Raw genomic sequence first — 55746 nt, forward strand, 5'->3', positions numbered from 1 at the left:
CGCGCCAAGCACCCGAATCTCGTGCTCGCCCGCACCTTCTCGAAGGCGCACGGCCTGGCCGGTCTGCGCGTGGGCTTCGGCATCGCCGACGTCGAGATCGCCTCGGCGATGCGACAGGTCATCGCCCCGTTCTCCGTCACCGCTGGTGCCCAGGCCGCCGCCCGGGAATCCCTGGCACGCGTCGACGAGGTGGCCGTGCGCGCCAAGGAAGTCGCTGCGGTGCGCGACCGGTTCGCTCACGATCTGCGGGAGCTGGGTCTGTCCGTGCCCGATGCTCAGGGCAACTATGTGTGGATCGCGCTCGACCCCGAGGCGGCCGTCGCCTTCGAAGGCGAGTGCGCGAAGCAGGCCGTGGCCGTGCGTCGTCTGCAGGGCGGGGTGCGTGTGAGCATCGGACCCGATGAAGCACTGGAGCGCGTGCTCAAGGTCGCCGCGTCGCTGTGACGATGAGTGCGGAGACGACGGTGGGCACGGATCTGGACGGACTTGCGGCCGAGCTGAGCGAGGGCGCCCTGGTCACCGATCGGGATGTCATCGAATCCTATTCGTCGGATAAGGCCCTGTTCTGTCCGGTGGGGACCGCCTCGGCGCTCGTGCGAGCGGCCGACGTCGATGATGTGGTCGCGGTGATGCGCTTCGCCACCGTGCATCGGATCCCGGTCGTCACTCAGGGTGCCAGGACGGGTTTGTCGGGGGCGGCGAATGCCATCGAGGGGGCGATCCTGCTCAACGTCGCGAAGCTGAACGCGATCGTTGACATCGACGAGGTGAACCAGACCTGCCGTGTCCAACCCGGTGTCATCAACCAAGATCTCAAGACCGCGCTGGCGGAGCATGGACTGTCGTATCCGCCGGATCCGGGGTCGGTGGCGATCTCCACGATCGGCGGGAACGTCGCGACGAACGCCGGCGGCATGTGCTGTGTGAAGTACGGGGTGACGCGAGACTATGTGCGCGGTCTGACCGTTGTCCTCGCCGATGGGACAGTGACCCGGTTGGGTCGACAGACGGCGAAGGGAGTGGCCGGTCTCGATCTGGCGGGACTGTTCGTCGGGTCCGAGGGGACTCTGGGAGTCATCGTCGAGATCACCCTCGGGCTCAGACCTCTGTTGGCGCCGCCGGTGACCGGTGTCGGGATCTTCCCTGACATGGAATCGGCCGGGCATACGGTCTCTGAGTTCATGGCTTCCGGGGCGGCCCCGTCGATGCTCGAGCTCATGGACGGAGGCACCGTGGGCATGATCAATGCCTATGGTGATTTCGGGCTGCCCGACGGGGCCGGTGCCCTGTTGTTGGTGCAGTCGGATGCTCCGGGGCACGCCGGTGTGGCCGAGCTGGAATCGTTCGAGGCGATCGCCACAGCGCAGGGCGCCGATGAGGTGTTCTTCTCCGACGACCCGGCGGATTCGGAGATGCTCGTCGCGGCACGTCGGGCGGTGTCCCCGGCGATGGAGAAATATGTATCCGGGATCGGTGGGGGAGAGCTCATCGATGATGTGTGCGTTCCTCGGTCCCGCCTCGGCGAGTTCTTCGCCAGGTTGGATGAGATCGCGGCCCGGCATTCGGTGGAGGTGTCCACGGCCGGGCATGCCGGGGATGGGAACATGCATCCGAGTGTGCTCTTCGATGCTCAGGATGAGGCGAGCGTGGCCGAGGCGAAGGAGACTTTCGCTGAGATCATGCAGCTGGGTCTCGATCTGGGTGGGACGATCACGGGTGAGCACGGGGTCGGGTTTCTGAAGAAGGACTGGCTGGTGCGCGAACTCGATGCGGGTGCGCGGGCGCTGCAGACCTCGATCAAGGCGGCGGTGGATCCGTTGGGGATCCTCAACCCGGGCAAGATGCTCGGCTGATTCTCCTCTTCATGTCTCGGATTGTGACGGTTCGCGACCGACTGTGACCGGTCGCGGCCGGCCCTGTCTGGGCGCGGCCTAAGGTGCTGGGAAAAGAGAGGAATCCCCATGACGCTCACCCAGCTGCCCGTTCTCGACCTCAGCCTCGCCGATGACCCCTCGACCGCCGAACAGTTCCGCGAGGACCTGCGTCGCGTCACTCACGAGATCGGCTTCTTCTATCTCACCGGCCACGGCATCCCCGACGCCGAATTCAGCCGCATCATCGATGTCGCCGGCCGCTTCTTCGCACTGCCCGAGGACGAGAAGCTCGCGATCGAGAACACGAACTCCCCGCATTTCCGCGGCTACACCCGCACCGGCGGCGAACGCACCCAGGGCCGCGTCGACTGGCGCGAGCAGATCGACATCGGCCCCGAACGCGCACCCGTGGCCGAACCGGTCAACGACTTCGACCATCTCATCGGACCCAACCAGTATCCTGAATCGATGCCCGAGCTGCGGGAGGCCACGGACTCCTGGCATGGGCAGCTGAGCGAGGTCGGCGCCCGCCTCCTCGAACAGTGGGCGCTCAGCCTCAGCCAGCCCGGCGATCATTTCGCCGACGCTTTCGCCGAGGATGCCGAGTCCTTCATCAAGATCGTCCGCTATCCCGAAGCCGAGTCCGAGTCGGTGACACAGGGTGTGGGCGAGCACCGCGACGGCGGCACCCTCACCCTGCTCTACCCGCAGCCGGGCACCACCGGACTGCAGGTGCTCACCGACGACGGTTGGATCGATGCCGATCCGATCGAGAACACCTTCGTCGTCAACATCGGCAAACTCCTCGAAGTCGCCACGAACGGCTACCTCAAGGCCACCATCCACCGGGTCCTGCCGACAGGTCCCGGCCAGGACCGGATCTCCATCCCGTTCTTCTTCAATCCGGCGCTGAGCGCCCGCCTGCCCGAGGTCGAGTTGCCTGCCGAACTCGCCGCCGAGGCCCGCGGGGTCACCGACGACGAACGCGACGCCCTCCACGCCGTCTATGGAGAGAACGCCTTCCTCTCCCGACTGCGCTCCCACCCGAACGTCGCCGAGAAGTACTATCCGGAGCTCGTCGGCGCTCAGGTCTGAGGGATCGCGTCAGCGGCGGGTCCACTCCGACAGCTCTGCGATGTCGTCCGGGCGGACCCGGCAGCAGCCGCCGATGATCCGTGCGCCGAGGTGGGTCCACTCCGCCACCGGCCACGACCCGACGCCGGGCTCCGCGCCGTCGTGCCATGTCAGAGTGTCCGCGTCGTAGGTCTCACCAGAGTTCGGGTAGGCGATGAGCGGCAGGTCAGTGTGCTTGGACAGTTCGGTCAGCGCCGGGGTCACGAGGGAAGGGCGAACGCAGTTGGCCCCGATCGCATTCACGCTCGCCGAGGCGGCCACCGCCTCGGCGAGCTCCGCCATGGTGCTGCCGTCTGGCATGGTCGGGGCAGTCGTGTCCGTGGTGCCCTGTAGAGTCACGGTCACCCAAGCCGGAAGGCCGATGTCCTCGGCCAGAGCGATGAGTGCGCGGATCTCATCGAGGCGCGGTTGGGTTTCGATGGCGAGCAGGTCCGCACCCGCCTCGGCGAGGGCTTCGATGCGCGGACGATGGAAGGCGGTGTAATCCTCGGGACTTCGGTGATAGCTTCCCGTGTACTCGGCGCCGTCGCCGAGCGCCGCACCATACGGGCCGACGGACCCGGCGATGAGGATTCTTGCGCCTGCTGCGGCACTGCGATCTGCCGCAGCGCGCGCGATGCGCACGCTGACGCCGATGAACCGGCTGCCCTCCTCGCCGCTGATTCCCGCCGCGGCGAACCCGAGCGGCGTCGCCTGGTAGCTCGCGGTCGTGAGTATCCGGGCTCCGGCGTTCGCGAAGGCGGTGTGCACGGCGCGCAGGGTGTCGGGGTCACGGCGGATGAGCTCGGCCGACCACAGTGCGTGGTCGAGGTCGATGCCGCGATCCTCGGCGGCACTGCCCAGCCCGCCGTCGATGACGATGGGGGCGGCCGCCTCGGCGTGGGTGAGCATCTGGGTGAACGTCATGGACTTAGTTAAGCTTGTCTGGTGACTACAGACGAAACTCCGGCAGCATCCGAGACCGCCCCTATCAACGACCGATCGCAGTTCGGTTTCGAGGTGGGCACCCGCATGGACACGGGCGGCCGCACCGGAGTCATCCGCACCCCGCACGGCGGCATCCAGACCCCCGCGTTCATTCCCGTCGGCACGAAGGCCACGGTCAAGGCCGTGCGCCCCGACGAGGTCGCCGAACTCGGCGGACAGGCGGTGCTTTCGAACGCGTACCACCTCTACCTGCAGCCGGGATCGGACCTCATCGACGAGGCCGGCGGGCTGGGGAAATTCATGAACTGGCCCGGACCCACATTCACCGACTCCGGCGGATTCCAGGTGATGAGTCTCGGCTCGGGGTTCAAGAAGGTCATCTCGATGGAGTCGACGGGGGAGCAGAACGACGAACTCGTCGCCGTCGGCAAGGAACGGCTGTCGAACGTCGACGATGACGGGGTCACGTTCAAGTCCCACCTCGACGGATCGATGCACCGGTTCACGCCGGAGATCTCGATGCGGGTGCAGCACGAACTCGGCGCCGACATCATGTTCGCCTTCGATGAGCTCACCACGCTGGTGAACACCCGCGGCTACCAGGAGGAATCGCTCGAACGTACCCGGCTGTGGGCGATCCGCTGCATCGAAGAGCACTTCCGTCTCACCGAGGAGCGATCGCACCGGCCCTACCAGGCGCTCTTCGGGGTTCTGCAGGGTGCGCAGTACGAAGATCTGCGGCGCAAGGCCGCCCGCGACCTGGGCGCGATGGACTTCGACGGCTTCGGCATCGGCGGTGCACTGGAGAAGGAGAACCTCGGCATCATCATCCGCTGGGTGTGCGAGGAGCTGCCGGAGAACAAGCCGCGGCACCTGCTCGGCATCTCCGAACCCGACGATCTGTTCGAAGCGATCAAGACCGGCGCGGACACCTTCGACTGCGTCTCGCCCTCCCGCGTGGCCCGCAACGCCGCGATCTACACCCGCGACGGCCGGTACAATCTCACCGGCGCGAAGTACCGCCGCGATTTCGGCCCGCTCGATCCCGACTGCACGTGCTACACGTGCCAGAACTATTCACGGGCGTACCTGAGGCACCTGTACAAGGCGAAGGAGATGCTCTTCTCCACCCTGTGCACCATCCACAACGAGCACTTCGTCGTCTCGCTTGTCGCCGAGATCCGCCAGGCGATGATCGACGGCCGCTTCGACGAGCTCGAAACCGAGGTCCTCGGCCGCTACTACGCGAAGAAGTAGCGGTGCTTCCGGCGGTCGCTGCCGGCCCGTACCGGTCAGTCATCGACTTCTGATCAGCACATCGAGTTCTACCCCGATGACCTGATCAGAAGTCGATGTCGGCCAGGGACGAAACTCGATCACACTCGTCGGTAACCGCTTTCCGTACGGGGCCGGCCACTGTGCGTCCGGTCGGCCTAAGCTTCAGCCGCGTCGAGTTCGTAGCTGGGTTCGTGGCGTTTGACGAGCTTGATGACCCGGTAGGTCACAGGCAGGAAGATTATCTCGACGGCGACCTTGTATACGAAGCCGACGATGATGTAGTTGAGGAAGTCGAGCCCCGGGATGACACCGGCGAAGGCGATGATGCAGAACAGCAGCGTGTCGACGAACTCGCCGACTCCGGTCGACGTGAGCAGCCGCACCCACAGCTTCGACTCGCCCATGCGCTTCTTCACCGCCACGAGCACCCAAGAGTTGAGCAGCTGGCCGACGAAGTAGCCGACGAGGGAAGCCGCGACGATGCGCGGGTAGAAGCCGAGCACGGCGGCGAAGGCGTCCTGGTTCTCGTAACCGGGCCCCGGAGGCGAGATGAGTACGAGCCAGAAGACGAAAGTGGCCAGGATCTGCAGAGCGAATCCGGTGATCACGGCCTTACGAGCGGCTTTGAAGCCGTACACCTCGCTGATCACATCGCCGAGGATGTACGCGATGGGGAAGAGGAACGCGCCGCCGTCGGTGACGATCGGACCGAAGCCGATGACCTTCGTGGCCGAGATGTTCGAGACGATGAGCACCGCGCAGAACACGGCGAGGAAGACCGCATAATAGCGGCCCCGGGAGGAAGCGAATGCTGCGAATCGTGCAGCCGAGGTGGTGGTGTGCGCCGGATCGGTGGTGCGATCCGGCTGCCCAGACTCAGACTCTGAACGACCAGACTCAGGACTCTTCTGCGACAACGGTGATTTCCTTCCCTCCGGTGACCGTGAGCAGCTGCTCATACGTCAGGGGCACCATCGAATTCGGTGTCCCCGCGCCGGCCCAGAGAACAGGATAGTCCTTCAGCGACACATCGACATAGGTGGGAATCTGCCCCGGGTGCCCACAGGGAGCGACCCCGCCGATGACCTGCCCCGTGGCCTCGCGCACGAGTTCCTTCGACGCCCGGTCGAGAGAATCGACGCCGATGAGTTCGGCGACATGCGCGGTGTCGACCCGGTGGGCGCCCGAGGCCATGATGAGCACGGGGTCGCCGCCCGAGGAGAAGATGAGGCTGTTCGCGATCGCCCCGACCTCGATGCCCAGAGCTTCAGCCGCTGCGGTTGCCGTCGGCGTCGAGCCGTCGAAGATCTCGATGCGCGGATCGATGCCCGCAGCCGAAAGATCGGCGGCGACCGCCTCGTGGTTGGGGTGGTCCCACCTCGCCGAGGCGGCTCCGGACTCGGTCTCGGTCGTTGCCTCCTCGTCCTCTCCGTCGACCTCGGTCACGGGTTCCGCGAGGCCGCGACGGCGCAGCAGCGGGGCGACATCCGGACGGGTGCCGAAGAAGCGTTCGATCGCCGCCATCGGGTCGACCGAATAGCCGGGGGCAAGGATCGCCTCGCGGAAGGCATCTCCGGCTTCCCGGTTGAGTCCGCCCTGGGACTCGAACCATTCGCTCACCCAAGCGGCGATGACTTCGGAGTAGAGGTAGGAGTAGTAGCCGGCCGCATACCCGGAGGCGAAGATGTGCCCGAAGTAGGTCGACCGGTAGCGCGGCGGAACGAGCGGCGAGAAGCCGGCCGCGGCGAGCACCTCCGATTCGAAGGACAGGACTTCGGTGATGTGCTCTCCGGCCTCGAGCGAATGCCAAGACAGGTCGAGCATGGCAGCGGCGAGGTATTCGATCGTGTCGAAGCCCTGCCCGAACTTCTCTGAGGCGATGAGTGCGTCGACGAGCGCGGCCGGCATCGGCTCGCCCGTGTCGACCTGCTTGGCGAAGTGGGGGAGGACCTGCGGGTGGAAGCGCCACATCTCGTTGAGCTGGGACGGGAATTCAACGTAGTCGCGGGGGACGGCGGTGCCGGCCGTCGACGGGTAGGTGGAGTTCGCGAAGAGCCCGTGGAGGACGTGGCCGAATTCGTGGAAGAACGTCGTCAGCTCGGTCGGATTGAGCAGAGTGGGCCGGCCAGGGCCGGGCTTGGCGAGGTTGAGCGAGAGGGTGACGACCGGCAGCAGTCCGGTCAGCCTGGAGGCCGGAACCAGCTGGTCCATCCAGGCTCCGCCGCGCTTCGTATCCCTGGAATACGGGTCGATGAGCACGAGGCCCAAGGGACGCTCGTTGACGTCGGTGACCTCATAGACGCGGACATCCTCGTGCCAGGCGGTGACACCCTCGTACGGGGCGAAGGTGATTCCGTACAGTCCGGTGGCGGCCCGGAAGACGCCTTCGGTGAGGACGGTGTCGAATTCGAAGTACTTGGCCACCTCGTCGGGGTCGATGCCGAATTCGTCGGCGCGGAACTTCGCAAGGTAGTACTTGACGTCTTCGGACGCGACCGTCTCGAGGCCGTAGCGCTCCTTGACCTGCGCAAGTTCCTCATCGAGTTGGGCATTCGCGGGATTGATCAGGGAGGAGACGATATCGGCAGCGGCATCGGGGTTGCCGGCCGTCTGGTTGTCGATGGCGAAGGACGAATAGGAAGGGTATCCGAGCAGATGCGCCTTCAACGCACGCAGCGCCGTGGTGTCAGCAACCTGGGTGCGAGTGTCGCCGTCGCCGCCGCGGGATCCACGGGCCATCGAGTTGTTCAGCACATGGCGGCGGGTCTGTGCTGTGCTCAGGGATTCGAGCACGCCCTGTTGGGTGAAGTTGTTCAGCGGCAGCAGGTAGCCGTCGACGCCGCGCTCGGCGGCACGATTCGCCGCTGCCGCGATCTGATCGTCGTTCATCCCGGCCAGGGAATCGGCCTCGCTGAGGTGGACGGCCAATTCGCGCGTATCGAGCTGCAGCGCACGGGAGAAGGAGTTCTCCAAAGTGGTCAGTTCGGCCGCGATCGTGGCCATCTGCTCGCGTTCGTCCTCGCCGAGGCGGGCTCCCGCTCGCACGAACTGATCGATGGTCAGTTCCTGCTGACGCTTGTCCTCGGGGTTGAGGTCGGAGACCGAGACCTGTTCGATGCGGTGGAAGAGGTCGACGTTCAGCAGGATCTCGGTTTCGGTGGCCGACAGGAGCTCCCAGGTCTCGGAGATGGCGTCGGTGAGTTCGGGACGCAGGTGATTCGACTCGATGGCTGCTGCCACGGAGGCGATTCGGGTCATCGGCACGGACGCGGATTCGAATCTCACCGTGGTGGAGAAGAACGTGGACTCGGCGCCGTCGGCGACGATCGCAGCCACCTCGGCGCGGGCGAAATCTGTGGCCGTGTGAACCGCTGTCAGCAGCGTCTCCGGGGTGACTGCGGCGAAGTCGGGCAGCGAATAGTCGGTCTGCGGGTCGAGGAACGCTTCCCAGACATCGATGCTGTTCGGATCTGCGCTCATTCTCGACGATTCACTTTCTCAAACGGTTGGGGGTTCGCTCCGATCCTAACGTGAGTCGACCGACCAGTGCATGATCGCTGGTTACACTGGGTTCCATGGGCACTGGGCAGGGCAAGTCCCTCACACTCAACAGCGCGTTCCGGCTCGGTTTCACCGGCGCCCTGGGCGTCGGGTTGGCGATCGTGGTGATGACGGCGTTGCAGTCCTCGGCGACCGTGATCATCTATATCGGTCTGGCGCTGTTCCTCGCTCTCGGGCTCGAGCCGATCGTGCAGTGGCTCGTCGACCGCAAAGTTCCGCGGTCGCTGTCGGTGCTCATCGTCGTCGTGGCCTTCATCCTCATCGTCGTCGGTGTCGCACTGCTCATCGCGCCGGCCGTGATCAGTCAGATCCAGACGTTCGTCGCGGATCTGCCCGGGATCGTGGCGAACCTTGCCACGACCGGGTGGGTGACGGAGCTCGAGGAGCAATTCACCGGCGCGATCGACATCAATGCGGTGTTCGCCAACATCTCGGAGTGGGCCTCGGATCCGAAGAATGTGCTCTCCCTCGGCGGCGGCGTCGTGTCGATCGGGGCGGGAATCCTCAGCTTCCTCACCGGCGTGATCATCGTCGTCATCCTCACCATCTACTTCGCCGTGTCCATGCCGACGACCAAATCCGCGATGTTCTCCCTGGTCGCGGCCTCATCGCGGCCGACGGTCGAGTCCGTCACCGAGGAGGTCACTCGATCCATCGGACGCTACGTCCTCGGTCAGGTGTCGCTGGGTGTCATCAACGGCGTATGCTCGGCGATCTTCCTCACCATCATCGGCGCCCCGCTGCCGGCGCTGTTGGCGTTCGTGGCGTTCCTCGCCTCGCTCATTCCCCTGGTCGGCCCGATCACCGGGGCGATCATCATCACCGCTTCCTGCCTGATGGTTTCGCCGGGGCTGGGCATCACAGCCGGAATCTACTACCTCGTGTACATGCAGGTCGAGGCGTATCTGCTCAGCCCGCGCATCATGAACAAGGCCGTCGACGTGCCCGGTGCACTCGTCATCATCGCCGCGATCGCCGGCGGAACCCTCGGCGGTGTGCTCGGTGCGGTGGTCGCGGTGCCGGTGGCCGCCTCGGCGCTCATCATCATCCGCAAGGTCGTTGTCCCGGCGCAGGCGAAGAAGTAGGGCTGGCCTCGGTCGTCAGGGCTGTTGCTCGCCGTCACCGGCGTCGAAGCGGGTGATGATGACGTGGATGATGAGCTTGACGATGTAGTATGCGCCGAAATAGGCGACGGCACCGTAGAGCAGGGTGATGAGCAGGTTCCCGTCGCCGAGGCGGGGCAGCGTGATGAATACGGCCGCGGTGATCGCCGCGAGATACGGGATCAGACGGAGAACGGGAGACTCGGGTTCGCTCATGGTGGCGAGTCTAGCAACGGGACAGTGAAGCACTGTCGCGGGATCGAGGTGGAACTCATGGTTGAGACTGCATGGATGGCACGCCGCGATGAGCCGGTCCCCGAGGAGGTGGAACGGCTGCTGGCAACCGTGCCCGAATGGTTCGGGCGGCCGGAGTCGAACGCTGAATACATTGCCGACGCGCGGACCATGGAGACCTGGACTGTGCGCGATGCGAAGGGGCGGGTCGTCGGGGTCACCCTGGTGGCCCATCATTTCCCGCAGAGCAGTGAGATCCACCTGGCGGTCGTCGACCGGGAAGTCCATGGCGGGGGAATCGGGTCCGCGATGGTCGAGGCAGTGAGGGCTGACCTTCGCGAGCGTGGAACAAGGCTACTTGAGGTGAAGACCCTCGGCCCTTCGCACAGCGACCCGCATTATGCACGCACCCGCTGCTTCTACCAGAAGATGGGCTTCCTGCCGGTGGAGGAGACCGACCTGTGGGGTGAGTCCACACCGTGCCTGATCATGATCATGCCGCTCCGACAGGGCGCCGACCCATCAGTCCAGGAAGAACAGCAGGAGAAAAACAGCGCAACTTGAGCTCAATCGCTGAGACATGGTTGTAGTATGGGAATCAGCATAGAATATGGTGTGCATCACAGATAGGATGACTCGTCATGGCTGTCCAGCAGAAACCGTCACTTCTCTCCAAGCTCTTCGCTGAATTCCTCGGCACATTCGTTCTCGTCTTCGGTGGCTGCGGTGCGGCTGTATTCGCGGCGAAAGTGGTCGGCGATGACGGGATCAACATGGGAATCGGATTCCTCGGAGTTGCCCTGGCCTTCGGACTCACCGTCGTCGTCATGGCCTCCGCCGTCGGGCACGTCTCCGGCGGCCATTTCAATCCCGCGGTGACCTTGGGCTGCGTGCTCGCGGGCCGGACACCGCCCAAAGACGCCGTTCCTTACTGGATCACCCAATTGGTGGCCGGCATCGTCGCTGGTGGAATCGTGCTGCTCATCGCCTCGGGCAATCCCGACTATTCGCTGGCGGAGGACGGACTGGCTACGAACGGCTACGGAGAGTTCTCCCCGAACGGGTTCTCTCTGGTCAGCGTCCTCATCGCCGAGTTCATCCTCACCGCCGTCTTCCTCTACGTCATCCTCGGGGCGACCGATGACCGAGCTCCGGTTGGAATGGCTCCGCTGGCGATCGGCCTCTCGCTCACGCTCATTCACCTCGTCGCCATTCCGATCTCGAACACCTCGGTCAATCCGGCGCGGTCCTTCGGAGTCGCGGTGTTCGCTGGCGGGGATGCGCTCGGCCAAGTGTGGGTGTTCTTCCTCGCGCCGCTTGCCGGAGCGGCCGTCGCCGGCCTCACCTACAACCTTCTGTTCCCGAAGGCTACCGAAGTTCCCATCACCGAAGGCGGATGACTCTGCCGCCCTGGCCCGCGGAACCACCGGCTTTTGGGCATGTACTGCTGCGAGCAGTGGAAGCGCGTGATGCCGCCATGGCCGGGCAACTGTCGACCGATCCATATGTGCCGCAGACGAGTTCACTGCCAGGAAACGCCACCGTGCAGGAGGCCAGTGATTGGGAGAGGCGTCAGCAGGATCGTCATGCACAGGGGACTGGCTTCGTTCCGGTCGACGGCTCTGGGAGTTCGGCGCCCTTCGCCGTCGGTTCCCCTCCTCCGTCCGGAATCCCCGGCGAACTTCGTCGGCTTCGGCTGTCCGGTGCTCTCTCCGGTCGCAGGAACTGTCGCGGCCTCCCACGACACTGAGCGTGATCATCTTTCCTACCGCGGTGTTCCTTCGATCGGATACTCGCTGACACAGGCCCGCCGTGTCCGGTCGGCCTGGCTCGCACTCGCCGGCAACCACGTCATGATCAGATGTGTCGGCGGTGTGGTCGCGCTCTGCCATCTCCAGCATCTCAGCTCACGAGTTCGGGCAGGACAGCACATTGAGATCGGAGACGAGATCGGCCGGTGTGGAAACTCCGGAAACAGCACGGAACCGCACCTCCACGTCCAAGCGACCGACCGTGTCGACATCGATGACGCCGTGGCTGCGCGCATCGCGTTCAGAGGCGTCTTGCCGTCGAACGGTTCGATCATCTCGGGAGGGACGCTCGAATGAGAGGCCGGATCAGGCGTCGACAGCCCCTACGAGGAGCACCGCAGCGACCACCCCTGTGAGTCTGTGCTCTCTCTGCAGCCCCACGCTCACTCTGCAACCCCATGGAGCGGGCACGAAGGCGACCATCGTCCATTGCTTTGACGACATTCCGACCGAACGCCGAGGCGTCACTCGAATTCCTCCGGCGAAAAACTCTCGGCACTGACCAGAACGGCCCGTCATCCGGGGAGCCATACGCTCAACTTCACTTCGAAATCGTGCAGGCTATTGTCCGTATCCTCAGTCCAGCCTAAGGTGAGAGGACACGGACACGTCCGCGTCGCCCAGTCGATCACGACCCCGCTGAACACCCGAAGGCGCGAACGGACGGACGCACACGAAGGAGTGTCATGGCAGTCTACTCAGCACCCGGTACCGACGGCGCGCTTGTCACATTCAAACCGCGCTACGAGAACTTCATCGGAGGAGAGTGGGTGCCGCCGAAGGACGGCAACTACTTCGAGAACATCACCCCCGTCACCGGTCAGGTCTTCACCGAGATCCCCAGCTCCACCGCCGATGATGTCGAGACCGCACTCGATGCAGCATGGGCAGCGGCCCCGGCCTGGGGCAAGACCTCGGTCGCCGAACGGTCGAACATTCTGCTCAAGATCGCCGACCGCATCGAATCCAACCTCGAAATGCTCGCCGTCGCCGAAACCTGGGACAACGGCAAGGGAATCCGTGAACCGCTGGCAGCAGACCTCCCGTTGGCCGTCGACCATTTCCGCTACTTCGCTTCGGCCATCCGGGCGCAGGAAGGCGGCATCTCGCAGATCGACGACGACACCGTCGCCTACCACTTCCATGAGCCCCTCGGTGTGGTCGGACAGATCATTCCCTGGAACTTCCCCCTGCTCATGGCCACGTGGAAGCTCGCACCGGCGCTCGCCGCGGGCAACTGCGTCGTCCTCAAACCGGCCGAGCAGACCCCGGCTTCGATCCTCGTCCTCGCCGAACTCATCGGCGACCTGCTGCCTCCCGGCGTCCTCAACATCATCAACGGATTCGGCGTCGAAGCCGGCAAACCGCTGGCGTCGAACAAACGCATCCGCAAGATCGCCTTCACCGGTGAGACGACGACCGGCCGCCTGATCATGCAGTACGCCTCGCAGAACATCATCCCGGTGACTCTGGAGCTCGGCGGCAAGTCACCGAACATCTTCTTCGACGACGTCATGGCCGCCGACGACGGCTTCAGAGACAAGGCGCTCGAAGGCTTCGCGATGTTCGCTCTCAACCAGGGCGAGGTCTGCACCTGCCCGTCGCGTGCACTCGTCCAGGACTCGATCTTCGACGACTTCGTCGCCGCCGGCGTCGAACGCGTCCGCTCCATCAAACAGGGCAACCCGCTCGACACCGACACCCAAGTCGGCGCACAGGCCTCGAACGACCAGTTCGAGAAGATCATGTCCTATCTGAAGATCGGCAAGGATGAAGGCGCCGAGGTGCTCATCGGCGGCGACAGAGCCGAACTCGACGGTGACCTTGCCGGCGGCTTCTACATCCAGCCGACGATCTTCAAGGGCACGAACAAGATGCGCATCTTCCAGGAGGAGATCTTCGGACCCGTCGTGGCCCTGACCTCGTTCTCCGACTACGACGACGCGATCGCCACAGCCAATGACACGCTCTACGGCCTCGGTGCCGGCGTCTGGGCCCGCACCGGCAACACCGCCTACCGAGCCGGACGCGACATCCAAGCCGGCCGTGTCTGGGTGAACAACTACCACGCCTACCCGGCCCACGCCGCGTTCGGCGGATACAAGTCCTCGGGCATCGGACGTGAGAACCACAAGATGATGCTCGACCACTACCAGCAGATGAAGAACCTGCTGGTCAGCTACTCCGAAAATGCACAAGGATTCTTCTGATGAGTGAAACAGCCGAAACAGCCGCTCTCGAATCGACACCGACGATCGAGGGCGAAGAGAAGTCGCGGGTGGCGATGACTCAGGCCGCCATCGACCTGCTCGCCGGCCTCGTCGACAAACACGGACAGCTCATGTTCCACCAGTCCGGTGGCTGCTGTGACGGCTCGTCGCCCATGTGCTTCCCCGAAGGCGACTTCCTCACCTCGGAAGCCGATGTGCTGCTCGGCCACTTCGAACTGCCCATCGACGATGCCGAGAAGGCCGGACTGGACTTCTGGATGTCGACGGAGCAGTTCGAGTACTGGAAGCACACGCATCTGACGATCGATGTGGTGCCGGGCAGGGGGAGCGGCTTCAGCGTCGAATCACCGACGGGAAACCGCTTCATCATCCGCTCGACGCTCATGGACGTCGGCTGAGCTGGAGTATCCCGCCTGCTTCAGCACCTCGGGTTCGCCGAGGGAGAGCATCAGTCGGTTCGCCCAATTGAAGAAGGCGGCACAGCTGAGTGCGTCGATGATGTCGCCGTCGCCCAGACCCGCCGCACGCAGCTGCTCGACGTGTGCGACGCCGAACGCCTGCGGGGTCAGCGTCAGTGCCACCGAGGCATCGACGACGGCATCCCACACCTGATCACCGAGGTGGCTCTTCGTGCCGATTCCCTCGTCGAGGAGGCGCTGGACGACGTCCCGACGCCCGGATTCCTCGGTGGCCCGATCGGCGTGGACCGACGCACAGAACAGGCACCCGTTGAGCCGCGAGGCCGCGGTCGCAGCGAGTTCGCGTTCGGCCCGCCCGAGCCCGTCGGTGGTGTTGAAGAAGATGTCGAAGTCGGTCAGGGTCCGTGCCTTGAGTGCGGCAGGATCCCTCGCCAGCAGCCGGAAGTACGGATTCTTCGCCCGGCCCGCCTCGATGAGGGCATCCCGCTGTTCATCGCTGAGGTCCGCTTCGGCGACGGGCGCGATCCACGGCACCCAGCCGAGCCCGCCCTGCTGGAACAGTTCGGGACGGTGGAGATTCGGATACGTCTTCACCCGATCCTCGACGGCCCGCAGCGCTTCGTCCACCCTCGCCGAGGCGGAGCTGTCCTCGGCATCGTGTGAGGACGGGGCGGCGTCGGCCGGGGATTGAGTCGCGGAGGCCGCATCGGTGAGCGCGGCGAGTCCGGTGCTGATGCGGATCTGGAAGTTGAGGAACGACACGAGCTGAGCGAGAGTGACGATGCCGTCCTCGTCCCATCCCGCCTCGAGCAGAAGCGCGAGGTGACCCGGGCGGCTGTCGCGCGGATGGAGGACGAGAAGATGAGCGAATTCGAGTCCTGCCGTCAGCTTCTCACCGAGTCTCGCCGCCGTCGCATCGGCGGCAGCCAGCCACGGCCCGGGAACGTTCTCTTCGGCCAACGCCGCGGATTCGAAGATTCCGTAGGGACCAGCTGTGCCGGCTGGCGCAGTCGCCTCGTCGAGGAGTTCGGCGACCGCCCAGGACACGGACTCGTCTTCGTCACGCAGGAGATCACGGTAGAACTCCTCGGCCCGCGCGGAACCGAGCAGACCCGCGGTGAACGCGGCTACCGCATAACGGTCGCGGAAGCTCACGCTCTTCTGATCAGCGGGTTCGAGCAGAGCTTCGAAACTCAGCTGCGCGTTCTCCTTCGCCTGCGCCCGGTGGCCGCGCAGCTCATCGACAGGATCGTTCGCCGCGATTCCGGCGAGGAGGTTGATGATATCTGCCATCTCAGTGCACCTTCTCCTTGGCCACGGAGAACCCGAGGGCGGGTGCCACCTCGGTGGCCAGCAGTTCGATGGACCGCAGAGCGGTCTCATTCGTCGCCGGAACCGAGTGCACCTGGAAGCTGACGTCGGTGGCCCGATCGAGGACGCGGTCATGCTGCAGACGTTCGCTCACCTGCTCGGGCGTGCCGAGGTAGGTGTCGGTGGCGATGATGAGCTCATCGAGGCTCAGTCCGGAGGTGTCATAGCCGACGAGGCGGTCGGCCTCGGCCCTCAGCGCCGGTTCGGTGATCTCGCGCAGCCGGGGCAGATCCTCGGCGTCGGCGACCACGGCGGTGCGGGAGGCGAGGATACGCGGTTCGGCCCCCTCGGGCAGCTGGGAGAGATAGGTATCGATGACCGGCAGCTGCACCTCGTCGAGGCGTGCTGCCGGATTGTCCTGGGGACGCGGCTGAGTCCGCGAGAGCATGAGACCGTCACCGGCAGCGCCTGCCGCACCGGCTCCGCCGGCGGAGAACGTCGCCTGCCACAGTCGTCGCTCGAGGCTCGGACGGTGCCCGTCAGGGGCAGGGTAGAGACCGTGGTCGGTGGGCAGCCGGTCGCCTGAGAACAGTGTGCGCAGGGTCGCGAGGTTGTCGGCGAAGACCTCACGACGCTCATCGAAGCTCGTGCCGAAGGCGGGGAACGACTTCGGGTTCCCGCCCGAGCCCAGACCGATCTCGAGGCGACCGCCGGAGAGCTCGTCGAGGACGGCGGCGTCTTCGGCCACGCGCACGGCATTCTCCATCGGCAGGGTGATGATCGCGGTGCCCAGAGAGATTCGGGTGGTGCGGGCAGCGGCGTGGGAAAGGAAGACGAGTGGGGACGGCAGCCCGCCCTCTGCCGCGGAGAAGTGATGTTGGGCGACCCAGGCCGAATGGAAGCCGAAGTCCTCGGCCGCCTCGATCTGTTCGAGGGCGAAGCGATAGCGGTCTGCGGCGGGGGCGTCTTCGAGCAGGCGGGTGAAGAATCCGAGCTTCGGTCCGGTTACCTGAGTGTCGGTCGCCTGAGCGTCGGTGGGTTGCGGGGTCATGGTTCTCAGCTTTCTGCTGCTGCGGTGAGCAGGGTCGGGGTTGCCGGTCGATTGTTCGCAGGTGCTGCGGCGACCGACAGCGTCGCGGGACGGGGGATCGCCTCGAGCAGAGTGCGGGTATAGGCGGAGCGTGGGCGAGTGAAGATCTCTTCGGTCGCGCCGTCGTCGACGAGGTGTCCGTGGGACATCACGGACACCGTATCAGCGATTTGGCGGACGACGGCGAGATCATGGGTGATGAAGACGTAGGTCAGACCGAGCTCCCTCTGCAGCTCGTCGAGCAGTGTGAGGATCTGCGCCTGCACGGTCACGTCGAGAGCCGAGACAGCCTCGTCGAAGACGACGAGTTCGGGTTCGACGATGAGAGCGCGGGCGATCGCCACTCGCTGCAGCTGACCGCCGGAGAGTTCGGCGGGACGCCGACCGAGGAAGTCGGCAGGCAGCGCCACCCGGTCCATCGCTTCGGCAACGAGCCGCGGGCGGGAGGCGCGATCGCCGAGGCGGAAGTTGCGCAGAGGCTCCGTCAGGGTCGACCGGATCGAATGCTTGGGATCGAGAGCGGAGAACGGGTTCTGGTGGACGAGCTGCACGGTGCGCCGGAACTCCCGCAGCCGCTGCCGTGAGGGACGACCGCGTCCGAGCTCCGCAGCATCGAAGTCACCGATGCGCACATGCCCGGACTGCGGGGTGAGGAACCCGGTCAGCGCCTTGCCCGTGGTGGTCTTGCCCGAGCCGGACTCGCCGACGAGACCGTGCGTGGTCCCGCGCGCCACGGTGAAGTCCACACCCTCGATGCCGGTGATCCGATCATCCGTACGGTCGAAGACATGGGTGAGCGATTCGACGGAGACGAACGGGTCCGTGGACTCCCTGGTCGCCCCGGCGCGGGCAGTTCGCGCCTTTGTCTGCAGTGCGGGAGCATCGGCGATGAGGCGGGAGGTGTAATCGGTGGCCGGGTCGGAGAAGACCCGTCCGGCCGGCCCCGATTCGACGATGCGTCCGCCCTGCATGACCACGACCTCGTCGGCGCGTTCGCCGGCGACGGCGAGATCGTGGGTGATGAAGAGGATGCCCATCCCGGTCTCGGCGCGCAGTTCGTCGAGGAGGTCGAGGACCTGCTTCTGGACGGTGACGTCGAGGGCGGAGGTGGGTTCGTCGGCGATGAGCAGGCGCGGGCGCAGCGCGATGGCAGCGGCGATGAGCACACGCTGCCGCATTCCACCGGAGAGCTCATGCGGGAACTGGTCGGCCCGTTTCTCCGGCTGGTCGATGCCGACCCGGTCCAGCAGCTCGACGACCTGGGCGCGAGCCTCGGCGCGGCCCGCGCGACGGTGGATGCGCAGCGCCTCGGCGACGGACTTGCCGACCGTCTGCAGCGGATTGAGCGAGGACCCCGGATCCTGTGGGACGTAGCCGATCTGAGATCCGCGCACACCGCGCCAACCGGAGGTGCCCAGGCTGAGCAGATCAACCTCGCCGAGGCGGATCCGCCCGGCCGCGACCGTGGCCGAGGAGGGAAGGAGACCGATGACGGCGTTCGCCGTCGTCGATTTCCCCGAACCGGATTCCCCGACCACGGCGGTCATCGAACCGGGACGGACCGCGAGATCGAGCTCGCTCACGGCCGGTGCCGCGGAGCCGCCTCGGTGGGAGTAGTCGACGGACAGGCCGTCGATGCGCAGCAGTGAGGAGTCGGTCATGATGTCACCTTTCGCAGGGTGTTGCCGATCTGGTGGGTGGCGAGCACGATGGCCATGACCACGAGGCCTGGCAGCACTGTCAGCCACCAGGCGGTGGCGACGAAATTGCGGCCCTCGGCGATGATGAGCCCCCATTCCGGGGTGGGCGGCGGGGTGCCATAGCCGAGGAACCCGAGCGTGGAGATCTGGAGGATCGCCGAACCGACCTGCAGCACCGCCAGCGAGAGCACGGGAGAGATCGAATTCGGGAGGATATGGCGAGTGAGGACGGAGAAGAAGGTGCCGCCGGAACCGTAGGCCGAGGCCACGAAGTCGCTCGTATTGATCTGCACCGCCTGTGACCTGGCGAGACGCGCAAACTGGGCGATGGCGGTGACGCCGACGGCGATGGCCGCGTTGATCGTGCCGAAACCGAGGACCACGACGATCGAAAGGCTGAGCAGGATCGCGGGGATGGACAGCAGCACATCGATCAGGCGCATGAGCACATCGTCGACGAGCCCGCGCCGGGTGCCGGCGATGAGCCCGATCGTGGTGCCGACGATCAGCCCGACCCCGACGGCCACGAGCGCGGCCAACAGGGACTGGGAGGCGCCGTAGACGACTCGGGTGAAGGCATCCCTGCCGGTCTGGTCGGTGCCGAACCAATGCTCGAGACTCGGTGCCAGCAGGGCAGGGGTGTCTCCGCCGTCGTTGGGGTCGAAGTGGGTGAAGAGCTCGGGAGCCAGCGCCCAGGCGACGGCGATGAGCAGAACCAGAGCGGAGACGATGGTCGCCGGGGAGAGCGCGGCGCGTGCCCGGCCGCCGCGTGCGCGCCGGGTCTCGGTGCCCTGGCCGCGGGTGAAGACGATGCTCATGAGTTCTTCTCCTTCGTCTCGTCATCCCAGTCGAGGTCGACGCCGACGCTGGCAGCGGATGCCGTGAGAGCGCGACGTGTCGGTTCGTCGTGGCTGCGCAGGGCCCTGCCCGCCGAGGCGGAGCTGCGTTTCGTGCGCAGCCGGACGTCGATGACGGGGTAGAGGAGGTCGACTGCGAGGTTGATGATGACGTAGCCGAAGGTGGCGATGACCACGACGGCCAGCAGGATCGGATTGTCCCGGTGGGTGACTGCTTGGGCGGTGATGAGTCCGATGCCGTTGCGGCCGAACACGGTCTCGGTGACCACGGCGCCGGCGACGAGTTCGCCGAAGACGAGGCCGATGATCGTCAGCCCCGGCAGCACCGCATTGCGGGCGACGGTGTGGATGAGGATCCACAGTTCGGAGGCGCCCTTCGCAGTGGTGACCTTGACGAAGCCGGAAGCCTGCACCTCGGTGATGGAGCGGATGAGCACCTGGGCGATCGGGGCCGAGAGCGGAACCGCCACGGTCAGGGTCGGCAGCACGAGCGCCTCGGCGGGGCCGGGATCGACGACGGAGACGACGCCGAGCTGGAAGGAGAAGACCTGGATGAGCAGGATTCCGAGCCAGAACACCGGGATCGAGATGAAGAGACTGGGCACCGAGTCGAGGACCCGGCGCACCCGAGCCGTCGGCCCGGTGGACGGTCCGAAGGTGGCGAAGACGGCGATGATCACGGCGAGGACGAGGGCGGTGACGAACCCGGAGGCCGCGAGGACTGCGGTCGACGGCAGAGCCGCAGCGATGATCGTCGACACGGCCGCACCGGTCTGGACCGAATAGCCGAAGTCGCCGGTGAGGAACCCGGTGAGGCTGAGGACGTAACGCGACCACCAGGAGTCGTCGGCGCCGGTGGCCTCACGGATCTCAGCGATCTGGTCATTGGACAGACCCAGCGCCGGATCGGCGAAGCGGGCGGTGACGCCGTCGCCGGGGATGAGGCTGAGCAGGATGAACGCGGCGGTGAATGCGAGCAGCAGCACGAGGATCGCTTGGCCCAGGCGCAGGAAGAGGTAACGGGTGTCGAGGATCATTTCTCTCCTGCCAGCCAGGTGCTGTAGAAGTCGGGCCGTCCCACGGGTTCGGTGGCGAAGCCGTGGACGCGGCGGCGGAAGGCGAAGACCTGCGGCTCTTCGAAGAACGGCAGCACAAAGGCCTGGTCGACGAGGTAGTTCTGGACCGCCTCGGCGGCCTGCTGGCGCTTCTCCTGGCTCGGTTCGGACGCCAGAGTCTCGAGGAGTTCGTCGACCTTCGCATCGACCGAATCGTCGTCGGCGTCGAGGCGGCCGGCTCCGTTGAGGAAGACATCGCGGTTGACAGACGAGTAGTTCGAGCGCAGGTTGTCGAAGTCGGCGCGGGCGACCATGGAGTGGTAGATCTGCACGGTGTCGAGTTCGAGGGCGTCGAGGGTCTGCTTCGATTGGTCGCCGGGATTGATCGACAGACGCACGCCCACACGGCGCAGCTGCTGTTGGATGAGGGTCTGGACCTCGTTCGACCGCGGCTGCGGCAGAGCGATATTCACCGTCAGCGCCAACGGCTGCCCGTCTTTGACACGGTAGCCCTGCCCATTGCGCTCACTCCACCCGGCCTGATCGAGGAGGCGATTCGCCTTGTCCGGGTCGAAGTCCCACGACCCCGACTGGTCGACATACCCCATAGCGCCCTTGGCCAGGAGACCGGTGGCCAGCGGGTAGTTCGGGGTGAAGAGCTTGTCGACGATCTCCTGGCGATCGATGGCAGCGATGAGCGCTCGCCGGACGTCGATATCGGCAAGCAGGTCGTGGCGGAACCGGAAGTTGATGCTGTTGTTGATCCCGTTCGTCGCCTTCGCATAGAGGCGCAGCCCCTGCTCGGTCACACGGGACTCGTCCGGAGCCTGGACGTCGCGGACACCGTCTGCCTGTCCGGAGAGCACGGCTCCGATGCGCACGGAGTATTCGTTGTTGGTCAGATAGTCGATGCCGTCGAGGTGGGCTCGGCCCTGGTGATTCAGATGAGGGGGAGCCCAGTCGTAGTCTTCGCGGGCACGGACGGAGAGCTTCGTGCCGATGGTCTCGGCCGTGATGTGGAAGGGCCCGCAGGTGTGGATCTGCGTGGCTCCGCCCGGGCCGAAGCCTTCGGCGTCGAGGTCGAGAGTGGAATCGGCGAGCAGTCCTGCGTTCATCGTCGACGTCGCCTGCGCGAAACCGGGGGAGGGGGCGGAGAAGTGGAACCGAACCCGATGCTCGTCGAGGACTTCGCTGCGCTCGTAGTTCGAGATCTGCTCGGACACCGGCAGCGTGCGTGCTTCGTCGCCGAGACCGAACAGGTCGAAGTTCTTCGCCACATTCTCAGGTGTCAGCGGTGAACCGTCCGAATAGGTCACGCCTTCACGGATGGTGAATGTGTAGGTCGTGGCATCGGCGTTCGTCTCCGGCAGTTCGGTCGCCAACCACGGATAGAGCTCGAGTGTCTTCGGATCCTGCCACAGCAGGCGCGCGGAGATGTTGTTCATGATCCCGCCGTTGGGGTAGAAGCCGACCGACGGCGGGTAGAGCAGGGTCCAGGTCTGGGGTTCGAAGTAGGTGAGCACTCCGCCGCGGACGGGTTCGCCCTCTGCCAGCGAACCGGAATCGTGGGGTGTGCAGGCGCTGAGGGTGAGCAGAGCGCCGAAACCGAGACCGAGGCTGAGTACCGAACGGCGGTCGAGGCGGCGCTGAGTCAGACGTGCGGAGGCGGAGAGACGGTCCGTCATGGAAGAGGTCCTTCGGGCAAGTGGGATGGAACAGAGGGAGCCGAGTGTGATAGTTCAACAATATGCGGACATCGCAGGTGCCGTTGACGGCAGACAGGGGCGGTGTCCGGCATGGAGCCCGAAGTGGATGTGCATGCCATGAGTAAAGCGCATCCGTGCAATCGCCGTCAATCCGGGGCTTAATATTGAGACATGTTGAACAGTGCGGAATTCGATCATCTCGTCATCGCCGTCCCAGATCTGCAGAAATATGTTGAGCAATGTGAGATTCGCCTGGGGGTGGGCGCGGTCGACGGCGGTGCGCATCCGGGCTTGGGCACGGCCAACGCGCTGCTCGGACTCGAGCTCAGCGATGAACTCTCCGATTCGCTGGGACTCACACGTCAGAGCGGTCCGAAACCGCTGACGTACCTCGAGATCCTCGGTCCCGACCCCGAGCAGGACCCGGCGCTGGCGGCCACGCGGTTGGCCGGGGTCACCGCACCGACCGTGCAGAGGTGGGCGATCCGTCCGGACGATTTCGACGGCCTCGTCACGGCCGCTGCGCGGTCACGGGAACCGCGCGTCCGCCTCGGCGAGGTCCATGACATGACCCGCCTCAGACCGGACGGAGCCGTTCTCGACTGGCGCCTGACCAGGCGCACCCCGCTGCCGTGGTCGGGGATACAGCCGTTCCTCATCGACTGGAAGGACTCCGAGCATCCCGCGATGCAGGAGATGCCGTCGGTTCGGCTCGAGCGCCTGTGGGGCACGAGCGACGACCCGGATGCGGTTGGTTCGGTCCTCGACTTCTTCGGCATCGGACTCGACATCATTGCCCTCGACGTCGAAGAAGGGGAGACTGAGGGCCTACACGCTCATCTGAAAGGTCCGGGTGGATCATGGACTCTCTGAACACCATTCCCGCACAGCTCGACCACCTCATCATCACGGTGCCCGACCTCGGCGCCGGGGTCGCCGCCGTGGAAGAGGCCACCGGGCTGCGCGCGGTTCCCGGCGGTTCGCACCCGGGGCGAGGGACCGCGAACTATCTGCTCGGACTCGCCCCGACAGGTTGGCCGGAGGGAGCCCGCACCTACCTCGAGATCCTCGGCCCGGACCCGCGGCAGGAGCCGCCCGCCGACGGCACCCTGCCGCTCGACGCTCATCTGGCCGCCGAGCCGACCCTGCAGACCTGGGCCATCCATCCGCCGGCGTTCCTCGCGAAGATCGCGGCCGCGAACACCGCGGGCATCGACTTCGGCGAGGTCCAGGACATGGCTCGGGACACCGCCGAGGGCGACCGCCTCGAATGGCGACTGACCACCCGATCTCCATTGCCGCATGATGGTGCGCAGCCGTTTCTCATCGACTGGGGCGAATCCGTCCATCCCGCCGAGGCGGCCCTGCCCGCCCTCGAACTGCTCGATTTCCGTGTGGAATCGCCGGAGCCCGAGGCGGCGCGGCAGGTGCTCGAGGTGGTCGGGGCCGGTGACACCGTGGTGGTCGAGGGGCCGGACTGTCGTCTGCGTGCGAGGTTGCGCGGGCCCGGCGGCGTGCTCGAGTTCTGAGCTTGCACCCGTTTGAGGCGACCTTGCGACTAGACTCACAGGCGTGCTCAGTCGAACCCGTCTCGTCTCCCGTCCACGCCTCCGCACCCTGACCTCGCTTGTCGCTGTCTCGCTGGTCGTCGGACTGAGCGCCTGCGCGCCCGCCGCTGACGAAGAGACGCGGCCGACTCCGAAAGCGGCCGAAACGCAGGCCGCTTCGCCGGACCCGAGCGGCTCAGCTAGCGCCGAGCCGAGTGAGTCGCCCACGCCCACCGAGACCGCAGGCGTGGAAGACGCGGGAGCGGCCGGAGTCAGCGAAGACGACATCGACGATCATGGCAGCGGAAGATGGGACCGGCCGAAAGAGGAGACCGGACCCAACCGCGACGAGGGCAAGACGTTCAAGGTGGCCCTGCGCGTCGAAGACAACCTGCCCATCGACGTCGATGAGGCCGGAGACTTCATCATCAAGACCCTCCAGGACGAGCGCGGCTGGCAGGACATGGACGACGTCTCCATCGAGCTCGTCGATGAAGGTCAGGACGCGATGATCTCCATCGCCAGCCCCGATACCGTCGACGAGATGTGCCTGCCGCTGCGGACCCTGGGCAAACTCTCGTGTCGCAACGGTCCCAACGTCATTCTCAACGCCAAGCGCTGGGTCTCCGCCACGGAGGAGTTCGACGATATCGTCCAGTACCGGCAGTACCTCATCAACCACGAGGTCGGTCACGCTCTCGGCCACGGCCACGAATCCTGCCCCGGACCAGGGAAGACCGCACCGCTCATGCAGCAGCAGACGAAGGGCCTGCAGGGGTGTGAGCCGAACGGATGGCCCTCGAAAGGCTAGTTCCGCGGCAGTCGCGGACAGACTCCGGCCGATACAGCGCAGGCCCCGCAATTGCGGGGCCTGCGCTGTCATTGCGAGGACGTGCGTATCAGTGCTTGGGTGAGCGGGGCCGCAGAGAGTAGTCTCCGGCACCCTGCGTGGCCTTCTCGTGCTCGATCTCATCGCTGACGGAGCTCGTGCCAGATGGGGTCAGCGAGCCAGGCTGTTCGATGACAGCGATGCTGTCGGTCGCGACGACCTCACGCTGATGGTCCGTCGGGGCGCCCGCATCGATCTTCGTGGCCAGAGCCTTCTCTCGAACGAACATGAGGATGACTGCCGCGATGATTCCCAGCGGGCAGACCCACAGGAAGATCGGCACCAGCGCATCGCTGTACGCATTGACGATGATCGAGTGGATCGGATCGGGCAGCGACTTGACCACTTCGGGGGTCAGTGAGTTCGACCCCGTGCCCTTCATCGCCTGGGCGCCCTGGGGTCCCAGGGACTTGATGCCGTCCTCGAGGTTCGACGCCAGCCGCGAGGTGAAGAGCGAACCGATCAGCGACATGCCCAGCGTGCCGCCGATCTGCCGGAAGAAGTTGTTCGACGCCGTCGCCGTGCCGACCATCGCCACCGGGAACGAGTTCTGGACGATGAGCACGAGCATCTGCATCGACAGTCCCAGGCCGAGGCCCAGCACACACAGGCAGCCGATGACGACGAGAACGTTCTGATCGGCCGTGACGAAGGTCCCCATGAGGAAGAGGGCGACGCCGACGATCGCGCTGCCGAGCACCGGGTACCACTTGTACCGTCCCGTCTTCGAGACGACGAAGCCGATGATGACCGAGCTCGGCAGCATCACGGCCATCATGGGCACCATGAGGAGCCCGGCCTTCGTCGCTTCGATCCCGTGGGCCATCTGCAGGAACGTGGGCATGTACGAAAGGACGCCGAACATGCCGATGGCGATGCACATGCCGGCGATCGTGCAGAGGACGAAGTTCGTGTCCTTGAACACGAACATCGGGATGACGGGTTCGGGCACAGCCTGTTCGACGAAGACGAAGACGACGGCGCTGATGACGGCGATGGCGATGAGACCGATGATGATCGGATCGTCCCAGTCGTACTGATGCCCGCCCCACGAAGTCGTGAGGATGAGTGCCGAGGTGAATTCGGCGATGAGGATCATTCCCGCGACATCGACATGGCGTTTGACCGACCGATCCGACTTGGGGACCTTGAGGAAGAGGATGGCGGCGATGAGCGCGAGCACGCCGAACGGGAGATTGAGAGCGAATGTCCAGCGCCAGCCCGGGCCCTCGGTGATCCAGCCTCCGATCAGCGGTCCCGCCACCGAGGTGACCGCGAAGTTCGCCCCCATGATGCCCATATACGGGCCGCGTTTGCGCGCCGGCACAACCGCGGCGATGAGAGCCTGCGAGAGGATGATGAGACCGCCGCCGCCGAGGCCCTGAATGACGCGTGCGGTGATGAGGACGGCCATGTTATGGGCCAGGAAGCCGACGATGGAACCGAGGATGAACATGCAGATGGCGAAGATGAAGATCTTCTTCCGATTGAACGAATCGCCCAACTTGCCGTAGATCGGCATCATGATCGTCGAGGCCAACATGAACGCCGTCGAGACCCACAGCATCTGGTCGACGCCATTGAGGTCACCGACGATGGTCGGCAGGGCCGTGGCCAGCATGGTCTGATTGAGCGAGAACATGAACATTGCCAGCATCAGGCCGGTGAACAGTAGGATCACCGATGAGGTCTCGATCTCCGGCTCCTCTTCGGCGCTGAGCTGCTTCTCGGCAGCGGGCTCGGTGGCGGTAGTGGTCATTTCAGCCTTTCTAAGAGGGTCAGGAACAGTTCGATCGAGGAGGTGAACGCCTGGTCCGCCCGTTCGTCGTCCAATTCGTGTGCGGTGTCGAATCGCGCGGAGGTGAAAGCATGCTCGAGCGGGATGCTGCACAGCTGCGCGAGCATCCGCGTGGCCCGTGCGGCGGTGTCGTCATCGGCAAAGGTGATTCCGCGACGTTCGATCCGCCGGCGGATGCCGGTGATGATCTGCTCGGAGTAGTGCCGCTTCGTCTCCTTGCTGAGCATGCCGAGGTGCGGATGCCGAGCCTGGATCGCGCGCAGCTTCTGCTTGTTCGCCGACCGCGGCAGCAGGAATTCGAACGCGGCGCGGATGGTGAAGGAGAGATCCTCCACCAGACGTTCGCGCCGGGGCTCGAAGTCCTCGATGAATCGCTGCAGAGCGGCGGCGATATCGTCAGAGGTCGTCAGTCCGACGATCGCCATCTCCTTGGTGGGGAAATAGTTGAAGAACGTGCGCGTCGAGACCTCCGCAGCTTCCGCGATCCGAGCCACAGTCACCTCGTCGAGCCCCTGATCGAAGACGAGATCGACGGCCGCGGCGTGGATGGACGCGCGGCGCTCACGGGTCTGACGCTCGCGCAGGGATTCGGTCGGTTCGGAACTCACCAGAAAATTATGCACCTCTTGCAAATTTGCACCAAATGCAGAAATGCATTCAATGCATTTCTCGACGGTGATGTTGTTCACACTCCGTCGTCGGGCGGGCGACCGCTGGGAATATATGTCCGCATGCACCTGTTGATTGAGTCGTATACGCTCAACTTTGAAAGAGGAGGTCAGCTTTGGCCACATTCTTCGGACCCGCAGGCTCGGGCGGAGACTCGTTCGACGAGTTCCTCGCTCGTTTCCTTCAGGGACAGACCGGAGCCCGTCGAGGCCGTTCCGTCGACATCAACCGACTGCTGAGCAAGCGCAGCCACGAGGTCATCGAAGCGGCCGCGGAGTTCGCAGGACGACACGGTCAGTCCGAGGTCGACGCGCTCCATATCCTGCGCACTATGGTCGATTCCGAACCCGGAATCTCCGCCGTGCGCCAGGCCGGCGCCGATCCCGAGGCCATCGCCCATGCGATCGAAGAGCGCCTTCCGGCCAGCACCGACACCGAGGCGGATTCCACGCCCACACTGACCGGTTCGGCCCAGCGCGCCCTGCTCGACGCCTACCAGGTGGCGCGAGCCTTCGGGTCGACCTACATCGATCCCGAACACATGTTCTTCGCCTTCGTGCTCAACCAGGAGATGCCCGCCGGTCGGATCCTCGCACAGGCAGGCGTCACCCAGGCTGCACTGCAGGCCGGTGCCGAGGCGGCCGAAGCCGCAGGCATGCACCCCGGCCAGGAGGCCGAAGGCGAGGGCGGTCAGGAATCCGTGTTGGAGAAGTTCGGCACGGACCTCACCGAGCTCGCAGCCGCTGGCAAACTCGATCCCGTCATCGGCCGCTCGCAGGAAATTGAGCAGACGATCGAGATCCTCGCCCGCCGGACGAAGAACAACCCGGTTCTCCTCGGCGAGGCCGGTGTCGGCAAGACCGCGGTCGCCGAGGGACTCGCCCAGGCCATTCACTCCGGAGAGGTGCCCAAGCAGCTGCAGGGCAAGCGCATCATCGCGCTCGATATGCCCGGAATGCTCGCCGGCACCCGCTACCGGGGTGACTTCGAAGAGCGCCTGACAGGAGCTCTCAACGAGATCGCCGATGACGGAGACATGATCGTCTTCGTCGATGAACTCCACACCCTCGTCGGTGCCGGCGGCAACGGCGAAGCGAACTCTATGGACGCCGGCAACATCCTCAAACCGCGCCTGGCCCGCGGCGATCTGCACATGATCGGCGCGACCACGCTCAAGGAGTACCGCACCATCGAGAAGGATTCGGCTCTCGAGCGTCGCTTCCAGCCGGTGACCGTGGGTGAGCCGAGCGTCGAGGACGCGGTGACGATCATCGACGGGCTGAAGGACCGCTATGCGGAGTTCCACGAGGTCACCTACACCGCCGAGGCGGTCCGCGCGGCCGTTGAGCTGTCGAACCGCTACATCACCGACCGCTTCCTGCCGGACAAGGCCATCGACCTCATCGACCAGGCCGGAGCCCGGATGTCGCTCAGGCGCGGACCCGCGGTCGATATCGACGCGCTCAAGCTCAATCTCTCCGAACTCGAAGCGGAGAAGAAGTCCGCTATCGAGGTGGAGGACTACGAGCGTGCCGGCCGTGTCCGCGATGAGATCAACGAGGTGACCGCCCGGATCGAATCCGCCGAGAATCCGGACGCAGAGGCTGCGAAGACCGTTGCCGCCGAGGCAGTCATCGGTGAACAGGAGATCGCGCATGTGGTCTCCCGGGCCACCGGAATCCCGGCAGCACGGATGACGCAGAGCCAGAAGGCACGACTGGCGAATATGGAAGAGGTCCTCCAAGACCGCGTGGTCGGACAGGACGAAGCCGTGACCGCCGTGTCGCGCGCGATCCGCCGCAGCCAGACCGGTATGGCCGATCCCAATCGTCCCATCGGCAGCTTCCTCTTCCTCGGTCCCACCGGTGTCGGCAAGACTGAGCTGGCGAAGGCTCTGGCGCACACTCTGTTCGACGACGAGTCGGCCATGATCCGCTTCGATATGAGCGAGTTCGGCGAACGCCACACGGTGTCCCGCCTCGTCGGTGCTCCTCCCGGCTACGTCGGCTACGACGAGGCGGGGCAGCTGACGGAGAAGGTCCGCCGTCGCCCGTATTCGGTCATCCTCCTCGACGAGGTCGAGAAGGCCCACCCGGATGCGTTCAACCTGCTGCTGCAGGTCCTCGACGACGGACGGCTCACCGACGGCCAGGGCCGCACTGTCGACTTCCGCAACACCGTGGTCATCATGACCTCGAACCTCGGTTCCGAGTTCATGTCCGGCACTCCGCTGGGCTTCGCCTCCGGTGCTGCGGGAGACGCGGAGAAGGATCTCAAGGCCAAGGTCATGGGTCGTCTCAAGGAGTTCATGCGGCCGGAGTTCATCAACCGCATCGATGACACCGTGATGTTCTCGCGGCTCGATCGCGAGCAGCTGCGGTCGATCGTCGATCACCAGCTGGCCGCGTCGAAGCAGCGCCTCGAAGCCCAGGGCATCGCCCTCGACGTCTCCGCAGAGGCTCTCGACTGGCTGGCCGATGAAGGATATGAACCCGAGTTCGGCGCCCGTCCGCTGCGTCGCACGATCCAGCGCGAGCTCGACGACCGCATCGCCGATCTCCTCGTCACCGAGGCGGTCGATGAGGGCGGCACCGTGCGTGCCACCGTCGTCGACGGCGCACTCAAGGTCGTGGCCGGCACCCGCCCGGAGCCGATCATCGCCTGATCACCGAGGCGGCCCTGCACCGGCCGTCGCTTCTGAGTGACGCATTCGAACCGGAATGAGCCCGGGACGAAAGATTCCGTTCTTTCGTCCCGGGCTCTGTCGTTGCTGCGGGCAGCGTCGCGTCCCGGTTCAGCCGCGGGTGGCAGAGGACTGTTCGGTCCGGGGATCGTTCGCGCCGAGGAGGCGGTTGAGGATGAGTCGTTCGCCGAGCGTCCACGTGGTCGTCGTCGCCAGATAGAGCGCAGCGGCCAAGGGGACGAAGAGCGCGAAGATCGCCGTGAGGAAGGGCATGAAGCTCAGGGTCTTCATCACTCCTGACAGATCCGGCATCGCCGGAGCATCTGCCCCGTTCTTCGCCGGGGGAGCGGTCGGAGTCTCGGGTGTGGCCGGGGCGAGCAGGTGTCGGGAGAATCCCGCGACGACGGCGATGAGGACGACGAGGACGAGGTAGACCGTGATCGCGGTGCCGGTCAGATCGCCGGCGCCGAGCAGTCTGACGAAGCTCGTGCCCAGCGGCAGGCCGAAGAGCGTATGCCCGAGCAGCTCATTGGCGTGTCCGTCGATCGTCGCATTGATGAAGAGACCGTAGACGGCCATGAGCACGGGCATCTGCGCGAGCACCGGAAGGCACCCGGCGAAAGGAGAGGCGTTCTCCTCCTTGTACAGCTCCATGAGCTTCTGCTGCATGAGCTCGGGCTTGTCTTTGTGCTTCTTCTGCAGCTCGCTGATCTTCGGGGCCAGCCGTTTCCGAGTGATGCCGGCCCTGACCTGGGACACCCCGACGGGGATGAGCACGGCGCGGACCAGGACGGTGAGTACGATGACGGCCAGGGCGGCGCTGAAGCCGCCGGCGAGTGGTTCGAGAATGTCGCTGATCCCCGTGACCACCGTGTAGGCGGCCTCGACGAGCAGACGGATGGGCAGGAATTCGTAGATGTTCACAGGTGAGTGTCCTTCGGACAGAGCGCACTGAGGCGCAGTTGAATGGGCCGTTGCAGGCCATCACCGTGACGACTGATGACAATTGCCCGCGCCGAGGCGGGGAGGAGCTCCGTACGGAACGTGATCGAGGTCGTTCAGGCGATGGCGTGAACGACGCGCGATGGGGCTCTGGGCAGAGCCGTACCCGGAGTGCCGGGCTCCTCCGGCATGCGGAATTCGCGGATGCTTCGGCGCGTATCCGGCAGAGACGGCGGGCGTGCTGACAGCGAAAGCACACGCAGCAGTGCCATGCTCGCCCATGCGGCGATCGGCGTCAGCAGGGCCGCCCCGAGGAGAGCCAGGACGATGAGATGAGTGGGGGACTGGGGAACGACCGAATCGAGGTCGGAAGAGAGCACGACGATGAGCAGCTGCAGAGTCAGCCACATATTCGCCATCATCTCGCCCCCCTAACCAGTGCGTCGATGCTAGCACGCGGGCCTGTACGGGCCGTTCAGAGAAACGGAGTCGGTCTGCTCACAGCGGCAGAGGTCTGCGCCGAGCGGATCAGGGTTCCCCACGTCCACCGGCACTGCCAGTGTGGACGCATGTTCACTCTCAACTCTTCGCGCCACAGCCGACCGCCGCTGTTCTCCGACTCTGACGAAGCCGCAGCAGCCACCGCGATCCCCGAATCCCAGCGCATCCTCTACGCCTACCGGTCCGTCGTCTTCAACGGCGAGCTGCGCGACGAGAACGGAATGGAGATCATCTCCCGACTCATCCTCCTCTCCGCCGAGGATCCGCGCTCCGATATCCACCTGTGGATCAACTCTCCCGGCGGATCCGTGCCGATGATGCACGCGATCGCCGACACCATCGCCGCCCTGCCCAATGATGTGGTCACGATCGCCTTCGGGTGGGCCGCCTCGGCGGGACAGTTCGTCCTCAGCATGGGAACGCCCGGACGACGTCTCGCCCTGCCCCACGCTCGCATCCTCCTCCACCAGGGATCGAGCGGGATCGGCGGAGCCGCCGCCGACATCGAACTCCAGGGCGACGACCTCCGATCGGTCAGAGACACCGTCCTGCACCGGATCGCCGAGGCGACCGGAAAGACCTACGACCGCATCTTCGAAGACTCCCTGCGTGATCGGTGGTTCACCGCCGAGGAAGCAATCGAGTATGGACTCATCGATCGGGTCATCGATTCTCCGGCAGATCTGCACGTTCAGATCGGAGGAGGGCGATGAGTCAGTACACGATCCCCAATGTCGTCGACCGAACCGGTGGCAGCGAGAAGATCGTCGACGTCTACTCGCATCTTCTCGGCAACCGCATCGTCTACCTCGGCGTGCCCATCGACGATGGTGTGGCGAATACGATCATCGCACAGCTGCTCCACCTCGAATCGAGCAGCCGGGACCTGCCGATCAGCATGTACATCAATTCCCCGGGCGGCTCCCTGACCGCGATGACGGCGATCTTCGACGCGATGCACCACATCGGCGCACCCGTGGCCACCACCTGCGTCGGGCAGGCGGTCGCCGATGCGGCCGTGCTCCTGGCCGCCGGAGAACCCAGCCAGCGGGCCATGCTCGCACACGCCCGCGCCGTCCTGCGACAACCGCACGCCGAAGGTGCCCGGGGCACGATCCCCGACCTCATCGTCGCCGCCGACGAGATCGTCCGGCAGCGTCGAGATGTCGAAGAGATGCTCGCCGACAGCACCGGCCGGACGCCGGAGCAGATCCACCGTGACTTCGATCGGGACCTCGTCCTCGACGCGAAGGCGGCACGGGATTTCGGACTCGTCGACGTCATCCTCTGACCGCGTACTCTCACCGCGGTGGGCGGAGATACTCCCCGAGGATGACGACGGGGTCCGGACCGGGTCGCTACGATCGGAGAATGAGACCGGACCGCTCCGCACCCGCGGAAGGAACTCCGCCGCGCGCACGCAGGAGAGTCGTCCTGCTCACCGTCGCCGCAGCGGTGCTGCAGCTGCCGTTCGCCATCGTCCTCGCCGTGCAGACCGAGACGTCTGCGGCCGCGATGATCATCCGTATCGGCACCGCGGTCCTCTCACCGGCGATCTTCCTCTTCGCAACGCGGCGGCCCGGACCCCGCGTGGCCGTACTGGCAGGGCTCGTCCTCCTCGATGTCCTCGTGTGGGCGGCGGCGACTCCCGATCCGGGCCCCAGCGGATTCGGCATGGGACCAGGTGCGTGGAGCAGCCGCGGTCCCTGGTCGCCCGCGGAGGCCGGGCCCGGGACGACGCCGTTCTATGCCGCCTTCCTCTTCGCCGTCGTCGCCGCGATCGTCCGTGGAAATGCATTCTGGGCGATCGCCTCGGCGGCGGGAGTCTGGGCGGGCTGCCTGCTGCTGGGTCCCCTGCTGGGAATCGGCTGGTCGGTGGGGCGGGTGGTCTCGGCGACGATGGGACTCGCCATCGCCGTGGGCATCGGCGCATTCGTCCGCCGGCGCGGCGAGCTCCGTCGCCAGGAGGCAGCCCGACAGAACGCCCGCCACGCCGAGGTCGTCCAGGCCGAACGACTGCGCATCGCCCGGGATCTGCATGACGTCCTCGGACATGCTCTGTCCCAGATCAACGTCCAAGCCGGAGTCGGCGAACACCTCATCGACCGCGATCCGGAACAGGCGCGGTCCGCACTCGCGGCCATCAGAGAACTCAGCCGCACAGGGCTCAACGAAGTGCGCACCGTGCTGCACACGATGCGCTCCCACACCGGTGCCGCGGAAGCCTCAGGACCGGCGCCCTTGGCTCCGGTCCTCGGGCTCGACGCCGTTCCGGCGCTGGTCTCCCGCCTCGTCGGCTCCACTGACATCAGGGTGGACGACCGGCGGGCCACCGACGCCGAGGGAGTGAGAGAGACACCCGGCCAGTCAACGGACGCAGCCGCCTATCGGATCATCCAGGAAGCACTGACGAACGTGCTCAGACATGCCGGCGCCGGCAGCGCACGAGTCGTCATCGCACGGAACTCGGACCGGCTGCAGGTGAGCATCAGCGATGATGGGACAGGACTCCCAGCCGGAGTCGAGGGGACGGGAATCATGGGCATGCGCGAGCGGGCGAAGCTGTTGAAAGGGTCACTCACCCTGACCTCGAAGGGTCGGCAGGGCACCACTGTCGACGTCGACCTCCCCTGGAACGCCGACCCCATAATGACACCGGACGAGGAACCGCACCGATGACACCGATCCGAGTCGCCATCGCCGATGACCATCAGCTCGTGCGCGCCGGCTTCGCCTCACTGCTCGATTCCGAAGACGATATCGAGGTCACGATCCAAGCCTCCGGCGGGCACGCCCTGCTCGAAGCACTGCGGACAGCACCCGCCGACGTCGTCCTCATGGATATCCGCATGCCCGAGGGAGACGGTCTGTGGGCGACGGAGGAGATCGCCGCCGATCCGCGGCTCGATGCCGTCCGGGTGGTGCTCGTGACGACCTTCGGACTCGACGAATACATCGTCCGCGCCGTGCGCGCCGGGGCGAGCGGCTTCTTGCTGAAGGACACCGACCCGACCGACCTCATCCGCGCCGTGCGCGTCGTGGCCGACGGTGAGGCCCTGCTCTCGCCCGAAGTCACGAAATACCTGCTCTCCCGCATGTCCTTGGGGCTGAAGGCAGAACCCGACTCCGGGCTCGACGTTCTCACCGACCGCGAACGCGAAGTTCTCGCGCTCGTCGGCCGCGGTCAGTCGAACGATGAGATCGCCGAATCGCTCGTGCTCTCCCCGCTGACCGCGAAGACCCATGTCTCGCGCATCATGACGAAGGTTGGGGCCAGAGACCGCGTCCACCTCGTCGTCCTCGCCTACGAATCGGGTCTGGTCTCGCCCGGTTGGCTGAACGAGCACTGAGTTCTGCTCCGTGCGGAGCAGCACAGGTGACTCCCGTCGGCGGATTCGCAGCGACCGGCTTGCGGTGTGTCATTGATGTCAGGTCCACGAACGGCGTGGACACCCGCCAAGGAGGCATCATGCACATGGAACACGGACCGCTGGCCTGGCCGTTCTTCTTCCTCATTCCGATCTTCTGGGTCCTCGTCATCGGACTCATCGTCACCCTCATCGTGACCCTCAACCGTCGCCGGTGGCGGCAGGCCGGGGGACCGCCCTGGGCGGCTGCGGCACGAGAGGGAACGAAGAGCGCCGAGGCGACTCTGGCCCAGCGCTTCGCCCAGGGGGACATCGAGGAGGCCGAATACCGTGCCCGACTGGAGGTGCTGCGGGCGAACCGGCTTGAGGCCGGGAACGGCTAGGCTGCGAGAGCGAGTCGTACCTGGCCCGCTGCAGGCGGAGCAGGTGCGGCTCGCGTCATATCGGTCGCCGACAGCAGCGCGGTCGCAGGGACCCCGGAAGTCAGGCCGAAGGCCGCGAGGACGAGGATCTGCGGCAGCTGGAGCCCGAGCACCTCGGCCACGGCCTCGATGACCTCGGACGACGGGTCCTTGAGCCCGCGTTCGATCTCGGAGAGGAACTGGGTCGAGACCCCGGACCGGTGGGAGACCTGAGCCAGTGTGAGACCCAAATCGGTGCGGCGCAGTCGGAGAGCGCGGCCAAGCGCCTCACGCCACAGCGGCGGCGGGGTCGGGCTGTGCAGGAGCATGTCGGTCATGGGGTGAGCCTACGGTCGGTAAGGCCGCCTCGGCGAGGGTTTCTGCTGTCAGCAGATGAGGATGGCTGACGTGAAGTGGCTCACAGGTATTGCGGAAACGGCGGTAGGTTAAGTTAGGCTGGCCTACGTTAATGTCGAGGGGCCGCATCAGGCTCCGACCACTGTCGAAAGGACAGGAATGTCAGTTCCTCACAGCCGCCGGGCCGTCATCGCCGGAGCGCTCGTCGCGCTCTCGCTCACCGCCACCGCCTGCGGGCAGGGATCGCAGGCCGCGGAGGAATCCGGGTCCGCGAATTTCGAGACCGTGACGATCAAGCACGCACTCGGCGAAGCGGTCATCGAATCCGAGCCCGAACGCGTCGTCACCCTCGGCCAGGGATCGACGGAAACTGCGATCGCTTTGGGCAAGACGCCGGTCGGCATGGAGGAATATGCCTGGGGATCGGATGACACCGGCTACATGCCGTGGATCTACGAGGCCGTGAAGGACAAGGGTGAGAAGCTGCCCGAACAGTTCCAGGGCGATACGGAACTCGACGTCGAGGCCATCGCCGAACTCGAACCAGATGTCATCCTCGCTCCTTGGTCGGGAATCACTGCCGAGCAGTACAAACAGCTCGATGCCATCGCCCCGACCGTGGCGTACCCGAAGCAGCCGTGGACGATCAAGTGGGATGAGCAGATCACGACGATCGGCAAGGCGCTCGGTCAGGAAGAGGAATCAGAAGGCCTCATCGACGACATCAAGACGCAGCTGAAAGAGGCGAAGCGGGAGGAATACAAGGACCTCACATTCTCCTTCATCTACAACTCGGGTCCCGGCACCCTCGGCGTCTTCTACCCCAACGAGCAGCGGGTGGCGATGGTCTCGGCGCTCGGGCTGACCCCGGATCCGATCATCGACGAGCTGAAGAAGGACTACGACGAACCGGGAACGGATTCAGCGCTCATCGGTCTGGAGAACGCGGACAAGCTCAACGATTCGGACCTCATCTTCACCTTCTACTCCGATGAGAAGAACAGGAAAGAGATCGAATCGCAGGGACTGTATGCGAATATTCCGGCGATCAAAGCCGGGGCCGTCGTGGCTCCGGAAGATCAGCCCTTCGTCACCGGATCCTCGATCATCAACCCACTCACCGTCCCCTGGACGCTCGAGCGCTATGTGCCGATGATCGACAAAGCGGTGAAGAAGCTCGACAAGTAAGTCGTCGGCGAGGAGCCTGCCGCATCAGTCAGGCAAGCAAGCTGGGCGCTCTCAATCGAGGGCGCTCAGCTTCTTCCATTCATCCCACGAGTACACCCAATCAGAGATGTCGCTGTCATCGGTCGAGAGGCTCACTTGGGAACCGGTGACCTCGACGGGATCGCCGAAGATCGCGGAGTCGTAGTACTCCTTGGCCCGTTCGGTGGTGAGATTGATGCAGCCGTGGGAGACGTTCTGCGAGCCTTGGACGCCTGCCGACCACGGGGCGGCGTGGATGAATTCGCCGTTGTTGTGGATACGCACCGCCCACTGCACATCTGTCTCGTAGTCCCACTGTTCGGAGGTCATCGTATAGTCGGCGGCCTTCGACATGACCACATGCGTGCCGTTGTAGGACGGGGACTTCGGTGCGCCGAGCGAGGCCGGGAAGTCCATGACGGTCTTGCCGTCACGAGTGACGGTCATACGATGGGACTTCGCATCGGCCTTGACGACCTGCTTGCGTCCGATCTCGAAATCGAGGGTGAGGTCGTTCTGACCCACGCTGGTCTCGCCCGTCGGCACATCCTTGAGCGGAACGTCGACGGAGACCTTCGAATGAGCGGGCCAGAACTCCTTCGGGCGGAAATGCAGTCGGGACTGCGGATCGTCGTAGAGCCAACCCCAGGAGCCCTCGACCTCCCGCTCCTTGCCGTGTTCATCGGTGACCTTGACCGAGAGACGGCGTTCGACATCGTCGCGGAAGTCCTTGGACACGGTGGAGCCGAAGTTGAGCATGATGGGGGCGGCGACGCCGACCGTCTGATCATCGGCGAGCGTTGTGCGCACCGACATCGGAGCGCCGTCGCTGGCGCCGACGGTGATCGTTGCGTCGAGGTCGACCTCGTCTCCGTCGGCAGTGGTGGCGGTGACTTTCAGGGTGTATTCGCTGTCGGCGACGAGGCCGTAAGTCGAGATCCAGGCGGCGGATTCGTCAGGGGCGGCAACCGACTCGGCGGTGTCCTTGTTGGCTGTTTCGGCGTCCTTCGAACCATCGTCGGCGGTCTCGGACTCGGTGGAGCTCGGTGTCGACGAACCGGCTTGGGCGTCGTCATCTGTCTCGAGCGCCGTGCCCGAAGCGTCGAAGAACGTGCCGGGGTCGTGCGCGATCCGGGGGTGGGCCTCCTCGGTGACGGAGATGTCACTGAGGTCTGCGTTCTCGACGGAGATGCCGATCCGCTGGCCGGCCTCGAGCTCGATGTCATCACCGGATTCTGTCACCTCGCCGAAGTCCCCGGCGCCGGGCATCGCGGTCGCCGCATCGGCGGATTCACTCGGCTCAGCTGAGGAGGTCGCATCGCTGGTCTGCGAAGACGGTGTCGATTCGGACGCGGTTTCTGCTGCCTCGGAGGTGATGGCTCCGACGCGGAACACGGGATCCGCGGCCGCTTCGGCGGTCTTGTTCGCGCCGTTGCGGGTCGCGTCGGGATCGTTGCTCGACGGCGTGCACGCCGTGAGCAGGGCCAGTGCCGAAAGGGCGGCAACGGCCCCTTGGATCTTCGTGGACAACAGGGAAACCTCGTTTAAGCACAGGGATGAGAACTGCGAATAATGGTAATGAAGCAAAATCACGAAAGTATTAACGCTTTCGCTTCTTCGACCCGATTCAGGCGCCCGAAAGCTCGTGGAGGCAGAGCTGACCTGGGCAGATGGGGGAGTGGGGGAGTTGTGGAATTGTGATGTTGGGGAATAGAGGACTCCCCGTGCACCCGACAGAGCTCGCTTACCCTTGCTGCCTTCCGGCCCTGGGGGAGTTCACAAGATGACGCCGCACGGGGAGCCGTGAATCAGTCTAGTCGAGAGCGGCCTCGGTGGACAAAACGAGTGGGCGGGGCCACACGGTATCGGTCGGCGACAGGGTTCAGCCGTTGTTGAGTCGGCCCTGTTCGATCCATTCCTGTTCCTTCTGGATCCATTCGTTGTCTTCGGGGAAGTCTTCGGGGCCGTTGATGCGACGGACCTCGATCTGGGATCCGGCTTCCAACGGTGCCTTCTTCGCCCAGTCGATGGCTTCGTCCTGGGAGGCGACGTCGACGATCCAGAATCCGTTGAAAAGTTCGCGCAGGCTGCCGTAGGCGCCGGATGAGGCAGTGGGCTCGTCGTCGGAGAAGTCGACGACGGCGCCCTCGGACGGGTCGGCCAGACCTGCACCGTCGGACATGACGCCGGCGTTGATCATCGATTCGTTGTACGCGCCCATGGCAGCGATCATCTCGTTGAAATCGGCTTCGGCCATCCGTTCGACGGCGGCTTGATCGATGGTGCGCATGATGAGCATGAATTTCATGATGACTCCTCGGTCGGGGCCGTGCCTGAGCGGAGTCGGCTGAGACCGCTTCGCGCACTGCTCACGGCAAGCCTATGTCGACTGCCCCGAGGTGCGGGTCGCTCGACGGCTGACTCGGAGCAGATACCAAGCTCCGGCGGCGAAGACGAAGCTCAGCAGAATCTGCACCAGGCAGGCGATGCCGAACGCGACGTCGAACCCGAAGACAGCTGTGAACGAGTGGAAGAGCGCACCGAGGAGCGCGACACCCACGGCGATCCCCGCTTGCTGCATCGTTGCGATGAGACCGCCGCTCAGCCCGGCGACTCGGTCGGGGACGGCGCCGACGATTGTGCCCACCAAGGGGCCGAACTGCATGGACTGCCCCGCGCCGAGGATGAGCGCAGGAGCCTGGAACCACAGGTGCCACCCTGTTCCCGCGCTCGAAGAGACCCATGCGATGCCGAGAAGTCCTGCGATCTGCAGGCCGGTGCCCAGCAGCATGGTGCCTGGGCCGGTGAAGTATCCGACCAGACGATGGACGTACAGGGAGGAGACGAGGAACGCGATGCAGAAAACGGCGAGGGTGAGACCTGAGATATATGCCGGATCGGCATGCCCGGTCTGGGAGACCAGGGAGAAATTGAAGAGGAAAGTGCCGAACCCCGCGAAGAAGACGAAGGCCATGAGCATTCCCACCCACGCGGCTGGGACCGCGACGACGGAGGGCGGGATGAGTGGGAACCTGCCTGTCGCGTCGGCCCGGGACTGCCACACGACGAAAGTCGCGAAACCCGAGGCGCTGACCGTCAGCAGGATCGTCGGTACGGGCAGCCATCCGGTGACCGGTCCAAGCGCCAGTCCGATGACGAGGCTCATCATGCCCACGCCGAGGAGGATCGCGCCGGGGGCGTCGAGGGGTGCCGGGTCGGTGCTGTGTGATTCGGTCAGACGCAGGGAACCGAGATAGGCGGCTGCGGCGGCGACCGCGCAGCTGAGGAACGCCGCCCGCCATCCCCAGGTCTCGCCGAAGAGGGAGACGAGTCCGCCGCCGAGGACCTGACCACCGACGGTGCCGACTCCGGAGAATGCGCCGAAGAGGCTGATCGCCTTCAACCGTGCGGCCCCGGACAGCGAATGCTGGAAGCTCGCGAGGATCTGCGGCATCATCACCGCCGCTGCCGAGCCCTGGGTTGCGCGAGCAACGAGCAGGAAGAGCGGATCGGGTGCCAGTCCGACGGTGATTGAGGTGATGACGAGCGCGCCCGTGCCGATCATGAACAGGCGGCGACGCCCGAAGCGGTCCCCAATGCGACCGCAGAGGATGAGGCCGGAGGCGAAGGCGGCGGAGAACAGACCGACGATGAGGGCCGAGGTCGCATCGCTCGCACCGATGTCGGCCTTCACCGCGGGGATTGCGACGTTCGAGACGGAGAACATGAACGTCGCGAGGAACGCACCGAGGTGGAGCGGCCAGAGGACGGGGGCGACGTTGGGCACGTGACCGGGAGCCGCCTCGGCGGAGGTCGATGATGTCTGTGTGTGGGAATCTCTCATGGATCCAGTCTGCGGTGGCCCGCGGGGAAGTGGGAGGGCGTGCTGATGGTGTTGGTCGCACCACCAGGCTGAGAGGGGTGACGGGGTGGAAGGGCGTGAGCGTCGGGCGGACAATGGGGGGCATGGCACAAGTGAGAACCGAGGAGCTCGGACGATTCCTGCGTTCGCGACGAAACCGGGTGCGGCCCTGCGAGGTCGGTCTTGCGGCCGGCACCCGGCGGAGGGTGCCGGGACTGCGGCGTGAAGAGGTCGCTGTGCTCGCGAACATCGGCACCAGTTGGTACACCTGGCTTGAGCAGGGGCGCGAGGTCCACCCCTCGGAGTCGGTGCTCGAATCCATCGCCGAGGCGCTCCTGCTCGACCGTGAGGAGCGTGCCCATCTCTTCCTGCTGGGCGGATACCCGGATCGAGTCGCGAACCCGGGGGACTCGGCGGTGGGAGAGCAGATGCGCACCTTGCTCGACGAACTGCTGCCGCTGCCGGCGATGGTCACTGATCCGCGGTATACGATCCTCGCCTTCAACTCCGTCGAACGGTATCTCGCCTCCGACCTCGAAGCTCTCGCTCCAGCCGACCGGAACTGTGCGATCCAGTCCTTCGAGAGTCCGGAATGGGCGCGGACCTTCCACTCCGACGACGGTCATCGGGCGCAGGTCGTGGCGAAGCTGCGTGCCTCCTACGCGGAGTCGATCGACGATCCGGAGTGGTCGCCGCTGCTGTCGCGGCTGCGCAGGAATCCGGAATTCTGCCGCCTGTGGGATTCGGGGTCGGTCGGTCGATCTGTCGGGCGGGTCAAGACCATTGAGAACCCGTATGTGGGCACGCTCAAGCTGACGATGACGACGCTCATCGCGCAGGAGAACCAGAGGCTGACGCTGTCGGTCTATCAGCCGGTGGACACGGTGACGCGGTCCCGCTTGGAGACGCTGCACGGCTGGATCAACGACGGGAGCATCGAGCGCAGATGGGAGGACGGGGCGCAGACGTCGGCAGAACGGCATCTCCGCGCCGTCGCCGATTGAACCGTTTGCCGTCGGGCGATGAGGTCGCGTGATCGCGGTCGGGGGTCGATGCCGACTGTTCACCTGCGGGAAGTGGGATGCTTCACACTCGGCCACCGCGATTTCGCATTGTCGTCATGACTCGGATAAGCTGATTCGCGGAGGATTCGCCTAGTGGCCTATGGCGCTCGCCTGGAACGCGGGTTGGGTTAACGCCCTCAGGGGTTCGAATCCCCTATCCTCCGCCACGGAAGTCCCGGTCTTGCAGTTGCTGCGGGCCGGGACTTCGTCGATTCACCGGCTGCGGGTCCCGGGCCGGTCGGTCGCTGCATCCTCCACCGGCCGTGTCATCTCCTACCGGTGCTTTCGCATCCCTCGTCGGTCCTGGCTCAACGCACCGGTGCAACGAGGTGGTGTGCCGCCAAGGGTGAGGGATGCGGAGCTGAGTGCAGCGGACGGCAATTGCCGGAAGGCAAATCACATGACAGTTCGTGGCGGAAGGCGTCATTGTGACGGCATGCGTCAGCCCGCGAAGTCTGCCCGCCGTGTGTGGTCTGCGTCTCAGTAGTCTGGCACGGCACGCCAATACACAAGATATTGCACACCTGCACACATCACGAGCGACCGAAGGGAACTGGCCCGGTGACGTCGCAGCAACTGGTCCGGCGCGCGCAGCTCGAGCAGTATGCGACCCGCGGACACGGTGCTCATGCCAGTTTCGATGGGAAGGGACACACAATGACGAACCTCCACGCCAACCCGATCTATACCGGCGAACCCGAAGACCTGAAGTTCGCCTACTGGGTGCCCAACGTCTCCGGCGGCCTGGTCGTGTCGAACATCGAACAGCGCACCGACTGGGGCTACGACTACAACGTCAAGCTCGCACAGACCGCCGAGGCAGTCGGCTACGAATACGCTCTCAGCCAGGTCCGCTACCTCTCCAGCTACGGCGCGGCCCAGCAGCACGAATCGACCTCCACGTCACTCGCGCTCGCCCTTGCCACTGAGAAACTCAAGGTCATCGCCGCCATCCACCCGGGCATCTGGGAACCGGCCGTGCTCGCGAAGTTCATCCTCACCGCCGACCAGTTCACGAAGGGCCGGGCCGCCATCAACGTCGTCTCCGGCTGGTTCAAGGACGAATACACCCGCCTCGGCCTGCCATGGCTCGAACACGGCGAACGGTACCGGCGCTCCGCCGAGTTCATGGACGTCGTCCGCAAGCTCTTCACCGAGGAGAATGTCGAGTACCGGGGCAATTTCTACACCGTCGACGACTTCACCCTCCGCCCCGGCCCCTACCCGGTCGAAGGCCGCCCCCATCCGGAGATCTTCCAAGGCGGAAACTCCTCTGCCGCCCGCATCAACGGCGGCAAGCACGCCGACTGGTACTTCTCCAATGGCAAGGACTTCGACGGCTTCCTCGAACAGTACGACGACGTCACCGAGGTGGCCCGAACGCACAATCGGAAAGTCCGCTTCGGGCTCAACGGATTCGCCATCGTCCGCGACACCGAAGCCGAAGCCCGCGAACAGCTGCGTGAGATCATCGCCAAAGCCGATGAAGGCGCCGTCGAAGGATTCCGCAAGTCCGTCCAACAGGCCGGAGCCTCGACTCATGATAAGAAGGGCATGTGGGCGGATTCGAGCTTCGAAGACCTCGTCCAGTACAACGACGGCTTCCGCACCCAGCTCATCGGCACTCCCGAACAGGTCGCCGACCGCATCATCGAGTACAAGAAGATCGGCGTCGACCTCATCCTCACCGGCTTCCTCCACTTCCAGGAGGAACTCGAAGCGTTCGGCAAGACCGTCATCCCGATCGTGCGCGAGAAGGAAGCCGAACTCATCAACAGGGGACCGCTCACCCCTGCCGGAGTGTGATCCTGGACGCGAGTTTCCCTCAGGCCACGCTGAATGACGCGGACTTGAGCTTCAGCTTGGTCCGCAGCTGATCGCCGGTGAGGCTCGCGGTCTTCCCCTTCACCGAGGTGGCTTTCACCGTCTTCACCAGACCGGAGCCGGTCTTCGCCACCGTCACAGACCGGACGTCTGCCAGCCCGAACGCCCGTGTCATGTCGGCCTGCTTGGCCGTCACCGACCACGAGGCGTTCGGGTTCTGCGCAGAGGCATACTTCGACGGGGAGTCATCGACCGAGACCAGGTACGGCACGGCCGACCCCCACACCTCGGCAGCCGAATGCGTCTTCGACCCGGACGAGGACGAGTAGACAGCATCGATGAGTCCGCCCTTGTAGGTGATGAGGCGCGCCGACTTCACCGTCGACCCGCTCGTGGTCTGTGTCGCGGCCACGGCCTTGCGCCACGGACCGGAACCGCCTGCATTCTCATGAGTCCACCCGAGGAAACGCTGCGAGGCCACCTCGTCATAGACGTTGCATCCGCAGGCCGGCTTCACCGCACCGAGATTGCGGTAGGCGTAGGTGCGCGAAGCGATGGCCTGACTGCGCAGGGCTTCGGACTGCCACGACGCCGGCATCTCGGCGATGCCCGGCAGGTACTCCTTGTTGAGACTCACCACGTTGATGACGTTGAGCGAGCGCTTCAGCTGACCGATCTCGAGCCGTCCGTGTCGGTAGGTGCCGGTCGCCCCGTTCTGGGCGCCGCTGACCGACACCGTCGTCGCCGACGAACTCTTCCAATATCGGGTGCCCTGCCATTCGAGGGTGAGCTTCGATCCCGAATAGCTCTGCGACCCGACGGTCGCCTTGACCGAACCCGACGAGGTCCGTTCGATCGTGACCTTCGAGCCCGATTCGATGGTCTTCGACCCGACTTTGACCCGCAGACGGCCGGACCGCGGGGTGACCGTCACGGACTTCTTCCCGGTCAGCAGCTGCACCTTGAGACTGGCGTCGGCGTCCTTCGACATCGTCGTGATCTTGGCCCCGGTGTAGTAGTGCTGCAGGATCTGCGTCGAAGACTTTCCGGCTGCCGCCATTCCACGCGCTCCGTACTGGCTCATCCCGACCCCATGGCCGAACCCAGACCCCTTGATCGTGAACGACGACGGCGCCTTCGTCAGCGTCACTTTCGCTCCGGACTTCGCAGTCCACACGATCATGCCGTTCTGAAAGTTCTGCCGATTCGCGGACCCGGACCGGTACTCGTTGCTCGTCGGATAGCCGAGCAGACCGCGTTCCCACCCGGACTTCTTCCACGCCGTGCGGATCGCGCCCGAGGTCGCATGGGCGGCATGTGCCGGAGGAGGTGTGGAACAGAGAATGAGAAGGAACCCGATGAACAGCGCCGCGAGGGCAGGAGTCGTCGCCTTGACGAACAGGGAAGCTGGCATGAGTAGATCATAAGCGCGGCTGTCGAGACCCCAGGTGACGAACAGACGAACTCCCCGAAACGATCGTTCCGGGGAGTTCGTCGCCGAGGTGGTCTTGCTTCGGCGAAAGAGGCATGGTTGCAGGTCAGCTCAGCATGTCAGCGATCGCCTTGTTGAAGGCGTCGAGGTCGCCGGGGTTGCGGGAGGTGATGAGGTTGCCGTCGACGACCACCGCGGTGTCGGTCCATTCGGCTCCGGCGTTGATGAGGTCGGTCTTCGTCGCGATGAAGGACGTCAGCTTCCGCCCCTAGGCCACTCCCGCCTCGGCAAGGATCCACGGGGCATGGCAGATTGCCGCGACAGGTTTGTCGGCAACGAAGAACGCTTTGACGAGGTTGACGGCGTCCTCGTTCAGACGCAGGGCGTCGGCGTTGAGGGTGCCGCCGGGCAGGACGAGGGCGTCGAAGTCATCGACCGAGGCCTCGGCAACGGGAACGTCGACGTCGAAGGTCTCGGCATGCTCCCAATCGCCTTCCATCGCCTGCAGCGTTCCCTCGGACGGGGAGACGATGACGGTCGTCGCCCCAGCCTCGTCGAGTGCGGCGCGGGGACTGGTGAGTTCGATCTGCTCGACACCGCGGGTGAGGAGGAATGCGACCTTCTTATCGGTGATAGCCATGATGGTGCTCCTTTTCTGTGTCCGGTTGTGAGAACTGTCTGTCGTGAAATCCGTCTGTCGTGGGAATTGAGCCGCCGCAGAACCTGGGCCGGCGCCTCAGGTCAGATGGGCTCGCTGCTCGTCGGTCAGCGGCTTCGCGGGGAAGCGCAGCAGCACCTTGCCTGCCGGGTGGGCGGTGAGCAGATGCCGGTAGGCGTCGTGGACCTCTTCGGCGTCGAAGACCCGGGCGATCGGAACGTGGATATGGCCGTAGGCGATGGCCTGGCCCAGCCAGACCATGTCATCACGGCGGGCCTTGGCTTCGCCGTCGATGCTCACCCCGTACTTCTCCGCGACCGTGGGACCCGCACCGATCGAGACGATGCGTCCGGCTGGAATGCCGAGGTCGATCATGCCCGTGATCTCGTCCTCTCCCTGCGTCGAATACGCGGCCTGGATCCCGTCCGGGGCGAGCTCACCGACCCGGTCCCACAGTCCCTCACCGTAGGTGACGGGGTCGATCCCGAGGCTTTCCAAGAGAGCGTGATTGCCCTGGCTGGCGCTGCCGATGACCCTCGCCCCGAGGTTGCGGGCGAGCTGGGCGACGATGATGCCGACGCCGCCGGAGGCCCCAGAGACGAAGAGAGTGTCGCCTTCGCTCAGGCCCAGGGCGCGGATTCCGGCGACGGCGGTGCGCCCGGCGACGTAGAGGCCTCCGGCGGTGTCGACGCCGAGTCCGCGCGGGATCCTGTCGAGCCTGTCGGCAGGATCGGTGATGAGAAGTTGTTCGGTCTGCGCCTGCTTCGGCAGCCCGCCGTAGACGAGGTCTCCGGGCGCGAAGTCCGTAACCCCCTCGCCGACCGAGGCGACGACGCCGGAGAAGTCCACGCCGTTGCCGGAGGCAGTTTCGACGGAACCGAAGCGACCGCCCTGGAGCATCTTCCAATCCAGGGGATTGAGCCCGGCATAGAGGACGGTGACGAGGACCTGGCCTTCGCCGACCTCGGGGACGGCCACCTCGGCGAGGTGAAGCTGATCGATGTCTCCGTTGGAGGTGTACTGGACGCGTCTGGTCATGCTCTGCTCCTCATCGGTGGGCGAATCAGTCCGACGGACGAATCGGTTGGGGCCCGACCTGTTCCGCGGCCCACATCAGCGACAACACCACAGGAAGCCGACTTGTTCCACGACACGAATGACCGCACTCCCCGGGCCGCAGCGGGCCAGGGGAGTGCGGGTGGGGATGCGCGGAATTCGTCAGGCGAATCGCGGCTGCTCGAGGGGAGCGGATCGGGGCGGCCGCGCCGATGAGGCGACCGGGCACGGTCGGCTCAGATGTTCGGGAACTCGAGGCTGTAGCCGATGCCGGACTGCGAAGCCGAGGTGATCTTCACAGTGCCGTAGTGATTCTCGCCGGCAGCGGTGACGGTGCAGTTCTGCGAGCCGCTGTGGGAGAAGATCCGCAGGTCGGAGTAGCAGTCGACGGTGTCGACCGTGGTGCCCTGCTTGGCGTAGGCGTTCTTGATGTCCGCCTCGAGAACGTCGGCGGGGATCTTGCCGTTGCCGTCGGCGTCGAGTTCGACTCCGTCTTCGCCGATCCGCGGGCCCTGGTAGCCGTTGTCGGCCGTGACGCTCGACGACGATGATCCGCTCGAGGTGGAGGAACCACTCGCCGAGGAGGCGCTGGACGAATCCGTGGATCCGCCGCTGCCGGTGGTGCCGTTGTCCGTCGTGCCGTCATCGCTCGTGCCGGACGAACCCGAACTGGCGGAATCCGACGTGGAGCCCGAATCCGATGCCGGTTCTTCGGCGGCCGTCTCGGTGGTCTCGGTCTCCTGCTCCTGCTGGCCGTCCTGCTCCTGGCCCTGTTCCTGTCCCTGGCCTTCCGGGCCGAAGGTGATGTTCATATCGCAGGCCGAGAGCGTCAGGGTCGCGGCGAGAGCTCCGGCAACGGTGATGGTCTTGAGAAGTGTCTGTGCCTTCATGATCTGCTCCTGGTCTCGTGTGCAGAAAGCTGTCGGTGTTTCGTACGAGACAAGCCTCTCAGCGCGGAGCCGTGACCTTGGCCGATTCGTGTTCGGATCCGGTGACGCGTGTTCCAGGACGGACACATCGGCCTATTCTGGGACTGTGTTCGATGACCGGAGCCGAAGAGATCCGAGAAATCTTCGCCGTCGATGTCGAGAACACTCATCCGGCTGCGTCCCAGACATGTCAGCGAGCACAACCCGTGCGAGCGACACGAGACAAGGAGACCATCATGGCCAAGTACCTCATGCTCAAGCACTATCGGATGTCGAGCGACCTCATGAACTACACCCCGATGGATCAGTGGAGTCCCGACGAGGTCGACGCGCATATGGCGTACATGAACGCCTTCGCCGACAAACTCAAGGACTCCGGCGAATTCGTCGACTCCCAGGCGCTCTCGCCCGAGGGCACCTTCGTCCAATCCGGCGGACCGGGCAAGCCTCCGGTCACCGACGGCCCCTTCCCGGAGACGAAGGACCTCATCGCCGGGTGGATGGTCATCGACGTCGAGAACTACGACAGGGCTCTCGAACTCGCTGGTGAGCTCTCGGCCGCACCGGGCAAGGGAGGAGAGCCGATCAACGAATGGCTCGAACTGCGCCCCTTCCTCGACCACGCACCCAGCGTGGACGAATGATCAGGGACGCGAACGGAGTCCGCGATGATCGATCCGGATCCCCTCGCCGAGGCGGAGCTGCGTGAGCTCGTCCCGGCCGTGATCGGCATCCTCGTCAGTCGTGGAGCAGACTTCGCGACCGCCGAGGATGCCGTTCAAGACGCGCTCATCGAAGCCCTGCGATCGTGGCCGTCCGACCCGCCCCGCGACCGGCGGGGCTGGCTCGTGACGGTGGCGTGGCGGAAGTTCCTCGACATTGTGCGATCTGAAGGATCGCGGGTGAAACGCGAGGAACGGGTCATGGCCGCCACTCTCGCCGAGCCCGAAACCTCGGCCGAATCCGGGGACGACGGCGTCCCGAACGTCGATGACACCCTCGACCTCTACGTCCTCTGCGCCCATCCCGACCTCAGCCCTGCCTCGGCGGTGGCCCTGACCCTGCTGGCAGTGGGCGGACTGACGACGAAGCAGATCGCCGCAGCCTATATGGTGCCCGAGTCGACGATGGCTCAGCGCATCAGCCGCGCCAAATCCACGATCGCAGGTTCCCGGCTCAACCGACCCGGCGACCTGTCCTCGGTGCTCACCACCCTCTACCTCGTGTTCAACGAAGGCCACTCGGGCGATGTCGACCTCGTCGCCGAGGCGATCCGACTGACCCGCAGCCTGCGGGCGATGATCGACTCCGCCGAGGTGGACGGACTGCTCGCCCTGATGCTCCTCCACCACGCCCGCCGCGACGCCCGTTTCGGTCCGGACGGACGACTCATCGCGCTGGCCGATCAGGATCGCACCCTGTGGGATCGACGGCTCATCGTCGAGGGCATCGAGATCCTGCAGGCAGCCCTTGGTCGGGACGAACTCGGTCAGTATCAGGCACAGGCCGCCATCGCGGCACTCCACGCCGATGCGCAGACGGTCGAGGACACCGACTGGGTGCAGATCGTTCAGTGGTACGACGAACTGCTGGCCCTGCGAGATACCCCGATTGTGCGTCTCAACCGAGCCGTGGCCGTCGGGGAGTCCGACGGCCCAGGGGCGGGACTGGCCGAACTGCGGGGCCTGGACGAGAGCCTGCCGCGCTACTTCGCCGTCGAAGCGCACCTGCGCGAACGGGCCGGGGAGTCACAGCGGGCCGCCGAGCTCTACGTACGGGCCGCCGAACGGGCCGGCAGCGTCGCCGAACGCGACCATCTCAACCGGCAGGCGGCACGTGTTCGCTCGGGGCAGGGGCACCGACCGTGACCGAGACGCCGGTGACGGCGGTGATCACGGTCTCGCTCAACCGCCTCGGCGAGCGAGGTTGATCACTCCTGTCGGCAGAAGACATTCGTCAGCATCGATGGCGGACTACGATCGAAGGGAGCACTCAGCTCACCAACCCATATCAGTGATCCCGTCACCGGGGTCCGTTCCCGATGTCGAAAGAGGCCGAACCCGATTGAGCCACCTGCAGGAGTTCTTCCGCATCCCACCGGGCGAACGCGACCATGCCCCCGCGTTCCGCATCGCCCTGGGAGTCGCCATCCCGCTTCTCGTGCTGCTCGGAATCGACCGCCTCGACCTCGCCGTCTATGCCGCCTTCGGCGCCTTCACCGGCATCTACGCGCGCTTCGAGTCCCCACGATCGCGGACCAGACGCCAGTCGATCGCAGCCGCCGTCCTCGTCGTCTGCGTGGGCATCGGCGCCCTGCTCAGCAGCCTCGGAGCTTCGGTCTGGGTGCTCGTCGTCATCACCTCGCTCGTGTCCGGTGCGGGTGCGGCCATCGCCCTGCGCTTCCGGCTCAAACCCGGCGGGTCGATCTTCTTCATCTTCGCCACGGGAGCCGTCGGATCCATTCCCAACGGCGCATCGGTGCCGGTGGCAATGGGTGTGGCGGCCGCCTCGGCGCTGGTGTGCATCGGTCTCGGAGCGCTCGCCCACTATGCCGGCGAACGCATGCCTCCGGAGAAGGAGACCTATGTGCGGGTCGGGCTGTCGCCGGTGGGCAAGGCTGATCTGGCAGCCCACGCCGCCCGATTCACGATCGCCCCGTTCATCGCCGGAGTTCTCGGCACCCTGCTCATCGATGTGCTCCCGCTTCTGTCCCACAGCTATTGGGCGATGGTCGCAGCGGTTGCACCGATCACTCCGCCCGGTCGTTCGGCCCGTCTCAAGCGCGGCGTCCACCGGGTGGTCGGAACCCTGCTGGGAGTGATCGTCACAGCGTTCCTGCTGTCGTTCCCCACCGAGGCGTGGCAGCTGGTGGTGTGGGTGATCCTGCTGCAGTTCCTCGCCGAGATCTTCGTGCTGCGCAACTATTCGGTGGCTCTGCTCTTCATCACCCCGTTGGCACTGCTCATGACCCAGATCGGCAGCCCGCACCCGGTTCCGGAGCTGTTGGCCTCGCGTGCCATCGAAACCGTCATCGGCGTCGTCGTCGGCATGCTCGTCGTGGTCGTCGGGTTCAGCAGTGAAAAGAAGACGCGTGCCGGACTCGAAGCTTCGCCGCATGCCGATGACGATGACTGACGTCGTCTGCCGCCAAAACTTCTGCCACGCCGCCTGTGCGTCGGATATCATCGGCTCACCTCAACTCATCCGCACTGCCCTAATGCTCAACCGAACCCGGAGCACATGATGACCACCAGCACCGAGGTGCTCGCCACCCTGGCCTCGCTCGAGGACGAGAAGATCCGCGCCGTCAACGTCCGCCACGGCGACGACCACGCGGTCAACCTGACGAAGCTGCGCGCCGTGGCGAAGGACCTGAAGAAGAACGATGAACTCGCCGCCGAACTGTGGGACTCCGGCGACACTGCGGCCCGCCTCGTCGCGATCCTCATCATGCGTCCGAAGGCCTGGAGCGAAGCACAGCTCGATGAGATGCTGCGTGACTCCCGTGTCCCGAAGGTCCACGGCTGGCTGGTCAGCTATATCGTCAAGAAATCAGCCCACGCCGAGGCGCTGCGCCGGTCGTGGATCGACGATCCGGATCCCGTGGTCGCCTCCGCCGGCTGGGCGCTGACGAGCGAGTGGGTGAACCGGAAACCCGAAGGTCTCGACCTGTCCGGTCTGCTGGACGTGATCGAGGCCGAGATGGCCGACGCCCCCGAGCGTCTGCAGTGGGCGATGAACGAGACGCTGTCGTATATCGGCATCGAGAACCCAGACCTGCGGAAACGTGCCATCGACATCGGTGAGCGCCTCGGCGTGCTCCGCGACTACCCGACTTCGCCCGGCTGCACTTCGCCCTTCGCCCCGACCTGGATCACGGAGATGGTGGCTCGGAAGTCAGCGGACTGAGCCGGCAGGCACCTGCCCCGCGAGACCGGCCACAGCTGAATCTTCGTCCGGTGAGCTGATCGTCAGCCGATCTGCGCTCAGCGCACTGAGGAAATCGGCGGCATCGAAGGCCTCGCCCGGCGCCAGAGCTCCCGTGCCGGTGAACCGACCGTCGATGAGACGGACGGCGGCTTCGACCTCGAGCGGGGCGGTGACCTGGTAGATGTCGCGGCCAGACGCTCTCAGCGCGCGTCGGTGACCGGCCCGGCCGATTCTGCGCTCGATGACTGTCTCGGTGCCGCACTCGATTGGGCCAAGGCGCACCTCGACGAGCCGCTCACTTTCGATGATCTTGCCAGTCGGGCCGCCGTGAGCAGCCGACAGCTCGCGTGCCGAATGCTTTCTTCGGTGGGGGTGACCCCGCTCAGGAGGCTTCACAACCAGCGGATCCTCCGTGCGCAGGATCTGCTCGAGCGCACCGATGCTGCCGTCGAGATCATCGCCGCCACCTGCGGGAATGGGCAGCGCAGCCACCCTGCGACGTCGCTTCCGGAACGAACTGGGCATCAGCCCGACTGCCTACCGGAATGCATTCCACAGCGCCGAGGAGAGACCGCTCGGGGCCTGAGGCGCCCCTGCGGTCGGTGGGCTCAGAACCCGGCCGGGTGGCTGGTGTGGAAGTCCGTGACCTGCTGGAAGGCGTTACCGGCTGCCAGCACCAAGGGTTCGGTGAAGTCACCGCCGACGAACTGGGCTGCCAGGGGAGTGCCGCGTTCGGTGAACCCTGCGGGCAGAGTGATCGACGGCATTCCGCAGTTGTCGATCGGTGCCGTCGGCACGGTCACCGCAGCGAACAGCTTCTGGTCGGAACCCAGGTTCGCCATCTGCGTGATCGTCGGTGAGCCGACGCCGATTCCCGGCAGCAGGAGGAGATCGATATCGGACATAAGGGTGCGCATACGGCCGGTGAAGTCTCTTCTCGATTCGAGCAGCCGGTGGTAGTCGATTGCGGAGAGTCCGCGCCCGATCTCGATGAGACCGGACAGGTCGGGGCCGTATTCGTCCGCCCGGGCCGGATAAGTCTCTGCGTGGACACCGGCTGTCTCGATCCCGCACAGAGCCGTCCATTCCTTGGCTGCGGCCTCAAAACCGGGAGCCTCGACCTCGAGCACCCGCCAGCCCAGGCCGGTCACCGTCTCGATGGTGTCTTCGAGCATCGCATTCGTCGCGGCGTCGAAGTGCTCTTCGGCCAGCTTGCGGTCGAAACCGACGACCGGGGCTTCGTCGACGCGCAGCGTATTGGGGTAGTCCGGTACCGATTCGAGCGACGAGGTGGGATCGGCCGGATCGTGGCCGGCGATGGCCCGCAGCACGATCGCGGCATCACGGGAGCTGCGGGTCATCGGCCCGATGTGATCGAGGCTGGGAGCGAGTGCGAAGATGCCGTGGCGGGAGACCCGGCCCCAGGTCGGTTTGAGTCCCGTGACGCCATTGGCTGAGGACGGAAGGCGGATCGATCCGCCGGTGTCCGAGCCGAGCGAGGCGAAGCAGAGTCCGGCCGCAGTGGCCACACCTGACCCTGATGAGGAGACTCCCGACCAGGTGTCGGCATCCCACGGGTTGACCGGGGTCGGCAGATTGGGATGGTGACCGGTGAACGCCCCCTCGGTGAGACGCAGTTTGCCGAGGATGACGGCTCCGGCGGTTCGCAGTCGAGCGACGACGGTGGCATCGAAATCTGGGCGGAAGTCCGCATTGATCGTGGTGCCCGCACCGGTCGGTGCATCATGGGTGTACGCAAGGTCCTTCACCGCCACGGGGACACCGTGCAGATCGCCGAGCCAGTTCCCGCGGGCCAGGAGGGAATCGGCACGGTCGGCCTCGGCGAGGGCAGATTCGGCCATGACCGTGGCGAAGGCATGCAGTCGGGGCTCGAGGTCGTCGATGCGTTCGAGCATCACCTCGGTGACCTCCCGGGAGGACACTTGCCTGGTTCGGATGAGAGTTGAGATTTCGTGGAGTTCGAGGAACGGGATCTCGGTGCTCGTCGGTGTGGTCATCATGCCTCCTTGCATCGGTCTCCATCACCCTAGCCGATCTTCTCACCTGGGGGAACAGCGATCTACAGGGCTATGCTCCGGCCAGTTCCCGCAGTGCTTGGATGTGTGCCTCGAGACGGCTGGTCCCGTCTTTGCTGATCGAAACCCAGGTGCGCGGGCGTTTGCCCACGTACCCCTTCTTCACCTCGATCATTCCGGCCTTCTCGAGTGCGGTGATGTGCCGGGAGAGCACGGAATCGGAGACGCCGAGGCTGTCGCGCAGCAGTTTGAACTCGGCCTTGTCCCGGCTCTTCAGGCTCGAGACGATGCCGAGTCTCGTGGGGTTGTTGAGCTCCGGTTCGAGGCGGGTCAGGGAGTCGCCGAGGTGGGGGATCGGCTCGTCTTCGGTGCGGGCGTCCTCTGGTTCGGTCGGGGAGTTGTGTTTCGCAGTCATCGTCGGTCACTCCTCAGCGGCGCAGGGCCAGCAGGGAGAAGACCGGGGCGGCGACCCACAACAGTCCTGCGGCGATGAACGGGATCGGACCGCCGGCTGCGAACGAATCGGCCATGACGCCGGCGATGAAGGCGACGATGATGACGCCCAGCCATGTCAGCAGCAGGGCCGTGGAACGGCGGCTCCAGGACAGGGCCTTGATGAGGTAGACGATCAGTGCCGGGACGAGCCAGCTCAATCCGGCTCCGGCGATGATGAGCTGAGTCGTGTTGTCGTCGATGATGCCGATGGCCATGAGCCCGACGGAGAGTCCGGCGGAGAGGACGAAGAGCAGTGTGACCAGTGGCCATGCATCTCCGCTGCGCGCCCGGGACTGGTTCGCTTCGACCTGGTTGAGAAGATCTGCCGCCTGCTGCGGGGTGGGGTTCGCGTTCATGTCGGTTCCTCTGATTGGGGTTGCTCTGTGGAAGTGATTCCACAGTACCAACTACTTTCCATAGTGGAAAGTACTTTCACCAAAAACTCCCCATTACTACCTGACGGCGGCCCAGCAACCTCGCGCGAGGTTGCTGGGCCGCCGTCAGGTAGTAATTAGGGGGTGGCGGCTACTGTGGCGGCCAGCTCCATGGCCTTCTCCAAGTGTGCGTCTGTGACTTCGCCGGTGAAGATGAGGGGATCGAAGGCGAGCTTCCAGCCCAGGCCCGTCGTGATCTGCTTCATCGCGGTCTCGGCCCCGGTCGTGTCGTAGCCGCCGTGGATCCAGTAGGAGAACGGTCTGCCGGCGGTCGGCTCGCGCACCGCGTCATACGTGGTGTCGAAGAAGTGTTTGAGAGCGCCGGAGATATAGCCGAAGTTCGCGGTCGTGCCGAGCACATATGCATCCGCGGCGAGCACATCAGCAACACTTGCCTCCAGCGCCGGGCGGATGGTGACGTCGATGTCGCCGAGCTCGGGCATGCGCAGCCCGGACTCGGCCGCCTCGGCGATCAGTACCGTCGCAGCGGACGGGGAATGATGAACGAGCAGAACGTTGACCATGGCTCCACCCTAGTCCCGGCCGGTGCCTTCCGTCAGCTGAGATGTCTACAGTGGAGCCATGGCAGTCATCTTCGATCCCCTGCGCGGACGTGTGCGTCCGGAAGCCAGCCACCCCGATGCCGAGATCATCGACGTGCTCACGAAGACCTATTCCGATGCGGATTGGGCGGTGCTCACCGGGGCGGGAATGAGCACGGACTCAGGCGTCCCCGACTACCGCGGACCGGATTCCCCGCCGCGGACTCCGATGACGATCCAGACCTTCCTCTCCCACCCCGATCAGCGCGCCAGGTACTGGGCACGATCGTGGATGGGCTGGCCGCGGATGCGAGGTACCCGACCCAACGGGGCCCACCTGGCCCTGGCCGAGCTGTCCGTGGCCGGGATCATCACCCAGAACGTCGATGGACTCCATCAGGCCGCCGCCGAGGCGGTCGCCGCCGACCGCGGAAGCGGTGCCGGAGCGCCGGTGCCGAGTCCCATCATCGACCTCCACGGCAGCCTCGACCGAGTGATCTGCCTGAGCAACAACGGGCACCTGTTCGACCGCGATTGGGTGCAGCGGAGACTGAGCGAACTCAACCCGGACTTCGCCGAAGAGGTCGGCATCGACCCCATCGACGTCGAAACCGCGCCCGACGGCGACGTCGAACTCGAGGACACCGCCGGCTTCGCAGTCCTCGACTGCCCCGAATGCGGTGGACTGCTCAAACCCGATGTCGTCTACTTCGGCGATTCCGTCCCGGCCAACAGGGTCCAGGCAGCCAATCGGATCGCTGACGGAGCTGCAGGTCTCGTGGTGCTCGGTTCCTCGCTGGCAGTGCTGTCGGGACTGCGGTTCGTTCGGACC

Annotated in this window: 54 protein-coding genes, 1 tRNA gene, 1 other RNA gene and 1 pseudogene (2 of these 57 running past the window's edge); 29 read left to right on the top strand and 28 right to left on the bottom strand. The window is 65.3% G+C overall.

Going from position 1 to position 55746, the window contains the following annotated elements:
- The 3 genes from D3I60_RS09770 to D3I60_RS09780 form a co-directional block, all read left to right on the top strand.
- Positions 1-444, top strand: partial view of a pyridoxal phosphate-dependent aminotransferase gene (locus D3I60_RS09770; RefSeq protein ID WP_262775977.1) — the final stretch only. 618 nt of this gene lie to the left of the window's left edge; the window shows 444 of its 1062 coding nt (coding positions 619-1062); its start codon lies off the left edge, out of view; it ends in the stop codon at positions 442-444.
- A 2-nt stretch (positions 445-446) separates the two neighbouring features.
- Positions 447-1853: an FAD-binding oxidoreductase gene (locus D3I60_RS09775; RefSeq protein WP_262776096.1), complete on the top strand. Its 1407-nt coding sequence runs from the start codon at positions 447-449 to the stop codon at positions 1851-1853.
- 108 nt (positions 1854-1961) lie between these two features.
- The gene (locus D3I60_RS09780) at positions 1962-2969 is read left to right on the top strand and encodes an isopenicillin N synthase family dioxygenase (RefSeq protein WP_262775979.1); all 1008 of its coding nucleotides are present in this window, start codon (positions 1962-1964) and stop codon (positions 2967-2969) included.
- 9 nt (positions 2970-2978) lie between these two features.
- Here the strand turns inward: D3I60_RS09780 and mmuM are convergent, their stop codons facing one another.
- Entirely contained in the window at positions 2979-3914 is a 936-nt protein-coding gene (mmuM, locus tag D3I60_RS09785; protein ID WP_262775980.1) for a homocysteine S-methyltransferase, read from the bottom strand.
- A gap of 21 nt (positions 3915-3935) precedes the next feature.
- Between mmuM and tgt the strand changes: the two genes are divergently transcribed.
- Complete coding sequence (gene tgt / locus D3I60_RS09790; protein ID WP_262775982.1) at positions 3936-5192, top strand: tRNA guanosine(34) transglycosylase Tgt; 1257 nt, start codon at positions 3936-3938, stop codon at positions 5190-5192.
- 176 nt (positions 5193-5368) lie between these two features.
- Here tgt and D3I60_RS09795 read toward each other — a convergent pair whose 3' ends face one another.
- Positions 5369-6130 (bottom strand): queuosine precursor transporter, encoded by a 762-nt coding sequence (locus D3I60_RS09795; RefSeq protein ID WP_262775983.1) that lies wholly within the window; start codon positions 6128-6130, stop codon positions 5369-5371.
- Positions 6111-8693 (bottom strand): M3 family metallopeptidase, encoded by a 2583-nt coding sequence (locus tag D3I60_RS09800; protein ID WP_262775984.1) that lies wholly within the window; start codon positions 8691-8693, stop codon positions 6111-6113. The genes D3I60_RS09795 and D3I60_RS09800 overlap by 20 nt, the downstream gene beginning before the upstream one ends.
- A 95-nt stretch (positions 8694-8788) precedes the next feature.
- Between D3I60_RS09800 and D3I60_RS09805 the strand changes: the two genes are divergently transcribed.
- The gene (locus D3I60_RS09805) at positions 8789-9859 is read left to right on the top strand and encodes an AI-2E family transporter (RefSeq protein ID WP_262775986.1); all 1071 of its coding nucleotides are present in this window, start codon (positions 8789-8791) and stop codon (positions 9857-9859) included.
- Positions 9860-9874: 15 nt separating this feature from the next.
- On the opposite strand, the gene D3I60_RS09810 is transcribed toward D3I60_RS09805, so the two are convergent.
- Positions 9875-10093 carry a hypothetical protein gene (locus tag D3I60_RS09810; protein WP_262775987.1) on the bottom strand — a complete coding sequence of 73 codons (219 nt, stop codon included), beginning with the start codon at positions 10091-10093 and terminating at the stop codon, positions 9875-9877.
- 57 nt (positions 10094-10150) lie between these two features.
- Between D3I60_RS09810 and D3I60_RS09815 the strand changes: the two genes are divergently transcribed.
- The 5 genes from D3I60_RS09815 (at position 10151) to D3I60_RS09835 (ending at position 14551) form a co-directional block, all read left to right on the top strand.
- Entirely contained in the window at positions 10151-10675 is a 525-nt protein-coding gene (locus D3I60_RS09815; RefSeq protein WP_262775988.1) for a GNAT family N-acetyltransferase, read from the top strand.
- Between the two features lie 77 nt (positions 10676-10752).
- Positions 10753-11511, top strand: coding sequence for an aquaporin Z (aqpZ, locus tag D3I60_RS09820; RefSeq protein WP_262775990.1), 759 nt, complete (start codon positions 10753-10755; stop codon positions 11509-11511).
- A 186-nt stretch (positions 11512-11697) separates the two neighbouring features.
- Positions 11698-12219 carry a M23 family metallopeptidase gene (locus tag D3I60_RS09825; protein ID WP_262775991.1) on the top strand — a complete coding sequence of 174 codons (522 nt, stop codon included), beginning with the start codon at positions 11698-11700 and terminating at the stop codon, positions 12217-12219.
- A gap of 389 nt (positions 12220-12608) precedes the next feature.
- Positions 12609-14132, top strand: coding sequence for an aldehyde dehydrogenase (adh, locus tag D3I60_RS09830; RefSeq protein ID WP_262775992.1), 1524 nt, complete (start codon positions 12609-12611; stop codon positions 14130-14132).
- Positions 14132-14551: a DUF779 domain-containing protein gene (locus D3I60_RS09835; protein ID WP_262775993.1), complete on the top strand. Its 420-nt coding sequence runs from the start codon at positions 14132-14134 to the stop codon at positions 14549-14551. Before adh ends, D3I60_RS09835 begins: the two co-directional genes overlap by 1 nt.
- Here D3I60_RS09835 and D3I60_RS09840 read toward each other — a convergent pair.
- The 6 genes from D3I60_RS09840 to D3I60_RS09865 are packed head-to-tail and all read right to left on the bottom strand — an operon-like array spanning position 14498 to position 22270.
- Positions 14498-15865, bottom strand: coding sequence for an alkylhydroperoxidase domain protein (locus D3I60_RS09840; RefSeq protein ID WP_262775994.1), 1368 nt, complete (start codon positions 15863-15865; stop codon positions 14498-14500). The two genes, D3I60_RS09835 and D3I60_RS09840, sit on opposite strands and share 54 nt — an antisense overlap.
- 1 nt (position 15866) lies before the next feature.
- Positions 15867-16934 (bottom strand): putative FMN-dependent luciferase-like monooxygenase, encoded by a 1068-nt coding sequence (locus D3I60_RS09845; protein ID WP_262775996.1) that lies wholly within the window; start codon positions 16932-16934, stop codon positions 15867-15869.
- A 5-nt stretch (positions 16935-16939) separates the two neighbouring features.
- Positions 16940-18634: a dipeptide ABC transporter ATP-binding protein gene (locus D3I60_RS09850; RefSeq protein ID WP_262775997.1), complete on the bottom strand. Its 1695-nt coding sequence runs from the start codon at positions 18632-18634 to the stop codon at positions 16940-16942.
- A complete protein-coding gene (locus D3I60_RS09855) occupies positions 18631-19491 on the bottom strand; it encodes an ABC transporter permease (RefSeq protein WP_262775998.1) in 861 nt (286 codons plus the stop codon). Before D3I60_RS09855 ends, D3I60_RS09850 begins: the two co-directional genes overlap by 4 nt.
- On the bottom strand, positions 19488-20567 hold the full coding sequence (locus D3I60_RS09860) for an ABC transporter permease (protein ID WP_262776000.1): 1080 nt from the start codon (positions 20565-20567) through the stop codon (positions 19488-19490). Before D3I60_RS09860 ends, D3I60_RS09855 begins: the two co-directional genes overlap by 4 nt.
- Positions 20564-22270 (bottom strand): TIGR04028 family ABC transporter substrate-binding protein, encoded by a 1707-nt coding sequence (locus D3I60_RS09865; protein WP_262776001.1) that lies wholly within the window; start codon positions 22268-22270, stop codon positions 20564-20566. Before D3I60_RS09865 ends, D3I60_RS09860 begins: the two co-directional genes overlap by 4 nt.
- Positions 22271-22462: 192 nt before the next feature.
- Here D3I60_RS09865 and D3I60_RS09870 point away from each other — a divergent pair, with 192 nt between their 5' ends.
- Genes D3I60_RS09870 through D3I60_RS09880 form a run of 3 tightly spaced genes read left to right on the top strand, consistent with a single transcriptional unit; the run spans position 22463 to position 24649 of the window.
- A complete protein-coding gene (locus D3I60_RS09870; protein ID WP_262776002.1) occupies positions 22463-23164 on the top strand; it encodes a VOC family protein in 702 nt (233 codons plus the stop codon).
- On the top strand, positions 23152-23820 hold the full coding sequence (locus tag D3I60_RS09875; RefSeq protein ID WP_262776003.1) for a VOC family protein: 669 nt from the start codon (positions 23152-23154) through the stop codon (positions 23818-23820). The genes D3I60_RS09870 and D3I60_RS09875 overlap by 13 nt, the downstream gene beginning before the upstream one ends.
- Before the next feature lie 43 nt (positions 23821-23863).
- Positions 23864-24649 (top strand): DUF3152 domain-containing protein, encoded by a 786-nt coding sequence (locus D3I60_RS09880; RefSeq protein WP_262776005.1) that lies wholly within the window; start codon positions 23864-23866, stop codon positions 24647-24649.
- A gap of 88 nt (positions 24650-24737) precedes the next feature.
- Here D3I60_RS09880 and D3I60_RS09885 read toward each other — a convergent pair whose 3' ends face one another.
- A complete protein-coding gene (locus D3I60_RS09885) occupies positions 24738-26486 on the bottom strand; it encodes a DHA2 family efflux MFS transporter permease subunit (protein WP_262776006.1) in 1749 nt (582 codons plus the stop codon).
- A complete protein-coding gene (locus D3I60_RS09890) occupies positions 26483-27133 on the bottom strand; it encodes a TetR/AcrR family transcriptional regulator (RefSeq protein ID WP_262776007.1) in 651 nt (216 codons plus the stop codon). The genes D3I60_RS09885 and D3I60_RS09890 overlap by 4 nt, the downstream gene beginning before the upstream one ends.
- A 176-nt stretch (positions 27134-27309) precedes the next feature.
- Here D3I60_RS09890 and D3I60_RS09895 point away from each other — a divergent pair, with 176 nt between their 5' ends.
- Positions 27310-29859 (top strand): ATP-dependent Clp protease ATP-binding subunit, encoded by a 2550-nt coding sequence (locus D3I60_RS09895; protein WP_262776009.1) that lies wholly within the window; start codon positions 27310-27312, stop codon positions 29857-29859.
- Between the two features lie 129 nt (positions 29860-29988).
- Here D3I60_RS09895 and D3I60_RS09900 read toward each other — a convergent pair whose 3' ends face one another.
- Both D3I60_RS09900 and D3I60_RS09905 read right to left on the bottom strand, forming a co-directional pair.
- Positions 29989-30801, bottom strand: coding sequence for a YidC/Oxa1 family membrane protein insertase (locus D3I60_RS09900; protein ID WP_262776010.1), 813 nt, complete (start codon positions 30799-30801; stop codon positions 29989-29991).
- A 134-nt stretch (positions 30802-30935) separates the two neighbouring features.
- Positions 30936-31241 (bottom strand): hypothetical protein, encoded by a 306-nt coding sequence (locus D3I60_RS09905; protein ID WP_262776011.1) that lies wholly within the window; start codon positions 31239-31241, stop codon positions 30936-30938.
- 147 nt (positions 31242-31388) lie between these two features.
- Here D3I60_RS09905 and D3I60_RS09910 point away from each other — a divergent pair, with 147 nt between their 5' ends.
- The 5 genes from D3I60_RS09910 to D3I60_RS09930 all read left to right on the top strand — a co-directional run bounded on the left by D3I60_RS09910 (position 31389) and on the right by D3I60_RS09930 (position 35071).
- Positions 31389-32033, top strand: coding sequence for a ClpP family protease (locus D3I60_RS09910; RefSeq protein WP_262776012.1), 645 nt, complete (start codon positions 31389-31391; stop codon positions 32031-32033).
- Positions 32030-32611, top strand: a complete 582-nt coding sequence (locus tag D3I60_RS09915) for a ClpP family protease (RefSeq protein ID WP_262776013.1) — start codon at positions 32030-32032, stop codon at positions 32609-32611. Before D3I60_RS09910 ends, D3I60_RS09915 begins: the two co-directional genes overlap by 4 nt.
- An 80-nt stretch (positions 32612-32691) precedes the next feature.
- The gene (locus D3I60_RS09920) at positions 32692-33999 is read left to right on the top strand and encodes a sensor histidine kinase (protein WP_262776014.1); all 1308 of its coding nucleotides are present in this window, start codon (positions 32692-32694) and stop codon (positions 33997-33999) included.
- Entirely contained in the window at positions 33996-34670 is a 675-nt protein-coding gene (locus D3I60_RS09925) for a response regulator transcription factor (RefSeq protein ID WP_262776015.1), read from the top strand. The genes D3I60_RS09920 and D3I60_RS09925 overlap by 4 nt, the downstream gene beginning before the upstream one ends.
- 119 nt (positions 34671-34789) lie before the next feature.
- Entirely contained in the window at positions 34790-35071 is a 282-nt protein-coding gene (locus D3I60_RS09930; protein WP_262776017.1) for an SHOCT domain-containing protein, read from the top strand.
- Here D3I60_RS09930 and D3I60_RS09935 read toward each other — a convergent pair.
- Entirely contained in the window at positions 35068-35427 is a 360-nt protein-coding gene (locus D3I60_RS09935; RefSeq protein WP_262776018.1) for a helix-turn-helix domain-containing protein, read from the bottom strand. The genes D3I60_RS09930 and D3I60_RS09935 overlap by 4 nt on opposite strands.
- 178 nt (positions 35428-35605) lie before the next feature.
- Between D3I60_RS09935 and D3I60_RS09940 the strand changes: the two genes are divergently transcribed.
- On the top strand, positions 35606-36634 hold the full coding sequence (locus tag D3I60_RS09940; protein ID WP_262776020.1) for an iron-siderophore ABC transporter substrate-binding protein: 1029 nt from the start codon (positions 35606-35608) through the stop codon (positions 36632-36634).
- A 51-nt stretch (positions 36635-36685) separates the two neighbouring features.
- Here D3I60_RS09940 and D3I60_RS09945 read toward each other — a convergent pair whose 3' ends face one another.
- From D3I60_RS09945 to D3I60_RS09960, 4 genes are all read right to left on the bottom strand, one after another.
- The gene (locus tag D3I60_RS09945; RefSeq protein ID WP_262776022.1) at positions 36686-38182 is read right to left on the bottom strand and encodes a L,D-transpeptidase; all 1497 of its coding nucleotides are present in this window, start codon (positions 38180-38182) and stop codon (positions 36686-36688) included.
- 180 nt (positions 38183-38362) lie between these two features.
- An RNA gene (gene ffs / locus D3I60_RS09950) (signal recognition particle sRNA small type) lies at positions 38363-38458 on the bottom strand.
- A 76-nt stretch (positions 38459-38534) separates the two neighbouring features.
- Positions 38535-38960 (bottom strand): YciI family protein, encoded by a 426-nt coding sequence (locus D3I60_RS09955; protein ID WP_262776024.1) that lies wholly within the window; start codon positions 38958-38960, stop codon positions 38535-38537.
- 72 nt (positions 38961-39032) lie between these two features.
- Positions 39033-40496 (bottom strand): MFS transporter, encoded by a 1464-nt coding sequence (locus D3I60_RS09960; RefSeq protein ID WP_262776025.1) that lies wholly within the window; start codon positions 40494-40496, stop codon positions 39033-39035.
- Positions 40497-40618: 122 nt separating this feature from the next.
- Here D3I60_RS09960 and D3I60_RS09965 point away from each other — a divergent pair, with 122 nt between their 5' ends.
- The 3 genes from D3I60_RS09965 (at position 40619) to sfnG (ending at position 43384) form a co-directional block, all read left to right on the top strand.
- Positions 40619-41518, top strand: a complete 900-nt coding sequence (locus D3I60_RS09965) for a helix-turn-helix transcriptional regulator (RefSeq protein ID WP_262776027.1) — start codon at positions 40619-40621, stop codon at positions 41516-41518.
- A 139-nt stretch (positions 41519-41657) separates the two neighbouring features.
- Positions 41658-41745 (top strand) — tRNA-Ser (locus tag D3I60_RS09970).
- A gap of 490 nt (positions 41746-42235) precedes the next feature.
- Complete coding sequence (gene sfnG, locus D3I60_RS09975) at positions 42236-43384, top strand: dimethylsulfone monooxygenase SfnG (RefSeq protein ID WP_262776029.1); 1149 nt, start codon at positions 42236-42238, stop codon at positions 43382-43384.
- A gap of 19 nt (positions 43385-43403) precedes the next feature.
- Here the strand turns inward: sfnG and D3I60_RS09980 are convergent, their stop codons facing one another.
- The 4 genes and pseudogenes from D3I60_RS09980 to D3I60_RS09995 form a co-directional block, all read right to left on the bottom strand.
- A complete protein-coding gene (locus tag D3I60_RS09980) occupies positions 43404-44816 on the bottom strand; it encodes a SpoIID/LytB domain-containing protein (protein ID WP_262776031.1) in 1413 nt (470 codons plus the stop codon).
- 124 nt (positions 44817-44940) lie between these two features.
- Positions 44941-45474: pseudogene (locus tag D3I60_RS09985) on the bottom strand (type 1 glutamine amidotransferase domain-containing protein).
- Between the two features lie 96 nt (positions 45475-45570).
- Positions 45571-46530: an NADP-dependent oxidoreductase gene (locus D3I60_RS09990; RefSeq protein WP_262776033.1), complete on the bottom strand. Its 960-nt coding sequence runs from the start codon at positions 46528-46530 to the stop codon at positions 45571-45573.
- A gap of 254 nt (positions 46531-46784) precedes the next feature.
- Entirely contained in the window at positions 46785-47438 is a 654-nt protein-coding gene (locus tag D3I60_RS09995) for a hypothetical protein (protein ID WP_262776035.1), read from the bottom strand.
- A gap of 275 nt (positions 47439-47713) precedes the next feature.
- Between D3I60_RS09995 and D3I60_RS10000 the strand changes: the two genes are divergently transcribed.
- The 4 genes from D3I60_RS10000 (at position 47714) to D3I60_RS10015 (ending at position 51386) form a co-directional block, all read left to right on the top strand.
- Positions 47714-48121 carry a YciI family protein gene (locus D3I60_RS10000; RefSeq protein WP_262776037.1) on the top strand — a complete coding sequence of 136 codons (408 nt, stop codon included), beginning with the start codon at positions 47714-47716 and terminating at the stop codon, positions 48119-48121.
- Positions 48122-48145: 24 nt separating this feature from the next.
- Positions 48146-49345 (top strand): RNA polymerase sigma factor, encoded by a 1200-nt coding sequence (locus tag D3I60_RS10005; RefSeq protein ID WP_262776039.1) that lies wholly within the window; start codon positions 48146-48148, stop codon positions 49343-49345.
- A 196-nt stretch (positions 49346-49541) separates the two neighbouring features.
- A complete protein-coding gene (locus D3I60_RS10010) occupies positions 49542-50612 on the top strand; it encodes an FUSC family protein (RefSeq protein WP_262776041.1) in 1071 nt (356 codons plus the stop codon).
- A 108-nt stretch (positions 50613-50720) separates the two neighbouring features.
- A complete protein-coding gene (locus D3I60_RS10015; RefSeq protein ID WP_440588571.1) occupies positions 50721-51386 on the top strand; it encodes a DNA alkylation repair protein in 666 nt (221 codons plus the stop codon).
- On the opposite strand, the gene D3I60_RS19510 is transcribed toward D3I60_RS10015, so the two are convergent.
- Complete coding sequence (locus D3I60_RS19510; RefSeq protein ID WP_262776045.1) at positions 51375-51932, bottom strand: hypothetical protein; 558 nt, start codon at positions 51930-51932, stop codon at positions 51375-51377. The genes D3I60_RS10015 and D3I60_RS19510 overlap by 12 nt on opposite strands.
- On the opposite strand from D3I60_RS19510, the gene D3I60_RS19360 reads away from it, so the two are divergent.
- Complete coding sequence (locus tag D3I60_RS19360) at positions 51883-51993, top strand: hypothetical protein (RefSeq protein WP_369415288.1); 111 nt, start codon at positions 51883-51885, stop codon at positions 51991-51993. The two genes, D3I60_RS19510 and D3I60_RS19360, sit on opposite strands and share 50 nt — an antisense overlap.
- Before the next feature lie 22 nt (positions 51994-52015).
- On the opposite strand, the gene D3I60_RS10025 is transcribed toward D3I60_RS19360, so the two are convergent.
- The 4 genes from D3I60_RS10025 to D3I60_RS10040 all read right to left on the bottom strand — a co-directional run bounded on the left by D3I60_RS10025 (position 52016) and on the right by D3I60_RS10040 (position 54896).
- Positions 52016-53425 (bottom strand): amidase, encoded by a 1410-nt coding sequence (locus D3I60_RS10025; protein WP_262776047.1) that lies wholly within the window; start codon positions 53423-53425, stop codon positions 52016-52018.
- Between the two features lie 70 nt (positions 53426-53495).
- Positions 53496-53858 carry a winged helix-turn-helix domain-containing protein gene (locus tag D3I60_RS10030; RefSeq protein WP_262776049.1) on the bottom strand — a complete coding sequence of 121 codons (363 nt, stop codon included), beginning with the start codon at positions 53856-53858 and terminating at the stop codon, positions 53496-53498.
- 13 nt (positions 53859-53871) lie between these two features.
- Entirely contained in the window at positions 53872-54294 is a 423-nt protein-coding gene (locus tag D3I60_RS10035) for a hypothetical protein (RefSeq protein WP_262776050.1), read from the bottom strand.
- Between the two features lie 155 nt (positions 54295-54449).
- Complete coding sequence (locus tag D3I60_RS10040) at positions 54450-54896, bottom strand: flavodoxin family protein (protein WP_262776052.1); 447 nt, start codon at positions 54894-54896, stop codon at positions 54450-54452.
- 58 nt (positions 54897-54954) lie between these two features.
- Here D3I60_RS10040 and D3I60_RS10045 point away from each other — a divergent pair, with 58 nt between their 5' ends.
- Positions 54955-55746: the 5' portion of a Sir2 family NAD-dependent protein deacetylase gene (locus D3I60_RS10045; protein WP_262776054.1), read on the top strand. The gene runs 258 nt beyond the window's last position; only the first 792 of its 1050 coding nucleotides appear in the window; the start codon lies at positions 54955-54957; the stop codon falls past the right edge of the window.

Source organism: Brevibacterium permense, assembly GCF_025506275.1.
GTDB lineage: Bacteria > Actinomycetota > Actinomycetes > Actinomycetales > Brevibacteriaceae > Brevibacterium > Brevibacterium permense_A.

Excerpts from the sequence above, each read along its gene's own strand:
- D3I60_RS09775 (WP_262776096.1), top strand. The coding sequence starts at position 447 with ATGAGTGCGGAGACGACGGTGGGCACGGATCTGGACGGACTTGCGGCC.
- D3I60_RS09780 (WP_262775979.1), top strand. The coding sequence starts at position 1,962 with ATGACGCTCACCCAGCTGCCCGTTCTCGACCTCAGCCTCGCCGATGAC.
- mmuM (WP_262775980.1), bottom strand. The coding sequence starts at position 3,914 with ATGACGTTCACCCAGATGCTCACCCACGCCGAGGCGGCCGCCCCCATC.
- D3I60_RS09800 (WP_262775984.1), bottom strand. The coding sequence starts at position 8,693 with ATGAGCGCAGATCCGAACAGCATCGATGTCTGGGAAGCGTTCCTCGAC.
- D3I60_RS09805 (WP_262775986.1), top strand. The coding sequence starts at position 8,789 with ATGGGCACTGGGCAGGGCAAGTCCCTCACACTCAACAGCGCGTTCCGG.
- D3I60_RS09810 (WP_262775987.1), bottom strand. The coding sequence starts at position 10,093 with ATGAGCGAACCCGAGTCTCCCGTTCTCCGTCTGATCCCGTATCTCGCG.
- D3I60_RS09815 (WP_262775988.1), top strand. The coding sequence starts at position 10,151 with ATGGTTGAGACTGCATGGATGGCACGCCGCGATGAGCCGGTCCCCGAG.
- aqpZ (WP_262775990.1), top strand. The coding sequence starts at position 10,753 with ATGGCTGTCCAGCAGAAACCGTCACTTCTCTCCAAGCTCTTCGCTGAA.
- D3I60_RS09825 (WP_262775991.1), top strand. The coding sequence starts at position 11,698 with ATGCACAGGGGACTGGCTTCGTTCCGGTCGACGGCTCTGGGAGTTCGG.
- adh (WP_262775992.1), top strand. The coding sequence starts at position 12,609 with ATGGCAGTCTACTCAGCACCCGGTACCGACGGCGCGCTTGTCACATTC.
- D3I60_RS09835 (WP_262775993.1), top strand. The coding sequence starts at position 14,132 with ATGAGTGAAACAGCCGAAACAGCCGCTCTCGAATCGACACCGACGATC.
- D3I60_RS09840 (WP_262775994.1), bottom strand. The coding sequence starts at position 15,865 with ATGGCAGATATCATCAACCTCCTCGCCGGAATCGCGGCGAACGATCCT.
- D3I60_RS09845 (WP_262775996.1), bottom strand. The coding sequence starts at position 16,934 with ATGACCCCGCAACCCACCGACGCTCAGGCGACCGACACTCAGGTAACC.
- D3I60_RS09850 (WP_262775997.1), bottom strand. The coding sequence starts at position 18,634 with ATGACCGACTCCTCACTGCTGCGCATCGACGGCCTGTCCGTCGACTAC.
- D3I60_RS09855 (WP_262775998.1), bottom strand. The coding sequence starts at position 19,491 with ATGAGCATCGTCTTCACCCGCGGCCAGGGCACCGAGACCCGGCGCGCA.
- D3I60_RS09860 (WP_262776000.1), bottom strand. The coding sequence starts at position 20,567 with ATGATCCTCGACACCCGTTACCTCTTCCTGCGCCTGGGCCAAGCGATC.
- D3I60_RS09865 (WP_262776001.1), bottom strand. The coding sequence starts at position 22,270 with ATGACGGACCGTCTCTCCGCCTCCGCACGTCTGACTCAGCGCCGCCTC.
- D3I60_RS09870 (WP_262776002.1), top strand. The coding sequence starts at position 22,463 with ATGTTGAACAGTGCGGAATTCGATCATCTCGTCATCGCCGTCCCAGAT.
- D3I60_RS09875 (WP_262776003.1), top strand. The coding sequence starts at position 23,152 with ATGGACTCTCTGAACACCATTCCCGCACAGCTCGACCACCTCATCATC.
- D3I60_RS09885 (WP_262776006.1), bottom strand. The coding sequence starts at position 26,486 with ATGACCACTACCGCCACCGAGCCCGCTGCCGAGAAGCAGCTCAGCGCC.
- D3I60_RS09905 (WP_262776011.1), bottom strand. The coding sequence starts at position 31,241 with ATGATGGCGAATATGTGGCTGACTCTGCAGCTGCTCATCGTCGTGCTC.
- D3I60_RS09910 (WP_262776012.1), top strand. The coding sequence starts at position 31,389 with ATGTTCACTCTCAACTCTTCGCGCCACAGCCGACCGCCGCTGTTCTCC.
- D3I60_RS09915 (WP_262776013.1), top strand. The coding sequence starts at position 32,030 with ATGAGTCAGTACACGATCCCCAATGTCGTCGACCGAACCGGTGGCAGC.
- D3I60_RS09920 (WP_262776014.1), top strand. The coding sequence starts at position 32,692 with ATGAGACCGGACCGCTCCGCACCCGCGGAAGGAACTCCGCCGCGCGCA.
- D3I60_RS09925 (WP_262776015.1), top strand. The coding sequence starts at position 33,996 with ATGACACCGATCCGAGTCGCCATCGCCGATGACCATCAGCTCGTGCGC.
- D3I60_RS09930 (WP_262776017.1), top strand. The coding sequence starts at position 34,790 with ATGCACATGGAACACGGACCGCTGGCCTGGCCGTTCTTCTTCCTCATT.
- D3I60_RS09935 (WP_262776018.1), bottom strand. The coding sequence starts at position 35,427 with ATGACCGACATGCTCCTGCACAGCCCGACCCCGCCGCCGCTGTGGCGT.
- D3I60_RS09940 (WP_262776020.1), top strand. The coding sequence starts at position 35,606 with ATGTCAGTTCCTCACAGCCGCCGGGCCGTCATCGCCGGAGCGCTCGTC.
- D3I60_RS09955 (WP_262776024.1), bottom strand. The coding sequence starts at position 38,960 with ATGAAATTCATGCTCATCATGCGCACCATCGATCAAGCCGCCGTCGAA.
- D3I60_RS09960 (WP_262776025.1), bottom strand. The coding sequence starts at position 40,496 with ATGAGAGATTCCCACACACAGACATCATCGACCTCCGCCGAGGCGGCT.
- D3I60_RS09965 (WP_262776027.1), top strand. The coding sequence starts at position 40,619 with ATGGCACAAGTGAGAACCGAGGAGCTCGGACGATTCCTGCGTTCGCGA.
- sfnG (WP_262776029.1), top strand. The coding sequence starts at position 42,236 with ATGACGAACCTCCACGCCAACCCGATCTATACCGGCGAACCCGAAGAC.
- D3I60_RS09980 (WP_262776031.1), bottom strand. The coding sequence starts at position 44,816 with ATGCCAGCTTCCCTGTTCGTCAAGGCGACGACTCCTGCCCTCGCGGCG.
- D3I60_RS09990 (WP_262776033.1), bottom strand. The coding sequence starts at position 46,530 with ATGACCAGACGCGTCCAGTACACCTCCAACGGAGACATCGATCAGCTT.
- D3I60_RS09995 (WP_262776035.1), bottom strand. The coding sequence starts at position 47,438 with ATGAAGGCACAGACACTTCTCAAGACCATCACCGTTGCCGGAGCTCTC.
- D3I60_RS10000 (WP_262776037.1), top strand. The coding sequence starts at position 47,714 with ATGGCCAAGTACCTCATGCTCAAGCACTATCGGATGTCGAGCGACCTC.
- D3I60_RS10005 (WP_262776039.1), top strand. The coding sequence starts at position 48,146 with ATGATCGATCCGGATCCCCTCGCCGAGGCGGAGCTGCGTGAGCTCGTC.
- D3I60_RS10015 (WP_440588571.1), top strand. The coding sequence starts at position 50,721 with ATGACCACCAGCACCGAGGTGCTCGCCACCCTGGCCTCGCTCGAGGAC.
- D3I60_RS19360 (WP_369415288.1), top strand. The coding sequence starts at position 51,883 with ATGGGCAGCGCAGCCACCCTGCGACGTCGCTTCCGGAACGAACTGGGC.
- D3I60_RS19510 (WP_262776045.1), bottom strand. The coding sequence starts at position 51,932 with ATGCCCAGTTCGTTCCGGAAGCGACGTCGCAGGGTGGCTGCGCTGCCC.
- D3I60_RS10025 (WP_262776047.1), bottom strand. The coding sequence starts at position 53,425 with ATGACCACACCGACGAGCACCGAGATCCCGTTCCTCGAACTCCACGAA.
- D3I60_RS10030 (WP_262776049.1), bottom strand. The coding sequence starts at position 53,858 with ATGACTGCGAAACACAACTCCCCGACCGAACCAGAGGACGCCCGCACC.
- D3I60_RS10035 (WP_262776050.1), bottom strand. The coding sequence starts at position 54,294 with ATGAACGCGAACCCCACCCCGCAGCAGGCGGCAGATCTTCTCAACCAG.
- D3I60_RS10040 (WP_262776052.1), bottom strand. The coding sequence starts at position 54,896 with ATGGTCAACGTTCTGCTCGTTCATCATTCCCCGTCCGCTGCGACGGTA.